Below are 55,436 nucleotides of genomic sequence, written 5' to 3'. Positions count from 1 at the left end.
CGACGACGTCCGCGTCCAGGTCGTCGGAGGCGCGGACCGCCAGCGAGCCCGGGTTCTCCCGCACCGACTCGACCGCCGCCAGCCCCGGCGACATGTGCGGAAGAAGCCGCGAGGCGTACGCGATCACCTCACGGGGCACGCGGAAACCGGCGGTCAGCTCCTCCACCACCGCCTCCGGCTTCCCCAGATGGCCCAGCGCCTGAGCCCAGCTCCCCGTCGCCCACGGGGTGGTGCCCTGCGCCAGGTCGCCCAGGACCGTCGCCGAACCGGTCGTGCAGCGGCGGCCCACGGCGCGGTACTGCATCGGGGAGAGGTCCTGCGCCTCGTCGAGGACCACATGACCGAGCGAGTGCGTCCGCTCCACCAGGTCCTTCGCCTCGTCGATCAGCACGGCGTCGGCCGCCGACCACTTCGCCGCCCTCACGCTGCGGGCCGGCCTCGCCCACAGCAGCAGCTTCTGCTCGTCCTCCGTGAGCAGCCCCTCGGCCTGCTCCGCCAGGAACTCCGGGTCGCTCAGCAGCCGCAGCACCAGCTTGGCCGGCTCCACGGCCGGCCAGCACTCCTTCACGACGGCCTTCACCGCGGGATTGCGCGCGACGGCGTTCTGCACCCGGTCGTCGGGCGCCTCGCCCGCCTGCTCCATCCGGACCAGCACCGCGTGCGCGACGCGCTGCGGAAGCGCGTCACGGGCCGCCCCGTACCGGATGTCGCGGTCGATCAGCTCCTGGACGATCTCCTCCAGCTCGTACGCCGGCACCCGCCAGCGGCGCGAACCCCGCACCACCATCAGGGACTCCTTCGGCAGCGCGATGTGCGAGCGGACCGCCCGCCGCAGCACCTCCGCCATCCGGGCGTCGCCCTTGACGACCGCCGTCGCCGCCTCGTCCGTCCCGCGCACCTCGACGTGCGCGACGAGGTCGTCGACGGTCGCCTGCTGCACCTCCAGCTCGCCCAGGGCGGGCAGGACCTGCTCGATGTAGTGCAGGAAGGACCGGTTCGGACCGATGACCAGGGTGCCGGTGCGGGCGAGCCGCTCCCGGTGCGCGTACAGCAGGTAGGCGACACGGTGCAGGCCGACGGCCGTCTTGCCGGTGCCGGGCCCTCCCTGGACGCACACGGACCCGGACAGGTCGGACCGGACGATCTCGTCCTGCTCGGGCTGGATCGTCGCCACGATGTCCCGCATCGGGCCCACGCGCGGCCGCTCGATCTCCGCCTGGAGCAGCCGGCTCGTCCGCTCCAGCTCCGCCGGGTCGGACAGGTGCTCGTCCTCGTACGCGGTCAGTTCGCCGCCCGTGTACCCGAAGCGGCGGCGCAGCCCCACGTCCTGCGGGTCCTTCTTCGACGCCCGGTAGAACGGCTGCGACACCGGCGCACGCCAGTCGATCACCATCGGATCGCCGCCGGCGTCGTGCACGTGCCGCCGCCCGATGTAGAAGCGCTGGCCCTCCTGCGTGGTGTGCAGGTAGTCGAGCCGCCCGAAGAACAGCGGGGTGCCGGAGAGGTCGGCCAGCGCCTTGATCCGGTCCTCGATCTGCCGCCCCAGCACCAGCGAGTTGACCCAGTTCGCCGTGACGTCCTTGATGTCGAGCGCCTCGACGTCCTCGCGCATCGCGCGCAGTGCGGCGCGGGACGAGGACAGATGGGCGCGCTCCCGCGAGAGCGGGTCGGAAACGGACACGGTGAAGCCTCCGGGCAGGTGGATACGCGGACACGACGAGGTGGCCGCCGGTTTCCGACCGGGCGGCGGCGCTCCACGAACGGGAGGCGGGGAAGCCGGCAAGTCTAACTCCGGCCACCGCACCCGGCGAACCCCTTTTCCCCCCGGCGCCCGGCCCCCGCCGTCACCTCGGCGCCGGCCCGAACCGGTCCTTGTACGCCGACGGGGTGATGCCGGTCTCGCGGCGCATCAGCGTGCGCAGACGGGCGGCGGTGCCGAGGCCGCTGCGCCGCGCGACCGTCTCGAAGCGGGACTCGCCGCGCTCGATCAGCCGGCAGGCCAGGGCAAGCCGTTCCCCCGTGAGCCAGGCCAGCGGTGTCGTACCCAGCTGGGCCCGGAAACGGCGGTGCAGCGTCGCCGGACTGACCGCCGCACGGGCCGCGAGGTCGGAGACCGCGAGAGGCGAGTCCAGCCGCTCCAGGGCCCAGGCCAGCACCGGCGCCAGGGACTCGTCGCGGATGTCGGGCATGGGACGCTCCACGAACTGCCGCTGCCCGCCGTCCCGGTGGGCCGCGAAGACCAGCCGCCGGCTCACCGCGTTGGCGACCTCCGCGCCGTGGTCGCGGCGGACCACGTGCAGCCCGAGATCCAGCGCCGCCGAGCTCCCCGCGGCGGTGAGGATGTCGCCGTCGTCCACGAACAGCACGTCCGACGCGAGGTGGACGGACGGGAAGCGGGCACGGAAGGAATCCGCCCACTGCCAGTGCGCGGTGGCACGGCGGCCGTCGAGGACCCCGGCCTCGGCCAGCGTGAAGGCGCCGCTGCAGAAGCCGACCAGCCGCGCACCGCGGGCGTGCGCCCGTCGGACGGCATCGAGCACGGCGGGGCGGCGGGGCACCTCGGTGTCCGGGCGGTTGGGGACGATCAGGGTGTCCGCCGTGTCGGCCGCCTCCAGTCCTGCGACTCCCGTGAGGGTGAAGAACCCGTCGCGCATCAGGGTGCGGGGCTCGGGTGAGCAGAGCGCGAAATCGTAGAGGTCACGGCCGATCTCCGGCCTGCGGAGACCGAAGACCTCGGTCGCGCAGCCGAGCTCGAAGGGGTTCGAGTTCTCGTCCACGATCACGACGACCCGGTGGACGCCCGCCGTGCGCACCGCGTGCGAGGAATCATTCGACATGTGCGATTCCTAGCACTCACGCCGACCACGAGCGGTGACGAAGGATCGGCCCATGAGCAGCGAACCCCTCTCCCTCGGCACGGCCCTGGCCTCCTTCGACGCCCTGTGGAGCCCCCGCATCGTCACCCGCGTCAACGACTACGACGTCCGCGTCGCCAAGGTCGAGGGCGAGCACGTCTGGCACGCCCACGACGACACGGACGAGTTCTTCCTGGTACTCGACGGAGAGCTGCGCATCTCCCTGCGCGAGCCCGGCGGGGAACGCACGGTCCTGCTTCCCCGGGGGTCCGTCTTCACCGTCCCCCGGGGCACGGAGCACAGGCCGTCCGCTCCGTCCGGCGCCGCGATCCTCATGTTCGAGCCCTCCGGGACCCCGACCGTGGGCGACCGCCACGACGACATCCCCGACCACGTGGACGCGACGACCGGGCACCCCCTCGACGCCTGAGACGGACACCCCCTAGGGGCGGGGTCCGTCTCACGGCGGACCCCGGTTCCCTCCTCAGGCCGATGTGTTCGGAATGTCCGGATTCCATGATGGGGGTATGACCGCGACGACGTTCACCCTCGTGACCACCGTGCCCCGGCCCCACCGCCTCGCCACCGCCGTACGAGCGATACGCGCCTTCGGCGGCGCGGCGGCCGCCGTCACCCTCCTCGGCGACTACGGCCCGCCGGAGGCCGGCGTCAGGAACCCGCGCTTCGCCCCTACGGTGCCAGCAGCTCGTCCGCGTCCATGATCCGGTAGGCGTACCCCTGCTCCGCCAGGAACCGCTGGCGGTGCGCCGCGAAGTCCTGGTCGATGGTGTCGCGGGCGACCACCGAGTAGAAGTGCGCCTGGTGGCCGTCGGCCTTCGGGCGGAGCACCCGGCCCAGACGCTGCGCCTCCTCCTGCCGGGAACCGAACGTGCCCGACACCTGGATCGCGACCGTGGCCTCCGGGAGGTCGATCGAGAAGTTCGCGACCTTCGACACCACGAGGACGCTGATCTCGCCCGTACGGAACGCGTCGAAGAGCTTCTCCCGCTGCGCGTTCGACGTCTCGCCCTTGATCACCGGCGCGTTCAGGTGCTCGCCCAGCTCGTCCAGCTGGTCGATGTACTGGCCGATGACGAGGATCTGCTGCCCGGCGAACTTCTTCACCAGGGCCTCCGTCACCTTCCGCTTCGTCGCCGTCGTCGCGCAGAAGCGGTACTTCTCCTCCGCCTCGGCCGTCGCGTACGCCAGCCTCTCGGAGTCGGTCAGGTTCACCCGCACCTCGACGCAGTCGGCGGGCGCGATGTACCCCTGCGCCTCGATCTCCTTCCACGGCGCGTCGAACCGCTTCGGCCCGATGAGCGAGAACACGTCCGACTCGCGCCCGTCCTCCCGGACCAGCGTCGCGGTCAGCCCGAGCCGACGCCGCGCCTGGAGGTCGGCCGTGAACTTGAAGACGGGCGCGGGCAGCAGGTGCACCTCGTCGTAGACGATCAGACCCCAGTCCCGGGAGTCGAAGAGCTCCAGGTGCGGGTAGACGCCCTTCCGCCGGGTCGTGAGCACCTGGTACGTGGCGATCGTGACCGGCCGGATCTCCTTCTTGGTCCCGCTGTACTCGCCGATCTCGTCCTCGGTCAGCGAGGTCCGCTTCACCAGCTCGTGCTTCCACTGCCGCGCCGAGACGGTGTTGGTGACCAGGATCAGCGTCGTCGCCTTCGCCTGCGCCATCGCGCCCGCCCCGACCAGCGTCTTCCCCGCGCCGCAGGGGAGCACGACCACGCCGGAACCGCCGTGCCAGAAGCCGTCGACCGCCTGCCGCTGGTACGGCCGCAGGCTCCAGCCGTCCTCGGCCAGGTCGATCGGGTGCGCCTCCCCGTCCACGTATCCGGCGAGGTCCTCGGCCGGCCACCCCAGCTTCAGCAGCGTCTGCTTGATCTGCCCCCGCTCGGACGGGTGCACGACGACGGTGTCCGCGTCGATCCGCTCCCCGACCAGCGGCTGCACCTTCCTCGACCGGAGGATCTCCTCCAGGACCGGCCGGTCGGTGCTGGTCAGGACCAGGCCGTGCGTCGGGTGCTTGGACAGCGTCAGCCGGCCGTACCGCGCCATGGTCTCGGCGATGTCGACGAGCAGCGCGTGCGGCACGGGATACCGCGAGTACTCGACGAGCGCGTCCACCACCTGCTCGGCGTCGTGCCCGGCGGCCCGCGCGTTCCACAGCCCCAGCGGCGTCAGCCGGTAGGTGTGGATGTGCTCCGGCGCCCGCTCCAGCTCCGCGAAGGGTGCGATGGCCCGGCGGCACGCCTCGGCGAGCTCGTGGTCGACCTCCAGGAGCAGCGTCTTGTCGCTTTGAACGATGAGTGGCCCATTCACGTGCGCTCAGGTCCTTCCCGGGCCGCTCCGATGACGGCCAATCCTCCAGTCTGCCCGATGCGGGGCCGCCGTGGGGCGTTCGTCACGGCGCGGGCGACCGCGTCCCCGCGCGCCGGGTGCCCGGCCCCCGACCGTCGTGTCATGAGTACATGGCACATGCCGGATGAGTATGTGCGCCCTGATGCGGCCCGCCGGAGGACGGTGGGATGGAGGGCATGCCCCCGTACGACCCCGCCGCGCACGACCCGATCTGGTGGGCGGCGCCGCTGACCGGGACCCTCGGCGGGCCGCTGCTGGCACTGCTCACCGGGACCATGGCCGGCCTGCCGACCGCGCACCCGGCCGTGATCGCCGGCATCCTGCTGCTGCCCGTCCTGGTGGCGGCCCCCACCTGGTCCCTCCCGCGCACCACGAACCGGCGGCGGGCCCGGCGCGTCCTCGCCGGACTCGCGTGCGCCGTCGGCCTCGCCTGCCCCGCGCTCACCGGCGCCCTCGGCACCGTGCTCCTCGCGACGGCGCGCTGACCGGCGGAATCCGCTCCTGAACCGGAGCGGGGATCACACCTGGTCGTCGGCGAGTTCCGCCACCCCCGTGATGCGGTGCAGCGGATACGTACGGACCTCGTCGGCCGTGTGGTCGTAGCCGGTCACGAAGCCGCCCTCGACACGGACCGGGGCGATGACCCGCTGACTGGCGGCGCCGTCGGCGTTCACGTAACCGATCCAGACGGCCGAGCCGGTCATCGCGGCGGCCTGCACCGTGGCCAGGGTCTCGGCGGCGGAGGTGCGGGGCAGCGTGCCCGGGGCGGTCGCCACCGCCGGCTCCTTGCGCACCACCGTCGCGGCCCGGTCACCGGCGCGGACCGCCTTCACCGCGGCGCCGAGGAGAGTGGTGTCCGGCGCGGGCGGGCCGTCCGGCACCGGGACGGGCGCCGTACGGGCCGGCGTGCGGTAGGCGTCGGCGCGGGTCACCAGGACATCGCCCTGCGCGGACTCGGCGGCCGGGGCGTACCCCATCGACCGCAGCCCCGCGAGCAGGGACGCCGGATCGGTCTGCGCGGCCAGCACCGTCGGCGCGAGCCGGCGCAGGCCGAGCGCCGCCGAGCGGCGGTCGGCCAGGATCTCGCCCAGGACCGTGTCGTCGTCGCACCGCAGGTACGCCGACGCGGCCCCGACCTTCAGATGCCCGTGCCGCCGCGCCACGTCGTCGACGAGGTAGGCGAGCGGCTGCGGGACCGGCGTACGGGAATGCGCGGCGAGGAAGGCGTGCAGATCGGTCGCGGCCTGCCCGGAATCCAGCGCGCGCCGTACCGAGCCGGGCGTGAACCGGTACACCGTCGCGCCACCCTTCGACTCCACGTCCGCCAGGACGGCCAGCGCGTCGGCGAGCGGGCGCCGCAGCGGACCGGGCGCCACGGCCGTCAGATCGGCCTGGAGAAGGACGTGGTCGACGGCCTCCGGGAGCAGCGGGGCCAGCAGGGTCGCCGCCCGCGCGGCGGCCACCGACAGCTCCACCCCGCCCCCGTGGTCGGCCGCGGCCGCGGCCTCCGCCAACGGCAGGTTGAGCAGCGCCCGGGCCGGCCCCGAGAGGGCGCCGCGGCCGGTGAGCCCGAGAAGCTCGGCCTCGGCGAGCGTCCAGCGCGCCAGCCGCGACCGCAGGTCCCCGTGGACCTCCGGAGCCGGGCCCGCGTCCGCCACCTCGTCCGCACCGGTCGTCGGGCGCGGCGGCCGCGGCGGACCGGCCGAGGCCGAACCCCGCAGCGGACGCTCCCAGCGGAGCCGCGCGAACAGCGACTCGGGCTCGACGGCGCCGCCGGGCGGCAGCATCGCGAGGAGTTCGAGCACCCGGTGGCGCACCTCGGGCGCGGGCGCCCGGTCCAGGTCCGGGCCGAGGACCGAGAGCGTACGGCCCTTGGCGTCCTGCCCGCCGACCAGACCGGACGTCCGGGTCGCGGTCAGCCACGGCGTCACGAGCCGCGCCCAGCGCTCCGCCGGCGGCAGATCCAGCCAGTCGTCGTAGGCGGGCGTCGGCGCGTACCGCTCGTCGGCCTCGCCGTCCGAGGCGAGCAGCCCCGCCCCGTAGGTCAGCTCCAGCCAGAACGCGGCCGTCTCCTCCGTGACGTCCAGGGCCGCCGCGGTCCGCTTCAGGTCCCGTACGGCCAGCCCGCCCGCCCGCAGCACCGGCGGGCCGCCCTGGTCCCAGGACTTCAGCAGCTCCTCGACGGTCGCGAGCGCCACGTGCGCCTGCCCGGCCGCCGCGCTGTCCGCCACCTGGGGACGGTAGTCGCGCAGCACCGCCGGCCTCGGCGCCACCGGCTCCGGCGACCGGTGCGCCCGCCCGCCCCGCAGATGCAGCGCCACCTCGCGCGGCAGCACCATCGTCCGCGGCGACACCGGCAGCAGCAGACCCCGGTCGCGCAGCCAGCGCACCGGCGGCGTCGGGTTCGCCGTCACCTCGCCGTACGGCGGACCCCACACCAGCCGGTCCAGGACGGTCAGCGCGTCCGGCGACGCCGTGTCGAGCAGCTCGCCCATCCGCACCGGATCGGTGAACAGCGCCGTCAGCACCGCCACCGCCGACACCGGGTCGTGCGTCGACGTCAGCCCCGCCGCCGCGATGATCTCCTGCACCCGGCCCGGTGACATCCCGGCCGTCGCCTCCGCGACCGTCGGCCCCAGACCCGTCGGCGACGGGTGCTGCGCCGACGGCGCGAGCAGCTCCCGCGCGGTCCGCACCAGCCGCAGCCGGTCGTCCTCGCCCCACACCAGCGCCTGCTCGCGCAGCAGCGCCACCGTCCCCGGCAGCGCCGCCTCGATCACCGGATCACCCTCGTCACCGGTCAGCAGCGCCAGGAGGACGGGATACGGGGCCGGGTCCGGAGCCACCGCGAGCGCTTCGGCCGTCTGGAGGGCGAACCGGTCCAACCGCTCCAGCGCCCGCACCACCGACCCCCGCGTCCCCGCGCGCGTCGCCAGCTGCGTCAGGTCGTTCGGCACCGGGTTCAGCAGATCCGGGCGCGCCCGCAGCAGCGCGGCAAGCCCGTCGTCGCCCCGCGCGCGCAGTACCTCCGCGAGCGTGCGCGGCGCCGCGGCGGCGCCAGTTACCTCGGGCACGTGCGCCTCCCGGTCGAGCTCACCGATCCCCATCCGCCCCACGTTAGCTCCAATCCGCACGGCGGAGTCCGCCGCGCAGGCGCTAACGTCGGCGCGTACCGGGCGAACCGGCCGTGGAGGGGCACCGTGGGGATCGAGAGCGACCAGCTTGTCTACGACTATCTGAGCCGGGTCGGCGACCTGGCCCAACAGCGCCACCTTCCCGCGAGCGACCGCATGCGCCTCGTCTCCGGCCTCCGCAACGAGATCGACCGCCGTCGCGCCACCCACGGCCAGGAGACCCCCTCCGCCGTCCGCGACATCCTCGGCTCCCTCGGCACCCCCGACGAAATCGTCGACCGCGCCACCCCCGCACCCACCCACCCCGTCCCCTCACCCCGCCCGAGCGACGACACCCGGTCTGACGACGCCCGGTCCGGCGACGGCCGGTCGGGAGACGGCCAGGCGGGAGACGGCCGGTCAGGAGACGGCCGGTCCGAGGACGGCTCGGATCGCGGAGGCCGGTCGGGTGGGTTCCGGTGGCCCGGCCGCCGTGCCCGCGGCGGTACGGCGGCATCCGCGCGGACTCGGGGCGGCGCCCGGTCCGTGGGGGTGGGCAAGGACGTAGCGGGCCCGGGCGTGTCGGGCGGCGCAGGCGCGCGGGGAGCGCGGGGCGCGGCCAAGGCGTCCGCCTCCGACGGCGCCGCCGTCGACGCACCCGACCGCGCCGATCCCGGTGCGGAGGGGGAGACGGACTGGTGGGAGACGGACGCCGCCGACGGTCTGCCGGGGTTCTTCGGCGGGGTCGAGCGGCCGGACCTCTTCGCACCGCCGGTTCCGGACGAGGACGAGGAGGAGGAGGAGGAGCCCGCCCCGGGCAAGCGCCGCGGCCTCGCCCGCGTGCTGCGGCTCCGCAAGGACACCGCGCCCGCCCCGGCCGCCGAGGACGTGCCGGAGGCCGGGTCCGAGCCGACGGGTCGGTCCGTCCTGCGCCTCGGAAGCCCTGTCGTCGTCCTCGCCTCGCTGCTCCTGCTCGGCGGCGCGGCCTTCGGTTCGCTCCTCGCGCTGGCCGCCGGCTGGCTCCTCGCGTACGCTTCCCGCCGCCTCACCCCGGCCGAGAGCAAGGGCGCGGTCCTCGTCATCCCCGGCCTGGCCGCCACCGCCGGAGCGGTCTGGCTCTGGGGCCGTGTCGGCGGCCGCTGGGGCGCCGCCGTCGCCCCGGGCGGCGAGGCACTGGGCGCGGCCGTCACGGAAACCTGGCCCTGGACCCTCAGGAGCGCCGCGATCGCCTCCGCGCTCTTCCTTCTCTGGCGCTCCCGCAGGTACTGAGAGCGGCGCGCGGCCCCGGCCGAGCTCCCGTTCCCGCCCCGCCCCGCCCCCGCTAGGAAACCGGCTCCGGCTCCGGTTCCGCGTGCCAGGGGGCGCCCGGGACGACGAGGGGGGAGCCGGTGACGGGGTCGGGGACGACGACGGAGTGCAGGCCGAAGACGTCGTGGACGAGGTCGGCGGTCACGATCCGGTCCGGGGGGCCTTGGGCGACGACGCGGCCGGACTTCATGGCGATGAGGTGGTCGGCGTAGCGGGCGGCCTGGTTGAGGTCGTGGAGGACGAGGACGACGGTGCGGCCGCGGAGGCGGTTGAGGCGCCGGACCAGGTCGAGGACCTCGACCTGGTGGGAGATGTCCAGGTAGGTGGTGGGCTCGTCGAGGAGGAGGAGGTCCGTCTCCTGGGCGAGCGCCATCGCGATCCAGACGCGCTGGCGCTGGCCGCCGGACAGTTCGTCGACGGAGCGGTCGGCGAGGGCGGTCACGTCGGTGCGGGCCATGGCGTCGACGACGGCCCGTTCGTCCTCGTCGGACCACTGCTTCCACCAGCTCTGGTGGGGCTGGCGGCCGCGGGAGACCAGGTCGGCGACGGTGATGGCCTCCGGGGCGACGGGGGTCTGCGGGAGGAGCCCGATGGAGCGGGCGATGCGCTTGGTGGGGAGCTTGGCGAGCTCCTCGCCGTCGAGGAGGACCGCGCCGCCCGCCGGTTTGAGGAGCCGGCCGAGCGCGCGCAGGGTGGTGGACTTGCCGCAGGCGTTGGGGCCGACGATGACGGTCACCCGGCCGTCGGGGACTGCGAGGTCCAGCCTGTCGACGACGGTGCGGTCCTCGTAGGCGAGCGTCAGCCCGCGTGCGGTCAGCCTGCTGCTCACGCCTTGCCTCCAGCGGTTCCCGAGTGTGCGGCGGTACGGCTCCGGACGATGAGCCAGATCAGATAGGGGGCGCCGACGGCCGCCGTGAGGACGCCCACGGGCAGTTCGACGGGGGAGAAGAGCCGCCGGCCGAGGAGGTCGGCGACGACCACGATCACCGCGCCGGCGAGTGCGGAGCAGAGGAGCGGGATCTGCGCGGTCCGCGTCGTGCGGCGGGCGATCTGCGGGGCGAGCAGGGCGACGAAGTCGACCGGCCCGGCGACGCCGGTCGCGACGGACGCGAGGACGACGCCGACGGCGACCAGCCCGAGCCGTACCCGGCCGAGGCGCACGCCGAGCGCGGTCGCCGTGTCGTCGTCGAGGGACACGGTCCGCTGCGCGCGGGCGGCCCACAGCACGGCGGGCAGCATCAGGAGCAGTGTCCAGCGGATGGGCGCGGACTCGTCCCAGCCGCGTCCGTTGAGGGAGCCCGTCATCCAGATCTGGGCCTGCTGGGCGACGAGGTAGTCGCCCTTGGTCATGAAGAGCGTCGTCAGGGACCGCAGGGCGATCGCGAAGCCGATGCCGATGAGCACGAACCGGGTCGCGTGCAGCCCGCCGCGCCAGGCGAACACGTACACGAGCGCGGCGGCGAGGATGCCGCCCGCGATCGACAGGTACGGCAGGACGGTGTACGAGGTGAGGCCGAAGGTCATCGCGGCGACGGTGACGGCCCCGGCGCCCTGGCTGATGCCGATGATGTCGGGGCTGGCGAGCGGGTTGCGGGCCACGGTCTGGATGAGCGCGCCCGCGATCCCGAAGGCGGCGCCGACGGCGAGGGCGACGACGAGCCGGGGCTCGCGCAGCTCCTCCACCACGAACGCGGACGGCGACGGCTGCCCGAGGAGGACGCGGACGACCTCGGAGGGGGCGACGAACCGCTCGCCGACGCAGAGGTACGCCACCGAGGCGGCCGCCAGGAGGAGCAGCAGGCCCGCGGCGACGGTGGCCGAGCGCCGGTGGACGAGGAACGAGCCCCGGCCGGCGCGCACGAGCCCGTATCCGGCGGGCCGGACGCGGGGCCGGGCGATGGCGCGGACGGGGGCGGCGGCGGGGGCGGTCATGCCGGCACCGCCTTCCGGCGCACCAGGGTGACCAGGAACGGCACTCCGATGAGGGCCGTCATCACTCCGGCCGGGACCTCGCCCGGCGGGAACACGATCCGGCCGGCGACATCGGCCACGAGCAGCATCACCGGTCCGATGAGCGCGGCCATCGGCAGCACCCAGCGGTGGTCGGAGCCGACCACGGCCCGGGCGATGTGGGGGACGGCGAGGCCGACGAAGGCGACGGGCCCGGCGGCGGCCACCGCGGCCCCGGTGAGCACGGTCGCGCCGAGGCCGCCGACGATCCGGACGGTCGCGACCCGCTGCCCGAGGCCCTTGGCGACGTCCTCGCCGAGCGCCAGCGCGTCGAGGCCGCGCGCCACGGAGAGCACGAGGACGGCGCCGAGGAGCAGGAAGGGCCAGATCTGGCCGACGATCTGGGCGTCGCGCCCGTCGAGCGAGCCGATCTGCCAGAACCGGAACTCGTCGAGCGCCGACGCCTTGGTGGTGAGGACGCCGGTGGTGACGGACAGCAGCAGCGCGTTGATCGCGGCGCCGCCGAGCGCCAGCTTCACGGGGGTCGCCCCGCCGCGTCCGCCGGACGCGATCGCGTAGACGGCGACGGAGGCGATCGCGGCGCCGGCGAAGGCGAACCACACGTACCCGCCGAGGCTGTGCACCCCGAAGAAGGCGACGGCGAGCACCACGGCCACCGAGGAGCCCTGGCTGATGCCGAGGATGCCGGGGTCGGCGATCGGGTTGCGGGTGATGCCCTGGAGGGCGGTCCCGGCGAGCGCCAGCGCGGCGCCGACCATCAGACCGATGAGCGTGCGGGGCACCCGGAGCTGTCGTACGACCTCGGCGTCGGCGCTCGTCCCGCCGTGCAGCAGGGCGTCGAACACCGTGGCGGGCGCGATGGGCCGGGCGCCCACGGCGAGGCTGAGGAGCACGGCGACGAGCAGGGCGACGACAGCCGCCGAGGTCGCGAGGACCCGTCTGGAGGGGAATGCGGCTGTCATGGGGACCCATCGGGGGAGTGCGGGGGCGCGTCCTGGTTTGGTAAGGCTCGCCTCAGTGTAAACAGCACTCATATGCGAACGCCCGGGGCCCGAAGTCCTCCAGAATGGGCCCCATGACCTCGATGACGACCCCGCCCGCGCCCGCTTCCCCGCTCACCGTCGGCTTCGACCTCGACCTGACGCTGATCGACACCCGTCCGGGCATCAAGGCCGCGTTCGAGGCGTTCTCCGCCGAGGTCGGCGCCCCGATCGACGCCGACCTCGTCGTCAGCCGCCTCGGGCCGCCCCTGGAGCAGGAGATGGCCCACTGGTTCCCCGCGGAGCTCGTCCCCGAGATGACCGCCCGCTACCGGGCGCTCTACCCCGTGTACGCGATCGAACCCTCGCACCCGATGCCGGGCGCCCGGGACGCCGTCCAGGCCGTGCGCGAGGCGGGCGGGCGGACGATCGTCGTCACCGCGAAGAACGGCCCGCACGCCGAACTGCACCTCGCGCACCTCGGCATCGAACCCCACGCGGTCGTCGGCGGCCTGTGGGCCGAGGGCAAGGCGGAGGCACTGCGCGCCCACGGCGCCCAGGTGTACGTCGGCGACCACGTCGGCGACGTCCGCGGCGCCGCCACCGCCGGCGCCCTCTCGGTGGCCGTGGCCACCGGCCCCTGCGCCCCCGACGAGCTCCGCGCGGCCGGTGCCGACGTGGTCCTCGCGGACCTGACGGACTTCCGCCCCTGGTGGGAGACCTACCGGGGCTGAGCCGCCGCGGCGGACCCCGCCCGTGCCTGCCGCCGCTGGGCCGCGATCGACCGCAGCACCCCGGCGGCGGCGACGAGGAATCCGACGCCCATCAGCATCGAGACGGTGTACGCGACGGTGGGGAACGGGTCCGTGCCGAGGAACAGCGGAGCCACCGTGACCAGCGTCGCTACCGCGCCGATGGCGAACAGCACGACACCGGCCTTGACGAGGCCGTCACCGGGGGCACTGTCGTTCACCGGCACGGCGGGGGTTTCACTACGCATCCGGCCAGGGTAGTTCCCAGGCCAGAGGAACACTCCGGCGACGTCTTGTCAGCGGTCCCCGGAGCACTAGCCTTGGTGCCGGCGGGTCGGGCGACCCGCCGTTTGGCATCCCCAGCGACGAGTACGAGGACGAGGAACGACGTGCCTACCGGCAAGGTCAAATGGTTCAACAGTGAGAAGGGCTTCGGCTTTCTCTCCCGCGACGACGGCGGCGACGTCTTCGTCCACTCGTCGGTGCTCCCTGCCGGAGTCGACGCACTGAAGCCGGGTCAGCGGGTGGAGTTCGGGGTCGTCGCCGGTCAGCGCGGCGACCAGGCGCTGTCCGTCGCGATCCTCGACCCGACCCCGTCCGTCGCCGCGGCGCAGCGCCGTAAGCCCGACGAACTGGCGTCCATCGTGCAGGACCTGACGACGCTCCTGGAGAGCATCACACCGGCCCTGGAGCGCGGCCGCTACCCGGAGAAGGCGCAGGGCAAGAAGATCGCCGGCCTGCTGCGGGCGGTGGCGGACCAGCTCGACGTGTAGGCCCGGGGCCGCGGGGCCTACGGGAAGGACAGCGCGTCCGGCGCGAGGGGCGGCACGAGCCCCTCGGCCGCGGCGCGGGTGAGCAGCCCGCGGACCGCCGCGTAGCCGTGCTCTCCCAGGTCCGCGGTGAACTCGTTGACGTAGAGCCCGATGTGCTGGTCGGCGACCTTGGGGTCCATCTCCTGGGCGTGCTCCAGGACGTACGGACGCGAGACCTCGGGGTCGTCCCAGGCCATGCGCACGGAGGTACGGGCGGACTCGGCGAGCTGCCGCAGGGTCTCCGCGCCGAGGGAACGGCGGGCGACGATCGCGCCGAGCGGGATCGGCAGCCCCGTCGTCGACTCCCAGTGCTCGCCCATGTCGGCGAGGCAGTGCAGGCCGTAGCCCTTGTACGTGAAGCGGGCCTCGTGGATGACGAGCCCCGCGTCGACCTTCCCGTCCCGCACGGCGGGCATGATCTCGTGGAACGGCATCACGACGACGTTCCCGACCCCGCCCGGCACGGTCTCCGCCGCCCACAGCCGGAAGAGCAGATACGCCGTCGAGCGCTCGCTCGGCACCGCGACCGTCTTCCCCGCGAGGTCCGCCCCGGACCCGGCGTCCCGGGTGAGGACCAGCGGCCCGCAGCCCCGGCCGAGGGCGCCGCCGCAGGGCAGCAGCGCGTACTCGTCGAGAATCCACGGCAGCACGGCGTACGACACCTTCAGGACGTCGTGGTCGTCGGTGCCGCCCTCCGCCCAGCCGTTGGTGACGTCGATGTCGGCGAAGGTGACGTCGAGCCGCGGCGCGCCGGGCACCCGGCCGTGCGCCCAGGCGTCGAAGACGAACGTGTCGTTCGGGCAGGGCGAATAGGCGATCTTCAGCTTGGTCACGACGGCTCCACGAAGACGGTCCTGCTGAGCAGCTCGAAGGAGTGCCGGAGCGCGTCCAGGGCCTGCCCGATGCGCCAGGCGGCGCGGTCGCGCGGCCCGACGGCGTTCGACACGGCCCGGATCTCGACGACGGGCACGCCGTACGCGGCGGCGGCCTCGGCGACGCCGAACCCCTCCATCGCCTCGGCGGCGGCCCCGGGATGCCGCTTTGCGAGCTCGGCGGCGCGTCCGGCGGTCCCGGTGACGGTGGAGACGGTGAGGACCGGCCCCACGGTGTGTGCCAGGCCCCCGGCGCCCAGGGCGGCGGCGACGGCGCCGGTCAGCGCCTCCGGCACGGTGTGCGCGGAGCGGCCGAAGCCGAGCTCCTCGACGGTCAGGTAGCCGTCGGGCGTCTGCGCCCCGAGATCGGCGGCGACGACGGACCCGGAGACGACGACGCTCCCGACCGGTGCCACCGGCTGGAACCCGCCGGCGATCCCGGCGGAGACGACGAGGTCGTACGGACCTCGGCCGGCGGCGTCGTCCGACGACGCGCACGCCAGGGCCGTACCCGTCGCGGCGGCGACGGCGGCGGGGCCCACCCCGCCGACGAGCACGTCGGCCCGTACGCGGCCGGTGCCGACGGTGTCACGGCTGCCGCCGGTGTGACGGCGCAGGACGAAGCCCCCCGGCAGCCGGAGGGTTCCGGCGTCGTCGAGGGCGCCCGCGCCGAGGCCGGCGGTGACGGAGTCCGCCTCCGCCGCCACGGCCGTGACGATCAGGATCCGGTGGACCACCGGCGGATCAGGATTCCTTCTTCAGCTGGAAGTGCCAGATGCCGGTCAGCGTCTTGCCGGTGTTCTCGACGATGGTCACCTGGGTGTTGTCGGTGGCCTCGCCGGTCTGGGACGAGAAGAAGGCGCTGGCCGGAATGGTCCGGTACGTCTTCTTGTACGGCTCGGGCTCGGCCTGCTGGCCGCCGAGGAAGATCGTCCAGCCGCGGTCCGCGATCTCCGGGTCCACGCCGAAGCGGATCTTGTCGTCCATCGCGACGGTGATGGACTTCTCCGCCTTCTTGTTGAGGCACTGCTGGATCTGCGACTCCTTGATGGGGTCGCCGTTGTTGTAGCAGGCGGCCTCGGTGTGAACCGAGTCGGTCCCGACCGTCAGGGTCGCGAGCGGAGTCGGCTTGTCGCAGGCGGAGAGAACGAGGAGCCCGGCGGAGACGGCCCCGAGGGCGACGGCGGCCCGGCGGCGCGAGCCGGAGAAGAACGCAACGGTCATGAGCCGAAGGCTATCGGGCCGCCGCGCCCGCGCCACGCGGGGGTACGGCGTGCCGCCTCCCCGTACCGCCAGGTGCTACGCCACCCGCGTCTTGGAGCGGCCCTTGGGGCCGGGGCGGTGGCGGGCCGCGCCCAGCAGGCCGCGGACCGCGAGCGCGGCGCCCAGGGCGAGGATGCCGGCCGCGACGGCCATGCCGAGGGTGCCGTTCAGGGGTAGGGCGATGCCGATCGCGCCGCCCACCACCCAGGCCATCTGCAGCGCCGTCTCGGAACGGGCGAACGCCGAGGTCCGCACCGACTCCGGCACGTCCCGCTGGATCAGCGCGTCCAGGGACAGCTTCGACAGGGCCTGCGTGAGGCCCGCGACCGCCACCAGGACCGCGACCATCGCGCCGCCGAAGAACACCGCCGCGCAGACCGCCGTGCCCAGGACGATGCTGATCATGGCGGCGATGATCACCTCGGGGCCGTGGCCCCGGTCCCGCAGCAGCGAGCCCGCCGCCGTGCCGCACGCGTTCCCCACGCCCGCCGCGACCGCCACGATCCCGAGCGACACGGCGGCGCTCTGCCCCGAGAGCGGATGCTCGCGCAGCAGGAACGCCAGGAAGAAGATCAGGAAACCCGACAGCATGCGCTGCGCCGCGTTCGCCTGCAGACCGTGCAGCACCGACGGGCCGACCGTCCGCAGACTCGGCTTCTGCTCGCCGTGCGTCAGCAGATGCGCCCGCCGCTCGCCCTTCGCCGAGTCCACCTTCGGCGGCAGCCGCAGCGCCCAGAACGCGCCGAGCAGGAACAGCGCGCACGCGCCGTAGAGCGGCCAGCTCGGCCCGATCAGCTGGAGCCCCGCCCCGATGGGCGCGGCGATCCCGGTGGCGAGCAGCCCGGCCAGCGTCACCCGCGAGTTCGCCTTCACCAGCGAGAAGTTCGGTGGCAGCAGCCGGGGCACCACCGCGCTGCGGACCACCCCGTACGCCTTCGAGGCCACCAGGACCCCCAGCGCCGCCGGATACAGCTCGATGCCGCCGGTGGCGACCGCCCCCGACATCATGATCGCGAGGACCGCGCGGGTCAGCATCGCGCCCGCCATCGCCGCGCGCCGGCCGTGCGGGAGCCGGTCGAGGAGCGGCCCGATCACCGGCGCGAGGAGGGTGAAGGGCGCCATCGTGACGGCCAGGTAGAGCGCGACCCGGCCGCGGGCCTCGTCCGTGGGCACGGAGAAGAAGACGGTGGAGGCGAGAGCCACGGTGATCATGACGTCACCGGCGCCGTTCACGGCGTGCAGCTCGATCAGTTTTCCGAGCCCCGACTCACCCGCCCCGTGCGCGTGCGTCGCCTTCCGGATGCCCCGCGCGGTCCCCGTGAAGGGCAGGTGCAGGGCACGCCCGACCGCCCTGCCCGCTCGGCGGAGCGGTCCGGCATGATCTTCGGATCGTGCGGGAGACCGTGCGGCTGCCACTCCGTCATAGTGCCCCACCGGCACGCCGGACGAACCGTGCCACGACGGCGGAGACGCCACGGACCCGCACGACCGGGACGTCCCGCCCGTACCCGGCGGCCCGGATCGGGCCGGAATCCCGGCCCGGATCGGGCCGGGATTCCGGGCCGCGACCCGGTGCGAGACCCGGGCGGAGATCCCGGCCGGGATTCCCGCCGTACGCGGCCGGCCGCCGTCCGTGACCGGGGCATACAGCCCCCGCCACCGTCTGTGAGCAGGGCCGTACGGGGCCCGCGACCGACCGGGAACAGGGCCGCGCACCCCGCTCCGGGCGTCCGCGATACGGGCCACTTGGGGCGGGCAGGTGGGCGGAGGCCCGCGAACGGGGTAGCGTGCGTAGCGCGTCACCGGCGGAAGCTCTCGGCCGCGCGCCTCTTCGGCATCCCGCAGAATGGATGACGTTAGGTGTGCCCGAGACACGCGAGATCAAGTCGGGTGCGCGGACGTCGATGCGGCCCCCTGGTCCGCTCCGCCCGCTGCCCGTGGCTTCGCTCCCGCCCCTCGGCCGGCGCACCCGAGAGACGGCGTAGGAGAGAAGCGAGACCTGTGAGTGCTGCGACGACGCGAAGCGGTACCCCGCGTACCCCGCGAGCCACGCGTACCCCCGACCGCCTGTGCGCCGAGGCCGTAGACCTCGCGCGGGAGGCCGCCGAGGAGGCGGCCGCGCCCGGCATCGTGGGCGCACACGTCGAGGTCGTCGCGGAGGGCGACCGGGTCGTCACGCATTACTTCGAGTCCAAGGAGCCCGGCTACCGGGGCTGGCGCTGGGCGGTGACGGTCACCCGCGCCTCCCGCGCCAAGGACGTCACGCTTGACGAAACCGTCCTGCTGCCCGGCGCCGACGCCCTCCTCGCCCCCGAGTGGGTGCCGTGGAGCGAGCGGCTGCGGCCCGGCGACATGGGCCCCGGCGACCTCCTCCCCACCGAGCAGGACGACCTGCGCCTGGAGCCCGGCTACTCGGGCGAGGACGCCCCGCCGCCGAACTCCGCGGTCTCCGAGGAGCTGGCGGACCACCTCGACGCCGAGGACGCCGAGATCGTCACCCGCACCCCCTCGCGGGGTGCGATCGCCGCGGTCGCCGACGAGCTCGGCATGCGGCGCGCCCGGGTCCTGTCCCGCTACGGCCTGCACGTCGCCGCGGACCGCTGGGAGGAGTCCTTCGGCGCCAAGACGCCGATGGCCCAGGCCGCCCCCGCCTCCTGCGAGTCCTGCGCCTTCCTGGTGCCGCTGGCCGGCTCCCTGAAGCAGGCGTTCGGCGTCTGCGCCAACGAGTTCTCCCCGGCGGACGGCCGCGTCGTCTCCCTCGCCTACGGCTGCGGAGGCCACTCGGAAGCCGCCGTCATGCCGAAGCCCCCGCGCCCCGCGGCGCCCGTCCACGACTCCATGGCCGCGGACGCCTTCCCCCTCCGCCCCGCCAAGGACTCCGGCTCCACCACCGAGCCGGACGCCGGCTTCGAGGACCTCGGCCACTCGTAGGCTCCGCCGTACGGGGCTCCCCGGGATGTGCTTCCGCGCGCCCCGGGGACCGCACGCGCCCCGGCGTTCGGCGTGGGCCGGGGCGCGGTACCTTCGGGCCCCGGGCCTCAGCGGTCCGGCAGCGTCACCGCCCGATCACCGCCCCGCAGAGTGGAGTCAGACGTGAGCGTCAGCGTCCGGACGACGACCGACGGAACCGATCCCTTCGGCACCGCACGGCTGCGGCGGGGTGTGCTCGACGCCTGGGGCGCCTCGCCCGCCCGGTTCCGGGAGGACGCCAACGCCGAGGAGGACCTCGCGCTCGGCGGCTACCGCGACCGCCTCGTCGTCGAGCTGGCGCAGAACGCCGCCGACGCCGCCCACCGCGCCGGTGTCACCGGCCGCCTCCGCCTCACCCTGCACCCGGCGGACCACGAGGGCCCCGCCGTCCTCGCCGCCGCCAACACCGGCGCCCCGCTGGACGCGGCGGGCGCCGAGTCGCTGTCGACCCTCCGCGCCTCCGCCAAACGCGAACAGGGCCAGGGCGCCGTCGGCCGCTTCGGCGTCGGCTTCGCCGCCGTCCTCGCGGTGAGCGACGAGCCCGCCGTCCTCGGCCGCCACGGCGGCGTCCGCTGGTCCCTCGCCGAGGCCCGCGAGCTCGCCGCCGAAGCCGCCCGCCACAGCCCGGGCCTCGGCGACGAACTGCGCCGCCGCGACGGCCACGTCCCCCTGCTGCGGCTCCCGCTGCCCGCCGAGGGCACCGCCCCCGACGGCTACGACACCGTCGTCGTCCTCCCGCTGCGCGACACGGCCGCCCGCGACCTCGCCGAGCGGCTCCTCACCTCGGTCGACGACGCCCTGCTCCTCACCCTCCCGGGACTCGCGGAGATCGTCGTGGAGACGGCGGAGGGCGTGCGCACCCTGCGCCGCTCCGAGGACGACGGCTACGTCCGCGTCGACGACACCGCCACCGGCACCCACCGCTGGCGGACCGTCTCCCACGGCGGTCCGATCGACCCCGAACTCCTCAAGGACCGTCCGGTCGAGGAGCGCCTGCGCCCCCACTGGACCGTCACCTGGGCCGTGCCCGTGGACGCCGAGGGCGCCCCCCGCCACCCGCGTACGACCCCGGTCGTGCACGCCCCCACGCCCACCGACGAACCCCTCGGCATCCCCGCCCTCCTCATCGCCTCCCTCCCGCTCGACACCGCGCGGCGCCACCCGGCGCCCGGCCCCCTCACCGACTTCCTGGTGCAGCGCGCGGCCGACGCGTACGCCGAACTCCTCGCCGACTGGCAGCCGGTGACGACCGCCACCCTCGACCTCGTGCCCGGCCCGCTCGGCAAGGGCCCCCTCGACGGGGCGCTGCGCGAGGCGATCCTGGACCGGCTGCCCCGGGTCGCGTTCCTGGCCCCCGCCGCCCCGTCCGAGGAGCTGCCGGCCCTCCGCCCGATCGAGGCCGAGGTCGCGGAGGGCGCGGGCGGCGAGACCGTCGACGTCCTCGCCGAGGTGTTCCCGACCCTCCTCCCGGCCGGCCTGGAGCGACGGCCCGAACTCCGCACCCTCGGCATCGGCCGCGTACCCCTGACCGAGGCGATCGACCGCCTCGCCGGGGTGGACCGGGCCCCGACGTGGTGGTGGCGGCTGTACGACTCCCTCGCCGGTGTCGACCCGGACCGCCTGACCGGCCTTCCCGTACCGCTCGCGGAGACCGTCGAGGGCGCCCGGATCCGTACGACGATCGGCCCCCGGCAGGTCCTCCTCCCGCAGGACCGCACCCCCGCCGAACTGACCCGCCTCGGCCTGAAGGTCGCCCACCCCGAGGCCGCCCACCCGCTCCTGGAGAAGCTGGGCGCCCTGCCCGCCACCCCCCGCGCGGTCCTGACGACCCCGCAGGTGCGGGCGGCGGTCGCCGCCTCCCTCGACGCGGGCGAGATCTGGGACGAGGACGCCGACACCCTCGACGCCGAGGAACTGGCCGACACCGTCCTCGGCCTGGTCCGCGACGCGGAGCTCGACCCCGGCGAGGAGCCGTGGCTCGGCGCGCTCGCCCTCCCCGACGAGGACGGCGAACTCTCCCCGGCGGGCGAACTCGTCCTCCCCGGATCCCCCTTCGCCGCCGTCATGCGCGAGGACGAACTCGCCTTCGTCGACACCGAACTGGCCGCCCGCTGGGGCGAACAGCCGCTCGCCGCCTGCGGCGTCCTCGCCACCTTCGCCCTCGTCCGCGCCACCGACCTCGTCCTCGACCCCGACGAGGTCGAGCCCCGCGAGGGCGACTACCCGGAGCCCGACGACGCCGGCGTCCTCGACGCCGTCGACGTGTGGTGCGAGGACGTCCTCGACCGGCTGCCCGACACGCCCGTGCCGCCGGTGGCGACCGAGATCGTCGCCGTACGGGACCTGGACCTCGTCGACGACGACGCCTGGCCCCAGGCGCTCGCCCTGCTCGCGCAGCCGCCGCTGCGCGACGCCCTCACCCAGCCCGTCCGGGTCCTCCTCCCGGACGGCACGACGGAGACCGTCCGCTCCTACACCGCCTGGTGGCTGCGCGACCACCCCGTCCTGGACGGCCGCCGTCCGGCCGGACTCCGCGCCGAGGGATCGGACCCCCTCCTCGCCGGCCTGTACGACTCCGCCGACGCGACCGGCTTCGACGACGAGCAGGTCCTGCGGGCCCTCGGTGTCCGCACCTCCGTCACGGCCCTCCTCGACGAACCGGGAGGCGCGGCGGAACTCCTCACCCGCCTGTCCGACCCCTCCCGCGAGGTCACCGCCGTCCAGCTGCACGCCCTCTACACGGCCCTCGCCGACCTCGACCCCGAGCAGGTGACCCTCCCCGACGAGCTGCGCGCGGTCGTGGACGGCGCTCTCGTCGTCGTCGACGCGGCGGACGCCATGGTCGCCGACGCCCCCGACCTCCTCCCGCTGGCCGACGGGGTCCCGCTCCTGCCCGTCTCTCCGTCCCGCGCGGCCGACCTGGCCGAACTGTTCCAGGTGCGCCGTCTCAGCGAGGAGGTCGACGCCGAGGTCAGCACGGTCGGCGAGGAGCACGACGTGCCGCCCTCGGTCCACGCCCTCCTCGGCCCGGCCACCCCCGCCTCCTACATCGAGCACGACGAGCTCCGGGCGGCCGGCGTCGAACTCGACTGGCGCCACACCCCCGACGGGGTCCTGCACGCCGCCACCCTCGAAGGCGTGGCCGCCGGCCTCGCCTGGGCCGCCGGCCAGTGGCCCCGCCGCTTCGAGGTCGCCGCCCTCCTCGAAGACCCCTCACGCACCGCCGAACTGGCACGCGACCGCTGGTTCGACTGACCTCACGCCGGGAAGCGGCGGTCGACCCAGCGCCAGGCGAGTTCGAGGAGGGCGGCGCCGACGGCGGCGATGGCGACGGCCGTCCAGGGCATCGTCACGCCCACCAGCTTCAGGGCGAAGAAGTCCTGGAGCCAGGGGACGACGAGGACGAGGAGGAAGGCGCCGGCCATGGCGGCGACGAGGGTGAGGCGCCACCAGGTGTAGGGGCGGGCGATGATCGCGAGGACCCACATCGAGACCAGGAAGAGCGTGAGGGTGGCGGCGCTGGTCTCGGCCTGGAGGGCGTCGGGGCCGGTGTAGTGGTGGCGGGCGACGAGGTACGTCGTGAAGGTGGCGGCCGCGGCGATGACCCCGCCAGGGATGGCGTACCGCATGACCCGGCGGACGAAGTTCGGCTTGGCGCGTTCCTTGTTGGGGGCGAGGGCGAGGAAGAAGGCCGGGATGCCGATGGTGAGGGTGGAGAGCAGGGTGAGGTGGCGGGGGAGGAAGGGGTACTCCACCTGGGAGCAGACCACCAGGACCGCCAGGAGGACGGAGTAGACCGTCTTGGTGAGGAAGAGGGTGGCGACCCGGGTGATGTTGCCGATGACGCGGCGGCCCTCGGCGACGACGGACGGGAGCGTGGCGAAGGAGTTGTTCAGGAGGACGATCTGGGCGACGGCCCGGGTCGCCTCCGAGCCGGAGCCCATGGAGACGCCGATGTCGGCGTCCTTGAGGGCGAGGACGTCGTTGACGCCGTCACCGGTCATGGCGACGGTGTGGCCGCGGGACTGGAGGGCGGCGACCATGTCGCGCTTCTGCTGCGGGGTGACCCGGCCGAAGACGGCGTTCTCGTCGAGGACCTTCGCCATCTCCTCCCGGTCGGTGGGGAGGGTGCGCGCGTCCACCGTGTTCGCCGCGCCGGGCATGTCGAGCTTGCCGGCGACCGCGCCGACCGAGACGGCGTTGTCGCCGGAGATGACCTTGGTGGCGACGTTCTGGTCGGCGAAGTAGGCGAGGGTGTCGGCGGCGTCGGGCCGCAGCCGCTGTTCGAGGACGACGAGCGCGGTGGGGCGGGTGTCGGCGGAGACCTCGGGGGAGTCGAGTTCGTGGGCCGTCCGGGCGAGGAGGAGGACGCGGAGCCCCTGCTCGTTGAGGTGGTCGATCTCGGCGAGCGCCGGGTCGTCGGCCTTGAGGAGGACGTCGGGGGCGCCGAGGAGCCAGGTGGAGTTCTCGCCGTCGCCCTCGCTGAAGGCGGCGCCGCTGTACTTGCGGACGGAGGAGAAGGGCAGGCTCTCCGTGCAGCGCCATTCCACGGTCTCCGGGTAGGCGTCGACGATGGCCTGGAGGGAGGCGTTGGGGCGCGGGTCGGATTCGCCGAGGGCGCCGAGCACCTTCCGTACGTACGTCTCGTCCGAGCCGTTCAGGGTCCGCAGCTCCGTGACGTCCATGCCGCCCTCGGTGAGCGTGCCCGTCTTGTCGAGGCAGACGACGTCCACCCGGGCGAGGCCCTCGATGGCGGGCAGCTCCTGCACGAGGCACTGTCTGCGGCCGAGCCGGATCACCCCGACCGCGAAGGCGACCGAGGTCAGCAGGACGAGGCCCTCGGGGATCATCGGCACGATGCCGCCGACCGTGCGGGCGACCGCGTCCTTGAAGTTGTCGTCCTTGACCACGAGCTGGCTGATGACGAGCCCGATCGCGGTCGGGATCATCATCCACGTCACGTACTTGAGGATCGTGGAGATGCCGTTGCGCAGCTCCGAGTGGACCAGCGTGAAGCGGGACGCCTCCTCGGCGAGCTGGGCGGCGTACGCCTCGCGGCCGACCTTGGTGGCGGTGAAGGCGCCGCCGCCGGCGACGACGAACGAGCCGGACATCATGCGGTCGCCGGGTTTCTTCACCACCGGGTCGGCCTCGCCGGTCAGCAGGGACTCGTCGATCTCCAGACTGTCGGCCTCGGCGACCACGCCGTCGACGACGACCTTGTCGCCGGGGCCGAGCTCGATGAGGTCGCCGAGGACGATCTCGGAGGTGGAGAGCTCGGCGGCGAGGCCGTCGCGCCGGACCGTCGGTTTGGACTCGCCGATGACGGCGAGCCCGTCGAGGGTCCTCTTGGCGCGGAGCTCCTGGATGATGCCGATGCCGGTGTTCGCGACGATCACGAAGCCGAAGAGGCTGTCCTGGATCGGCGCGACGACGAGCATGACCACCCAGAGCACGCCGATGATCGCGTTGAAGCGGGTGAAGACGTTGCCGCGGACGATGTCGGCGGTGGAGCGGGAGCTCCGCAGGGGGACGTCGTTGACCTCGCCGCGCGCGACGCGTTCGGCGACCTGGGCGGAGGTGAGTCCGGCGGGGTGGTGCACGACGGGCGGTTCCACCGTCCCGGGCCCGCTGCCGTCGATGTCGATCTTCGCCCGCTGAGTCATGTTTTCGACGGTACGACCGGTTCCGGTCGTTCACCTGCCGAGAAGAGCGAAGATCAGACCGGGGGAGGAGCGAAATCCTCCCCTGGTGCCACGAGCCGGGGTCCGTCCCGGGCGGCCCGGCCGCGCCTCACGCGCCCGGCCGCGCCTCACGCGCCCGGCCGCGCCTCACGCGCCCGGCTGCGCCTCACGCGCCCGGCCGCGCCTCACGCGCCCGGCTGCGCCTCACGCGCCCGGCTGCGCCTCACGCGCCCGGCCGCGCCTCACGCGCCCGGCTGCGCCTCGGGGCCCTGCGCCGCCTGCGCGGCCTGTTCCGCCGCGTGCCGCTTGATCGCCGCGTCCCGCTTCCGTACGTACCAGATGCCGATCAGGCCGAGGCCGGCGCCGGCCAGGCAGGTCCAGATCCACGAGGTGATGCCCCGATCGTCGAACCAGCCGTAGAAGGGGACCTGGACGAGGAAGAGGGCGAACCAGAGGATCGTTCCGCCGGTGATGGTGGCGACGACGGGCCCTTCCAGGGGCTCGGGTGCCTCGTGCTTCGGTGTCCACTTCGCCATGGGGTCAGTCTAGGTGGCGCGAATTCGTACCCACGCATGGTCTACGCGCGGAGATGGACGCTCACTCGTTCATGTGTTCATACTGAAACGGTTTGCCTCTGGCGGGTTTCCTTCGTATGAACCGCCAAAAAGGACTTCTTCCGAAGAGGAACCCCATGAGCACCACGGCCACCGCCAGGGCCACATCCCCCGAGACCCCTGAGACTCCTTCCTCGGGCCTCGACCGCTACTTCAAGATCTCCGAGCGCGGCTCGACCGTCGCCCGCGAGGTCCGGGGCGGCTTCGCCACGTTCTTCGCGATGGCCTACATCATCGTGCTGAACCCGATCATCCTCGGCAGCGCCAAGGACATGTACGGGCACCAGCTCGACAGCGGCCAGCTCGTCACCGCGACCGTCCTGACGGCCGCCTTCACGACCCTGCTCATGGGGGTCATCGGCAACGTCCCGATCGCCCTCGCCGCCGGCCTCGGCGTCAACACGGTCGTCGCGCTCCAGCTCGCGCCGAAGATGTCCTGGCCGGACGCGATGGGCATGGTCGTCCTCGCGGGCATCGTCGTGATGCTGCTCGTCGCCACCGGTCTGCGCGAGCGCGTCATGAACGCGGTCCCGGTCGGCCTGCGCAAGGGCATCGCGATCGGCATCGGCCTCTTCATCATGCTGATCGGCCTCGTCGACTCGGGCTTCGTCTCCCGCATCCCCGACGCCGCGCACACCACCGTCCCGCTCCAGCTCGGCGGCGACGGTCACCTGACCGGCTGGCCGGTCCTCGTCTTCATCCTGGGCACGCTCCTGACGCTCGCCCTGATCATCCGCAAGGTGCCGGGCGCCATCCTCATCTCGATCGTCGTCATGACGATCGCCGCGATGGTGATCAACGCGGTCGCGACCGTCCCGTCCTGGGGTCTCACCACCCCGGAGTGGCCGGGCAACCCGGTCGCGTCGCCGGACTTCGGCCTGGTCGGCGAGGTCAGCCTCTTCGGCGGCTTCGGGAAGGTCGGGATGCTGACCGGCGTCCTCTTCGTCTTCACCGTCCTGCTGTCCTGCTTCTTCGACGCGATGGGCACGATCCTGGGCGTCGGCGACGAGGCCAAGCTGATCGACAAGGACGGCAACTTCCCCGGCATCAACAAGGTCCTGCTCGTCGACGGCCTGGCCGTCGCCTCCGGCGGCGCGACCTCCTCCTCGGCCACCACCTGCTTCGTGGAGTCCACGGCGGGCGTCGGCGAAGGCGCGCGCACGGGCCTCGCCTCGGTCGTGACCGGTGGTCTCTTCTCGGTCGCGCTGTTCCTCACGCCGCTGGCCACGATGGTCCCGTCCCAGGCGGCCACGCCCGCGCTGCTCGCGGTCGGCTTCCTGATCCTGGCCGGTTCGATCAAGGACATCGACTGGAGCGACTACACCATCGCGGTGCCGGCGTTCCTGGCCATGGTGATGATGCCGTTCACGTACTCGATCACGAACGGCATCGGCATCGGCTTCATCGCGTTCAGCGTGCTGCGGCTGGCGGCCGGCCGGGGCCGTGAGGTCCCGGTGGCCATGTACGTCGTGTCGGCGGTCTTCGTCTTCTACTACGCGATGCCGGCGCTCGGACTCACGTGATCCCGGGGCGCGTCGGGCGTCCCGTAGAACTTCTCCGTCTCGTCGACCGCGGTCTTGAACCGCTCGTCGAAATCCTCGCGAATGAGCGTCCGGACGACATAGTCCTGGACGCTCATTCCTCTTTTCGCGGCGTGGCTCCTGAGCCGGTCGAGCAGCTCACCGTCGATGCGCAGGCTGAGCACTGTCGATCCCATGCCGTTCAGGGTCGGGGCAGCCGGGGCCTCTTTGCGTCACTTTCCGGATCCGACTCACTCATTTGGGTGATACATGGATACCGAAGCGTGACCTGCGTGCGCCCTGTTGTCGCCCGCTATGAGGCTTACGGGTGTGATCCGCGCGACGCCGGCGTGTCCCGGTTGGTATTTAGGCAGAGTAATGAGTTAGGCTAACGAACATGCCAGACCTGTCCCCCGGCACAGCCGACGACGCCGCGGCCGTGAACGCGCTCCGCTCCTCCGTCATGCGACTGGGCCGCCGCCTCAAGCACCAGCGCGTCGACGAGTCGCTCAGCCCGACCGAGATGTCGGTCCTGGGCACCCTGAAGCTCTGCGGCTCGGCCACCCCCGGTGAGCTGGCCCGCAAGGAGCACGTCCAGCCTCCGTCGATGACCCGCATCGTCGCGCTGCTCGAAGCCAAGGGACTGGTCCGGCTGGAGCCGCACCCCGACGACCGCCGGCAGAAGGTGGTCAGCCAGACCGAGCAGGCCGAGGCCATGCTCGAAGAGTCCCGCCGCAAGCGGAACGCCTGGCTGGCCGCCCTCGCCGAGGGCCTGGACGAGGACGAATGGGCCAAGCTGCGCGCGGCCGCCCCGGTCCTGGAGAAGCTCGCCCACCTGCCCCCGGCTTCCCGCGGGTAGCCCACGGACCCGGGGCGGCCCTCGCAGGGGTGGCCCCGGACCCCAGCCGACGCGCCAAGGAGCTGACGCGCTTTGAGTACGGGACACGGAGCAGACTCCGCACCCGTCCATCAACCCACCCTCGACACCCGCGGGCGGAGGGAAACCTTCTCCTCGCTCAGGATCCGTAACTACCGGCTGTTCTTCACCGGCGCGATCGTCTCCAACACCGGTACGTGGATGGCCCGCATCACCCAGGACTGGCTGGTCCTGAGCCTCACCGGCTCGGCCGCCGCCGTCGGCATCACGACGGCCCTGCAGTTCCTGCCGATGCTGCTCTTCGGCCTGTACGGCGGAGTGATCGCCGACCGCTACCCGAAGCGGCTCCTCCTCCTCTTCAGCCAGGGCGCGCTGGGCCTCTGCGGCCTCGCCCTCGCCGTCCTCACCCTCTCCGGCCAGATCCAGGTCTGGCACGTCTACCTGATCGCCTTCCTGCTCGGCATGGTGACCGTCGTCGACAACCCGGCCCGGCAGTCCTTCGTCTCCGAGATGGTCGGCCCCGGCCAGCTCCGCAACGCCGTCTCCCTGAACTCGGCGAACTTCCAGTCCGCGCGGCTCGTCGGCCCCGCCGTCGCCGGTGTCCTCATCGCCGGAGTCGGCAGCGGCTGGGCCTTCCTCCTCAACGGCCTGTCCTTCCTCGCGCCCCTCGTGAGCCTCCTGCTCATGCGGACGAGCGAGCTCCACAAGGTGGAGCGCGCCCCGCGCGGCAAGGGCCAGCTGCGGGAGGGCCTGCGGTACGTCGCCGGGCGCCCGGACCTGATCTGGCCGATCGTCCTCGTCGGCTTCATCGGCACGTTCGGGTTCAACTTCCCGATCTGGCTGACCGCCTTCTCCGGTGACGTCTTCCACGTCGGCGCCGGGACGTACGGCTTCCTCAACACCCTGATGGCGGCCGGCTCGCTCGTCGGCGCCCTCGCGGCCGCCCGCCGCGGCTCGACGCGGCTCCGGATGCTGGTCGTCGCGGCGGCCGTCTTCGGCGTCCTGGAGATCGCGGCCGCCCTGTCGCCCGCGTTCTGGCTGTTCGCGCTGCTGCTCGTGCCGATCGGCATGATCGGCCTCACGGTCAACATCACCGCGAACTCGGCCGTCCAGATGGCCACCGACCCGGCCATGCGGGGGCGCGTCATGAGCCTCTACATGATGGTCTTCGCCGGTGGTACGCCGATCGGCGCGCCGCTCCTCGGCTGGGTCACCGACACCTACGGAGCCCGCGTCGGCTTCGCGACGGGCGGGGTGATCTCGCTGGCCGCGGCCGGTGCCGTCGGCCTCGTCCTGGCCCGCGTCGGCGGCCTGAAGCTCGCACTCGGCTGGCGTCGCGGCCACCCGCAGGTCCGCTTCGTGGCGCGCGAGCGGCTGGCGACGGCGGCGTAGCCCTTGGCGGGCGGCGGCCTGGGGCCGGGTGCGTCGCCTTGGCCGGGGCGGCCTGGGGTCGTCGTGTGCCCGGGGACGGGGCCTCCGCGGGGGAGGTGGTGTCCGGACTGCGTCTCACCGCGCTTCGCGCGAGTTCAAGACGCTTTACGTCCGGACACCACCTCCCCCGCTCCGGCCCCGTCCCCTCCCGTCGTCGTTCTCAGAAGCGCCGTTCCAGGACTTGGCCCGGCCAGTCGCCGACCTGGAAGGGGTCGGTGGGGGTGAAGCCCTGGCGTTCGTAGTACGCGACGAGGCGGCCCTCGCTGCCCGCGAAGCAGTCCACCCGCAGCAGCGAGGTCCCCTGTCGCCGGGTCTCGGCCGCCGCGTGTTCCAGGAGGGCCGCGCCCACCCCGTGGCCGTGGAAGCGGGCGTCGGTGGCGAGGAGGCGGACGTACACCTCGGGTTCGCCGGCCGGGGCGACGTACTGGCCGGGGTGCGGGGTCAGCGTCATCGTGCCGGCCGGCACGCCGTCGATCTCCACGATCCACGGATCGCCCTCGGACATCGTCCGCCGGACCTGCTCCACCGCCTTGGGGCGCCCGGAGAACGACTCCGTGCCCCACTGGGCGGTGATTCCCCTGCCGTTCAGCCACACCACGGCGCTGTCGAGTATCGCGAGTATCGCGGGGAGGTCCTCCGCCCCGCCCTTGCGGATCTTCATGCCGCCGAGGCTATCGGCTGCCAGACTTTTCCCATGAGGCTCTTCGCCGCCGTCCTGCCGCCCCCGCCGCGGCTGGACGAGCTCGGACACGTCGTCGACCGTCTGCACCGGCTGCCCGGGGCCGACGGGCTGCGCTGGACCTCGCGGCCCGGCTGGCATCTCACGCTCGCCTTCATGGGGGAGGTCGACGAGGAGCTGCTGCCGGAGCTGCGGGACCGGCTGGCGAGGGCCGCGCACCGGACGCCGCCGTTCCCGCTGCGGCTGCACGGCGGCGGGCACTTCGGGCGGCGGGCGCTGTGGACGGGCGTCGCCGGGGACCTGGACGAGCTGCGGCTGCTCGCCGAGCGGTCGGACGCCGCCGCGCGGCGGTCGGGGGTCGTGATGGAGGAGCACCGCCGCTACCAGGCCCATCTGACGCTGGCCCGGGCGCGGACCGGCGAGGCCGACCTGCGTCCGTTCCTGGCGGAGCTCGGCACCTTCGAGGGCGCCCGCTGGGAGGTGGCCGAGCTGGCACTCGTACGGTCGAACCTGCCGGTGAGCGGGGTGCGGGGCGAGCAGCCGCGGTACGAGACGGTCGGGTCGTGGCCCCTGGAGGGGGCCGGGGAGGGCCGGGGCGGGGGCGGCCGGGCCGGACGGCCGGGTTAACCTCGACGGGTGGACCCGAAGACCCGTAACCGGATCATGGCCGGCGTGCTCGTACTGATGTTCGCGATCATCGCGGTGGCGTCGCTGGCCGGACAGTAAGCCCCCGACGGCCCCGCGCCGCCCCCGCGGCGGCCCTCCCGTACCGCGCCGTACTCCCCCCTACCCACCTCGTGGGAACCCCCTTGCTTCGAGCGCACTCGAAGCAGTTGGCTTGACCTCCATGGAGTACACGCAGCTCGGACGCACCGGACTCAAGGTCAGCCGACTCGTCCTCGGGACGATGAACTTCGGACCGCAGACGGACGAACCCACCAGCCACGCCATCATGGACACGGCGCTGGACGCGGGCCTCAACTTCTTCGACACCGCCAACGTGTACGGCTGGGGTGAGAACAAGGGACGGACCGAGGAGATCGTCGGCTCCTGGTTCGCGAAGGGCGACGGCCGCCGCGACAGGACCGTCCTCGCCACCAAGGTGTACGGGAACATGGGCGTCGACGGCGACGCCTGGCCCAACCACGACAAGCTCTCGGCGCTGAACATCCGCCGCGCCGTGGAGGCCAGCCTCAAGCGGCTCGGCACCGACTACATCGACGTCTACCAGTTCCACCACATCGACCGCGCGACCCCCTTCGAGGAGATCTGGCAGGCGGTCGACGTCCTGATCCAGCAGGGCAAGGTGCTGTACGCGGGCTCCTCGAACTTCCCCGGCTACAAGATCGCCCAGGCCAACGAGGCCGCCGCCCGGCGCGGCTCCGTCGGCCTCGTCAGCGAGCAGTGCCTCTACAACCTCTTCGAGCGGCGCGCGGAGATGGAGGTCATCCCGGCCGCGCAGGAGTACGGCCTCGGGGTCATCCCCTGGTCCCCGCTGCACGGCGGCCTGCTCGGCGGCGTCCTGAAGAAGGAGGCCGAGGGCAAGCGCCGGACGGAGGGCCGCGCGGCCGCCACCCTCGCCGACCCGGCCGCCCGCGCACAGCTCCAGGCGTACGAGGACCTGCTCGACAAGCACGGCCTCGCCCCCGGCGAGACGGCCCTCGCCTGGCTCCTCACCCGCCCCGGGGTGACCGGCCCGATCGTCGGCCCGCGCACCCCCGACCAGCTCGCCGGCGCGCTGCGCGCGCTGGAGACCGAGCTGAGCGACGAGGTCCTCGCCGGCCTCGACGAGGTCTTCCCGGGCCCGGGCCCCTCCCCGGAGGCGTTCGCCTGGTGACCCCGTAGGGGTTGCGGGCACCCGCGGGCGCGCCCCCGCGCGGTGTTCCGCCCCGCGCGGTGTTCCGGACGCGTCCCACGAAGACGGGACGCGTCCGGGACGGCCGACCGCCCCCGCGGGGCTCCCGCGCACCTAGGGTCACCGGGGTTCCCGGGACGGCCGGGCAACGGACCCCTCGAAAGGTGATCCCTCGGATGAAGCGCAAGATCCTGGCGCTCGCGGCGGCGCTCGGCTTCTCCGTCGCGGGCCTGGCGGCCACCGCGACTCCGGCCCAGGCGTACGCCATCGGGCCGGGAGACTGCTCCTGGTCCGGCGGCAAGACGCTCTGGTACAGCGGCGTCTGGCTGACCAACGACACCTGCTACCTGACGAACAAGACCAAGCTCTCCATGCAGAGGGACGGCAACCTCGTCCTGTACTGCGTCACATGGGAGTACGGGCAGCCGAGGGAAGGCCGTGCGGTCTGGGCCACCGGCACCTGGAACGCCGGCTACGCGGCCGCGAAGATGCAGGTCGACGGCAACCTCGTGGTCTACGGCAGCGACACCGTGACCCCGTACTGGTCGTCCCGCACATGGGGGCACGACGGCGCCGTGCTGGCGATCCAGGACGACAGCAACGTGGTCATCTACGACTCCCGGGGCTACCCGATCTGGCACTCCAACACGTACCACGCCTGCTAGGAGCCCGGCGGGGCCTGCCGGACGGTGTACGGGCCGCCGAGGTCCCACGCCTGGTGCATCGCGTCGGCGAAGGCGGCGGCCAGTTTGTGTTCGCCGGTGGGGCCGGGGTGGGTGCCGTCGTAGGTGTCGGCCCCGAGGTCGTACGACTCCGGGACGGTGGCGAGCAGGAGCGGCGAGGCCGCCGTGTCCAGATCGGCGACCGCCTTCGCGAGGAGCTCGTTGAAGCGGGCGCACTCGGCCGCGAAGGGGGCGTCGTACCCGGCCCGGACGTTGGGGATGACCGGCAGGAGCACGGCCCGCACCCGCGGGTTCGCGGCGCGGGCCGCCGCGACGAACGCCCGGACGTTCTCCTCCGTCTGGTCGCTGTTCGTGTAGAAGCCGAGGTCGATCAGACCCAGCGAGATCAGCAGGACGTCCGCCCCCGTGGCCGCCACGGTCCCGCCGATCACCGGCGCCATGTGCAGCCAGCCCTCGCCCCAGCCGGCCAGGTGGCGCCGGGCGGGGGCGGGGAAGTCGGGGTCGGCGTAGGCGTCGACGCCGTCGGGCGCGTCGGCGGCCTCGGGGTCGTACAGCCCCGTCCGCGGACCCACGATCTCGTACCCGCCCGGAAGCGTGGCCTCCAGGTGCTGCCACATCCGGTGCCGCCAGGTCCAGTCGCCGACGCGTCCGATGGTCATGCTGTCGCCGACGAACAGAAAACGCATGGTCACATCATCGCGGACCGTCTCCCCGGGCTGCGACGTGATCCGGGACACGGGCGGCACCCGTCGGGACACCGGCGGGCCCCACCGGAACACCGGCGGCCCGTGCGCGAAAGCCCGGGCCCAGGGACCGGCGGCCCTACGCCACGAACCTGCCGACCGTCTCCGCGAACCACCGCGCGTCGTCGTGCCACGGGAAGTGCCCGGCCCCCGCCAGGACGGCGAGCTCGGCCCGGGGGAAGAGGGCCGCGTACGCGGCGGCCGTCGGGACCGGAGTGTTCGCGTCGCCCTCCCCGGCGACGACGAGGACCGGCCGCCCGAACGCCGCGAACACCGCGCGCGTGGCGGCCGGTTCGAAGGCGCCCTCGCCGCCGTAGACCGCCGCGCCCTCGCCGTTCCGCAGCCGGTGGCCCTCCGACTGACGCTCCTGGGCCGCCTCGTCCCAGGAGCCGTGGAAGAACGGCGCGACCGCCGCGAAGGCCGCCGCGCTGCCGCGCTCCGCCGCGAGCTCCTCCAGGGCCGCGTACGCCTCCGCGAACCACGGCTCCTCCTCGCGCCACGGCTGCCGGGCCGCCGCGAGCCGCTCCTCACCGCTGGTGTCGAGACCGGCCGCCGCCGCGCCCGGCGTGACCAGCACGAGCCGGCCGACGCGCTCCGCGTACCGCGTCACGTACAGCGCGGCCAGGTTCGCGCCCGCCGAGTGCCCCAGCACGTCGACGGTCTCCAGACCCAGATGCGCGCGCAGCGCCTCCACGTCCTCGACGAGCCGGTCGCAGCGGTACGAGGCCGGGTCGGCCGGCACCCCGGAGGCCCCGGTGCCCCGAAGATCGAGCCGGACCAGCGGCCGGCGGGCGGCCAGGCCGCCGAGGTCACCGAGATAGGCGGAGTCCTGGAGGGGACCACCCGGAAGGCAGAGCAGCGGATCCCCGGAGCCGGAGCCCGAGACGTGGTAGGCGAGTTCCGTGCCGTCGGGCGCGGTGAAGGTGAGCATGGACGCGACCATGACAGGGCCTCCGTAGCAGGTCAAACAGGTTTCGCCGGTGCCGGGCGCCCCCCACCGCCCGGCGTCCGCGGCCCCGCCGTGGCAGGCTGGGGCACATGCGATCTGCTCTGTGCGCCCTCGGCGCGGCGGCGGCCCTGGTGCTGCTCCCGGCCGGCCATGCCCGTGCCGAAGGGCAGGAACCCGACCAGGACTTCACGATCGAGGACGCCCGGATCACGGAGTCCAGCGGCCTCGCCGCGAGCCGGTCCCACCCCGGGATCTACTGGACGCACAACGACCAGGACGCGCCCCTGATCTACGGCATCGACTCCCGTACGGGAAAGACCGTCGCGACCCTGACGATGAAGGGCGTCGGCACCCCCCGTGACATGGAGGCCATCGCCGTCGGCCCCGACGGCGACCTCTACGTCGGCGACATCGGCGACAACCTCGACGGCTCCTGGGACCACGTCTGGATCTACCGCTTCCCCGAGCCGAAGACCCTCACGGACCAGACGGTCGAGGCCCGTCAGTACGTCGTGAAGTACGCCGACGGCCCCCGCAACGCCGAGGCCCTGATGGTCCACCCGAAGACCGGCCGGGTCTACATCGCGAGCAAGAACGAGGACGGCGGCGGCCTGTACGCGGGCCCCGAGCGCCTCTCCGCGTCCGGCACGAACGTCTTCCGCCGCGTCGACGAGGTCCCGTGGGTGACCGACGGCGCCTTCTCGCCCGACGGCGGCCGGCTCGTCCTGCGCGGCTACTTCAGCGCCAGGGAGTACGCCTGGAAGGACGGCCGCCTCGCCGACGAGGGCACGTCCGCCGGAGCCCCCTTCCAGGGCCAGGCGGAGTCGGTCACCTACACCGCGGACGGCTCGGCCTTCATGTTCGGCTCCGAGGGCCGCAACAGCCGCGTGGTCCGCGTGGACCGGCCGGAGGCCGACCGCCCCTCGAAGCCGACCGAGGCGCCGGGCGGATCCCCGCAGTCCCCCTCGGCGCCCGCCGCCGGGGGAGACAGCGGCAACGCCACCGTCGGCTTCCTCGTCCTCGCCGGCGCCACCGTCCTCGTGGTCGGCGTCAAACGCCTCCTCCGCCGGGGCTGAGAGCCGCTGTTTCCGGCCGAGTCGACCGACATCCCGCTGTCGCGGCGACCGCCCGCCACCCACGATGGACGGGTACACACCGCCGGGGGGTGAGAGTGGAAGCATCGGTCTCCACGACGCACGTCAGCGCGCGCGACGGCTTCGAATGGTGGGCGCGGATGGTCGGCGACGCCGTCATGCCGGTGTCGATCACCAGCCCGTACGCCGACCGCTTCCAGGGCTCCGCCACCGCGATCGGGCTGGGCGACACCGACCTCTCCACGTTCACGTTCTCCCCGATGTCCGCGCAGCGCGCGGCCGCCGACATCCGGCGCGCGGACCCGGAGCAGTACTTCCTCTTCGTCGTCCACGGCAGCCCCATCGGCATCGAGCAGCGCCGCAACAACTCCCTGCTCACCTCGGGGGACATGGCCCTCTTCGACTCGTCGCACCCGCTGAACTGCGAGTTCCACGACGAGGGACGGCTCTCGCGGGTCACTCTGCTGCGGCTGCCCCGGGGGGTCCTGCCGGTGCCGCAGGACCGGACGGACCGGCTGCTCGGCACCGCGCTCCCCGGCCGCACCGGCTCGGGGGCGCTGCTCGCCTCGTACCTGAACGGGCTCCGCGCCCAGGCCGAGCGGTGCGAACCCGCGGAGCTGAACCGTCTGGGCGGCATCGCGCTCGACCTCACCGCCGCCTTCCTGGCCGCCGCGAGCGACAGCCCGGCGCCGCTGCCCGCCGAGACCCGGCAGCAGGTACTGCGCGCCCGCGTCCGTGCCTTCATCGACCACAACCTGCCCGATCCCGGGCTCGGCCCGGCGGCCGTCGCGGCCCACCACCACATCTCCGTACGCCTGCTCCACCGGCTCTTCCGCGACGAGCCCGAGACGGTCGGCGCCACGATCCGGCGGCTCCGCCTCGAACGCAGCCGCGCCGACCTCGCCGACCCGGCCCACGGCCACCGCGGGATCGGCGAGATCGCGATCCGCTGGGGCTTCCGGCACCAGGCGGATTTCAGCCGCGCCTTCCGCCGGGCGTACGGCATGGCACCGAGCGACATCCGGCGCGGCAGCCGCTGAGCCCGGGAGCCGCTGCCCCGGAGGATGCGGGGACGGGGGCCACCGGGCCACGGGGAGACGCCGAAGGGCCCGGCATCGACGAGGTGCGATGCCGGGCCCTTCGTACCGCTCGTGCGGCGAGGTGTCAGAGCTTCTCGATGACGTAGTCGATGCAGGCCGTCAGCGCCCGCACGTCCGCCGGGTCGATCGCCGGGAACATCGCGACGCGCAGCTGGTTGCGGCCGAGCTTGCGGTACGGCTCGGTGTCGACGATCCCGTTGGCGCGCAGCACCTTGGCGATCGCCGCGGCGTCGATCTCGTCCGCGAAGTCGATCGTGCCGATGACCTGCGAGCGCTTCGCCGCGTCCGTCACGAACGCCGACGCGTACTTGGACTCCTCGGCCCAGCCGTACAGCGCGTCCGAGGACTCCTTCGTCCGGGCGACGGCCCAGTCGAGACCGCCCTGGCCGTTGATCCACTTCAGCTGCTCGTTGAGCAGGAAGAGGGTCGACAGCGCCGGGGTGTTGTACGTCTGGTTCTTCAGCGAGTTGTCGATCGCCGTCGGCAGCGAGAAGAACTCGGGGATGTGCCGGCCGGAGGCGTGCACGCGGGCGGCGCGCTCCAGGGCGGCCGGCGAGAACGCCGCGAGCCACAGGCCGCCCTCGGCGGCGAAGGACTTCTGCGGGGCGAAGTAGTAGACGTCCGTCTCGGTGATGTCGACCGGGAGGCCACCCGCACCGGAGGTCGCGTCGACCAGGACGAGCGCACCCTCGTCGGCGCCCGCGACCCGCTTGATCGGGGCGGCGACACCGGTGGAGGTCTCGTTGTGGGTGTACGCGTAGACGTCGACGCCCGCCTCGGCCACCGGCTCCGGGTGCGTGCCCGGGTCGGAGGAGATCACGGTCGGCTCGGCGAGCCACGGCGCCAGCTTGGCGGCCTTCGCGAACTTGGACGAGAACTCGCCGAAGGTCAGGTGCTGCGACTTGTTCTCGATCAGACCGTGGGTCGCGACGTCCCAGAAGGCGGTGGAGCCGCCGTTGCCCAGGATCACCTCGTAGCCCTCGGGCAGCGAGAAGAGGTCGCTGATGCCGGTACGTACCTCGCCGACCAGGTTCTTGACCGGAGCCTGGCGGTGGGAGGTGCCGAGGAGAGAGGTGCCGGTGGCGGCCAGGGCGTCCAGCGCCTCCGTACGCACCTTGGAGGGGCCCGCGCCGAAACGGCCGTCGGCGGGCTTGATGTCAGCGGGAATCTGGATATCAGCCACGAGGCGGAGAGTATCGGGTCGGGAAGGGGCCGGTCGCCCGATGTCCGCCGGATGAGACGAGGACTGAGACATCCTGGCCTTGTGGGAACACACCAGGAACACGCGTCCGGACTCGCCGCCGACCTGCGCGCCGCCGTCGCCGGAGACGTCGACTTCTCCGCCGCGGCCAGGGCCCTGACCACCATGGACGCCTCCAACTACCGCCGCGTGCCCGCCGGTACGGTCGCGCCGCGCGACGCGGACGACCTCGCGGCGATCCTGGAGGTGTGCCGGGCGCACGACGCCACCCCCGTGGTCGCCCGCGGCGCCGGGACCTCGATCGGAGGCCAGGCGACCGGCACCGGCGTCGTGCTCGACCTCACACGGCACATGGGCGGCCTCGTCTCCCTCGACCCCGAGGAGCGGACCGCCGTCGTCCGGCCGGGGCTCGTCCTCGGCCGGCTGCGCGAGGCCGCCCGGCCGTACGGGCTGACCTTCGGCCCCGACCCGTCCACGCACAGCCGCTGCACCCTCGGCGGCATGATCGGCAACAACGCCTGCGGGGCGCACTCGGTCGCCTGGGGGACCACCGCGGACAACGTGCGCTCGCTCGACGTGATGACGTACCGGGGCGACCGGTTGACGCTCGGCCGCGACGGCCGGGGCGCGCCGCCCGGCCTCCGCGCCCTCGTCGACCGCCACCTGGCCCTGCTGCGCACCGGCTACCCCGCCGGGCTCCCGCGCCGGATCTCCGGCTACGCCCTCGACGCCCTGCTCCCCGAGCGGGGCGTCGACGTGGCCCGCTCCTTCTGCGGCAGCGAGGGCACGCTCGGCATCGTGACGGAGGCGACCGTACGGCTGGTCCCGCTGCCCGCCGAACCCGTCCTCGTCGTCCTCGGATACGCCGACGAGAGCGCGGCGGCGGACGCCGCGGCCGGCCTGCTGCCGCTGGGCCCGCTGACCGTGGAAGGCATGGCCGCGGACCTCGTGCGCGGAGCGGCGGGCCTGCCCCGGGGCGGGGCGTGGATGTTCTGCGAGGTCGACGGAGAGGGCGCGGCACGACGGCTCGTCCGGGCGGCGGACGCCGTGGACACCCTCGTCGTCCGGGACGCGGCCGGGCAGCGGGCCCTCTGGCGGATCCGCGAGGACGCCGCCGGCACGGCCACCCGGACGGCCGACGGAACCATGGCCTGGCCCGGCTGGGAGGACTGCGCCGTACCGCCGGCCCGCCTGGGCGCCTACCTCCGCGACTTCCGCGCCCTGCTGGCCGCATACGGCCTCCGGGGAGTCCCGTACGGGCACTTCGGCGACGGCTGCGTCCACATCCGCATCGACTTCGACCTGTGGACCGACCAGGGCGTCCGCCGCTTCCGCCGCTTCTCCGAGGCGACGGCCGACCTGGTGGTCGCCCACGGCGGCTCCCTCTCCGGCGAACACGGCGACGGGCAGGCACGCGCCGAACTGCTCCCCCGGATGTACGGGGAGGAGCTCGTCGGCCTCTTCGGCGCGGTGAAGGACCTGTGGGACCCGGACGGGGGCCTGAACCCGGGGATGCTCGTCCGGCCGAAGCCGCTGGACTCCGGACTGCGCCTCGAAGGACTCCGGGACCTCCCCGAACTTCCGCTCCTCCACCTCGGCCGCGAGGCCGCCCGCTGCGTCGGCGTGGCCAAATGCCGGGTCTCCGCACCGCTTTCCGGCCCCGGCGTCATGTGCCCGTCGTACCGGGCGACCGGCGAGGAGCGGCACTCCACCCGGGGCCGGGCACGGCTCCTGCACGAGATGGCGCTCGGCGAGGTGATCACCGACGGCTGGCGCTCGGAGGAGGTCCGCGAGGCCCTCGACCTCTGCCTCTCCTGCAAGGGCTGCCGCAGCGACTGCCCGGTCGGCGTCGACATGGCCGCGTACAAGGCCGAGTTCCTCGACCGCCACTACGCGGGCCTCACCGGCGCCTGGCGCCGGCCCCGCTCCCACTGGACGATGGGCCGCCTCCCGGCGTGGCTCGCGCACTTCGGGCGGGGGCTCAACGCCGCGATGGCCCTGCCGTTCGCCGCCCGGCTCGCCGGAGTCACCCCCGAGCGCACCATGCCGCGCGTGGCGGAACGGTCCTTCGCCTCCTGGTTCGCCGAACGCGCCTCCGCCCGCCCGCCGGCCCTCACCCTCTGGCCCGACACCTTCACCAACCACCTCGCCCCCCACGTCGGCCGCTCCGCCGTCCGCGTCCTGGAGGACGCCGGCCTCGGCATCGAACTCCCCCCGGGCCGCGTCTGCTGCGGCCTCACCTACGTCTCCACGGGACAACTGGACGCGGCCCGGCGGGTGATGCGGCGGACGCTGGACGTCATGGGGTCGGGTTCCTCGGGTGGTGCGGGGGCGGGTGCGGGTGCTTCGGGCGGGCCTGGTGGGGGGTCGGGTGCCTCGGGTGGGCCTGGTGGGGCGGCGGGTGCCTCGGGCCTCCTCGTCGCCGGTTCCGGTCGGGCGGACCGGCCCGTCGTCGTCCTCGAACCCTCCTGCGCCGCCACCCTCCGCACCGACCTGCCCGAACTGCTCCCCGACGATCCGAGAGCCGCCCGCCTCGCCGCGTCCGTCGTCACCTTCGCCGAAGCCCTGGAGACCCTCGCCCCCGACTGGACCCCGCCCCGCCTCGACCTCCCCGTCACCGGCCAGACCCACTGCCACCAGCACGCCGTCCTCGGCGACGCCGCCGACCGCCGCCTCCGCGCCCGCGCCGGCCTCACCGGCGACCTGGCGGACGGCTGCTGCGGCCTCGCCGGCAACTTCGGCTTCGAACCGGGCCACTACGAGGTGTCCGTCGCCTGCGCCGAGGACCGGCTCCTCCCCGCGCTGGCAGGCGCGCCCCCCGGCGCCGCCGTGCTGGCGGACGGCTTCTCCTGCCGCACCCAGATCGCCGACCTGACCGACACCCGCGGCCGCCACCTCGCGGAGCTGCTGGCGGAGGGCCTGGAGAACGGCCCGACCCCCCGGAGGTGAGTTACTGGTAGGCCGTACGGGCGACGCGAAGGGAACACCGTGACGGATACGAGCCGGGGGGCCGTCGAGCACGACGTCTGGACGTGGCAGCACCCGCTGCCGCTCAAGTACGTGCTGGTCAGCGAGGAATGGGACGGCGAACGGATCGTCTGGGCGCACTGCGCCGACGCCGACGGCCTCTTCGTCGCCCCCTCCCCGCGCCGGGAGCGGCTCACCCTCACGGCCTGCGCCCCGACCGGTCGTCTGCGCAAGGCCGTCGAACGCCTCCGCCGGGACGGCCCCGTCGACCTCGGCGCGCTCTCCCTCGCCGTCGACGACGACGGAGGCGGCGGCGACTACTGGGAACTGACGGACGCCGTCATACTCGACCACACCCCGTCGACCCCCTCCCTTCCCGAAGCGACCGCCTCTCTTCCCGAAGCGGCCCCCGTCGCCCCCGTCGACCCCGTCGACCCCGTGGACTTCGTCGACCTCGTCATCGAGGCCGAGGTCCACGGCCCGGCCCGGCAGCGCACCGAGCCCGCGGACGTCCGGTGGCTGCTGCTCAACGGCCCGGGCGGCTCGCACATGGGCGACTGCGGCCGGATCGATGGCCTGTACGTCGACCGCCCCCACCCCAGGCGGCCTCCCCTGCGACTCATCGGGTGCCGACCCGGCGAACGGCTCCTGCGCCGACTGGTCCACCCCCGCGCCGACGGCGACCACGTCACCCTGCTCGCCGTCGACCGGTCGGGCCGCGTGATGCGATCCCGGGAACACCTGACCCTGGAACCCGTCGCCACCCGCCCCTCCGTACTCGACCCGACCCTCGTGGACCTGTGGCTCCGTGAAGGCCCCCGCGACCGGCCCGCACCGGCGGTCCGCCCGGTGTGGGACGCCTGGTTCGAGGGACCACCGACCGAGCCGGGCTCATGGACCGCGTTCCCGCCCGAGGGCCGGGCCGAGTGGGCCGCCTTCGCCGCCGAGCGCCAGGACGCCGGCCGCCCCCTGCCGGACCCCGTCCGCCACCTCGACGGCCGCCACGTCACCGACGTCCACGGCCTGACCTGCGCGCTGGGCGAGGCGTTCGCGGGCCCCGGCGGCCACTACCACCAGTGCTGGGCCGCCCTCCGCGGCTGCCGGTGCGGCGGCGAACGCCCGCCCACCCCCTTCACCCTCGTCTGGCACCACTCCGACATCGCCCGCCGCGCCCTCGCCCCCCTGAGCGTGGACACCGCGGGCGACACCCCGTACTTCGACGCCGTCCTCCAGCTGCTCACCCGCGTCGGCATCACCGTCCGACTCCGCTGAGGTCGCGGCAACTCCCGTGGTGCGAGAGGGAGTCCCGATCGCTCGATGGACGGAGCGGTCCCCTTTCCCGTACGACCGGCTCGTCCTGCGCGAGCGGGAACCCGGCGACGTCACCGCCGTCCATGGCGTCCACGGCAACCACGGCGTCCACGGCTCCGCGAGAGGGGCGCTCGGAGGGAGGGGCTCACGCCCCGCTGACGATGTCGCGGGCCATCGCGACCAGCGCGCCCGTCGCCGGGTGCGCGAACGCGTCCCGCCAGGCCAGCACCACCGGCAGCGCGGGGGCGTCCGTCATCGGGCGGTAGGCGACGCCCGGATGCGGGTGGAGCGCGGCGGTGGAGGCGGAGGAGACGCCGATGCCGCGGCCCGCGGCGATCGCGGTGAGCCAGTCGTCGGTGTTCGCGACGGTCAGCGTCGCCGCCGGGCGGGCGGCGGACGGCCAGAGCGCGAGGGTCGTCGTGCCGGAGACGGTGTTGAGGACCACGGTCTCGCCGGTGAGGTCCCCGAGCGCCAGCCGGGGCCGGTCGGCGAGCGGACTGTCGGCCGGCAGCGCGGCGACCCGCTCCTCCGAGGCCAGTTCCTCGGTCACCAGACCCGGCGCGTCGACCGCGCCCCTGAGCAGCGCCGCGTCGACCTCGCCCCGGGCGAGGCCGGCGGTGCGGTCGTCGATCCGGAGCAGTTCGAGCGGCGTCTCGGGGTGTTCACGCTGCCAGCGCCGGAGCAGGGGAGTGGTGTACGGCCCGAAGGCCGACCAGGCGTGCCCGAGGCGCAGCGGCCGGTGGCGCAGCCTCGCCGGGTCGACGGCGGCCTCGAAGGCGGCGAGTGCGGCCGCGGCCCTCTCCTGGAACGCCCGGCCCTCGGCCGTGAGCGCCAGATGGTGGGTCGAGCGGTCGACGAGCCGTGCGCCGAGGTGCTGTTCGAGGGCGGCGAGCGTCCGGGAGACGGCGGGCTGTGTGAGGTGAAGCCGCACCGCCGCCCTCGTCAGGCTGGACTCCTCGGCGATGGCGAGGAAGCAGCGGAGGTGACGCAGCTCGATGCTCATGCGTCCGGAGCATAACCGCAGCCCAATCGGCATTTCCGCTGCCGCGCGGGGGCTCGTAGCGTGGCTGGTGTCGGGGGAGGGGGAATCACGACGACAGCCTCCCGGCCGGTGCATTATTCTGGACTTACAGTTCAGTTTCATGGACCGCTTGGTCGGGTGAAGCAGCCGTAGCGGGTGCGCAGGAGAAGGAGGAGCCGGTGGACAGTCCGGTCAAGGACGCGGCCGTCGCGGCTGCCCCGGCCGTCGGGCAGACGGGGCCGGACGGCGCTGTGGCCGGAGCCGGATCGCCGGGCGCTGGTGCCGGAGCCGGTGCCGGCTCGCAGGGCGCTGATGTCGGAGCCGGGGCGCATGGTGCCGCCGCCGACGCCGGGCCGCGGCGCGCCGCCATCGGGCGGGGGATCGCGGGCCACCGCCTCGGGCCCGTCGCGCTCGTCGTCGCGGGCGGGCTCTCCGTGCAGTTCGGCTCCGCCGTCGCCGTCCTGCTCATGCCGCGCGCCGGCGCCCTCGGGGTCGTCACCCTGCGGCTCGTCCTCGCCGCCGCGGTGCTGCTGATCGTCTGCCGGCCCAAGGTCCGCGGTTACGGCCGCGCCGACTGGGGCACGGTCCTCGCCTTCGGCGCCGCCATGGCCGGGATGAACATCCTCTTCTACCAGGCCGCCGACCGGATACCGCTGGGCGCCGCCGTGACCCTGGAGGTCCTCGGCCCGCTGATCCTCTCGGTCGTCGCCTCGCGCCGGCTCGTGAACCTGCTCTGGGCCGGGCTCGCGCTCGGCGGCGTCGTCCTGCTCGGCGGCGGCGGCTTCGACCGCCTCGATCCGGTGGGAGCCGCGTTCGCGCTCGCCGCGGGCGTCATGTGGGCGACGTACATCGTCTTCAGCGCCCGTACCGGCCGCCGCTTCCCGCAGGCCGACGGGCTCGCGCTCGCCATGGCCTTCGGCGCGGTCCTCAGCCTGCCCTTCGGCATCGTGGAGGCGGGCGACAAGCTCCTCGTACCGTCGACGATCGGCCTCGGGCTCTGCGTGGCCCTGATGTCCTCCGTCCTCCCCTACACCCTCGAACTCCTCGCTCTCCGCCGGCTCCCCGCCCCCACGTTCGCCATCCTGATGAGCCTCGAACCGGCCATCGCCGCCACCGCCGGCTTCCTCATCCTCAGCCAGGCCCTCTCCGTCCTCGACGCCCTGGCCATCGCCCTCGTCATCGCCGCCAGCATGGGCGCCGTACGCACCCAGACCCGCCGCCGCGCACCCTAGGGCCTGCCGTCACATTCCCGTCTGCCCCGCGACGCCTGGCCCTAGGGCCTCCCGGCCTTCCGCGCGCCTCGAAGCCCCGGCCCAACGGCCGGGGCTTCGTCGTCGCCGAGCCCGGCCCGGAGGGCCCGGGTCCGGAACGCGCCCCGGTCTCCGTGCCGCGCTCCCCGCCTAGACTCCCCGCATGATCGCCACGCTGCAGTGCCTCGTGCTCGACTGCTCCGCGCCCCGGGAACTCGCGGAGTTCTACCGGGCGGTGCTCGGCGGGGAGGTGGACCGGCCGGATCCCCGCTGGTCCCTCGGCGAGGGGTGGTCGACGCTGCACGTCCCCGGCGGGCCGGTCCTCTGTTTCCAGGGCGTGGCGGACCATCGCCCGCCGACCTGGCCGGATCCGGAGCGCCCGCAGCAGTCCCATCTCGACTTCGGGGTCGCCGACCTGGACGCGGCGCAGGAGCGGGTCCTCGCGTGCGGCGCGAGCCTCCTCGACGACGGGGCGGGGACGCGGAGCTGGCGGGTGTACGCGGATCCGGCGGGTCATCCGTTCTGCCTGGTCAGGGAGTGACCCGATCCGATCGATGGTTGGCCCTCGGACGATGGAGCGGGGGGCGGCCGGTGGGGATCATGGGGGTGTCGCCAGTCGTGTGAGGGAAGGGGGGCCGGTCGTGGCTCTGGAGATGAGGGACCGGTGCGAGCGCTGCGGGACGGCGGAGCTGACGCCGGACGGGCCGGCGCGGATCTGCTCGTACGAGTGCAGCTTCTGTGTGCCGTGCGCGGACGCGATGGAGGACGTCTGTCCCAACTGCGGGGGTGAACTCGTACCGCGTCCGCGTCGGGTCGCCGCTTAGGCGGATCGGCTTCCCCGCTGGTCGGGCGGGGGGTGGGTGCGGGCGTCCATCAGGGTCCCTGATGATAGTTGATACCTTCGCGAAGGTTTTTATTTCATGGGTGCATGACCGCATCCACCAGCTCCACTCCGGAGCCGGCAGCACTGCCGGCTCGTTCGGGGGCCTACCCGGACGGCAGGACCCCCCTCGCTGACGCCGTACTGGCAGTGGCCCGACGGGACATCGCCACGTTCCACGCGCTGCCGCTGTCGCACGGCCGGTCTATCCGCGACTCCCACATGCGGGGGACCTACGAGGCGCTGTTCGGCGTCGCGCAGCTCGCGGCCGACGTGTCGTACAGCGGTACGATGCTCGACTCGTTCTTCCGGCCGCGAGGCCCGCTCCGGGAGGCGCAGCGCCTCGCCGCGCACAGCTTCGGCGCCGACGCGACGTTCTTCCTCTCGGCCGGCACCAGCACCGCCAACCGGGTCGCGCTCACCGCGCTGACGCAGCCCGGCTCCCGGGTGCTCGCGGACCGCTCCTGCCACCAGTCGGTGCACTTCGCGCTCAACTCGCTCGGCGTCGAGGTCGCGTACGCCCCGATGCAGCGCTGCTGCGACGACTGCCCGCGGACGTACGCGGACCTGCCCCGGCTCCTGGAGATGTTCCGGGCCGCGGCCGTCGAGGGGCGGCCGTTCGACACCGTCGTCCTGTCGGCCGTCTCGTACGACGGGGTCCGCTACGACCTGCCGACCGTCCTCGCCGAACTCGCCGCCGTCCACCCCGGGGTCGCGGTCCTGGTCGACGAGGCGTGGGGGGCGGCGCACCGCTTCCACCCCCGGCTCCGCCCGCTCACCGCGCTCCACGCCGTCGAGACGCTGCGCGCCGCCGACCCCCGCCTCGCGATGAACGTCGCCGTCACGCACTCCGCGCACAAGTCGATGTCGGCGCTGCGCCAGGGCTCGTACCTGCACCTCATCGGCGACGGAGAGGCCCAGGAGCGCACCGCGCAGGCCCTGTTCCAGCACCACACCACCTCGCCGAGCTGGCCCGTCCTCGCCAGCCTCGACCTGGCCCGGCTCCAGGCCGAGACGGAGGGCGAGTCGCTCCTCGGCCGGTCGCTCGGTCTCGCCAGCACCCTGCGCGTCGAACTCGCGACCGACCCGCGGCTCTCCGCCTACCGACCCCTCGGACCCGACGGGCACCTCGTCGACGCCGCGCAGCTCGTCAGCGACGACCCCACCCGGGTCCTCGTCGACATCAGCGCCCTCGGCATCACCGCGGCGGACTTCCGCCGGATGCTCTTCGACGAGTACGCGCTGTACGTGGCCCGCGAAAGCGGCGACGCCGTCCTCTTCCACATCCACATCGGTGTGGACGAGGCGACCCTGCTGCGGCTGCTCGACGCCCTGCGCACCATCCAGCGCACCTATCGGAGCGCCTCCGCGGCGCTGGCCGCGGGCACGTCCGAGCACTTCATCATCGCGTACCCGCCCGGCATCCCGATCACCGTGCCCGGCGAGAAGCTCTGCGAGCGCACGCTCAGTCAGATCGACTCCCTGCGTTCCAGCGGCTGCGAGATCTACACGCTGCGGAACCCGACCGTGTCGGTCGGCGAGCCGGCCGCCCACGCGCCCGCCGCCACGGGTCCGGCCGTCACGGGTCCCGCCGGTCACGTCACCGGTCCCGGCACCGGTCACGTCACCGGATCGGTCACCGCGTCCGGGTCCGTACCCGTACCCGTACCCGCATCCGTCGCCGGCTCCGTCACCGCCGAGCGCTTCGCCGCGGCCACGACCGCCGAGCGTCTCGCCGGTACCGCCTCCGCCGTCTCGGCCGCCGGTACCACCGCGGCCACCGTCTCGGCCGCCGCCACCGCCGTCGTCACCAGCTGACCCGCCCGACTCCGAGGGAGAACACTTCCATGATCAAGATCGCGGACATCCGCAAGCACGCCGCCCGCTGGCCGCAGCGCGTCGCCGTCGTCGACGGCGAGACCCGTATGACCTGGGCGAGCTTCTCCGACAAGGTCGGCCGGGTGGCCTGTGCCATCCAGGACCTGCTGCCCGAGACCCGGCCCGCCCGTGCGGTGTTCCTCGCCGAGAACAGCTGGGAGCTGGTCGTCTCGATGGCCGCGGTCAGCTCGCTCGGCATCCCCTGCGTCGGCCTCGACTACACCGCCGGGCCCGTCGCGACCAAGGCGGCGCTCGACCAGCTGGAGCCCACGGTCGTCATCACCTCACGGGCCCACCGCGGGCTCGTGGAGGAGTGCGGCTGGCCGAACGGCCGGGACATACTCGACATATTCGTCGACAGCGAACCCGTGGGCCTGCCCGACGGGCAGACCGTGGCCGTCAGCTTCACCGACCTCCTCGTGTCGGCGCCCGGTGAACCGCAGCCGGTGGAGCAGCCGTTCGAGGCGTTCTCCTTCACGTCCGGCACGAGCGGCGTGCCGAAGATGGTCGTCCGGCGTACGTCCTTCGAGGCCCGCCGCTTCGCCGACCTCGTCGACCAGTACGCCTTCGACGAGGAGGACGTCCACCTCGTGACCGTGCCGCTCTACCACGCCTCCGGGCCGGGCTGGGCGCGAATCTTCCTCACCCTGGGCGGCACCGTCGTCCTCGGCCCGCACGACGACGCCGAGGAGCTGATCCGGATCATCCAGGAGGAGGGCGTCTCCACGACCCTGATGGTGCCGCCCGTCCTGGCCCGGGTCGTCGCCCACCCGAACTCGGAGCACCTGCACAAGACCTCGCGGCTGCACTTCGTCCTCTCCGGCGGCCGCCACCTCAACCGGTGGGTCGTCAACAACGCCTGGGACCGCCTCGGTCCGGTCCTCCACCTCTACTACGGGACCACCGAGACCGGCGTGAACGTCATGATCGGCCCCGAGGAGCTGCACGTGGCGCCCTGCCGCTCGGGCCGCCCCATGCCCGGCAACACCGTCGTCGTGCTCGATGCCGCCAACAAGCCGCTCCCGAAGGGCAGTCGGGGCCGGGTGGCGATCGCCAGCTACCAGCTGATGGACAGTTACGCGACGAGCGAGCCCGACTTCATGACGCTCGACTACGGCGGCCGCACCCAGCGGTTCCTGCTCACCGGCGACAGTGGGCTCGTCGACGAGGCGGGCCGGCTCGAACTGACCGGCCGCAACGACGGTGTGGCGAAGGCGGAGGCCGGCAAGCCGCTCGACGTCAACATCTTCGGCCTTGAGGCGGACCTGATGGACCTGCCCTGCGTCCGGGAGACCGCCGTCCTGCGAACGAACCTCCCCGGTGCGGGCGAGGTGCTCGTCGTGCCCTTCACCCCGGTCGCCCCGGAGCGCCAGGAGAGCGGCTACCGGGCGGTCAGCGCCGCCTGCGCCCGCCGCGTGCCGTGCCTCCCGGCGTACGTGGTCCCCGTCGACGCCATCCCGTACAGCCCGACCGGCAAGGTCCGGGCGGCCCAGCTCCTGGAGTCGGTGCTGCCCCTGCTCGACATCCGGCCCACGGAGCCGGACGAGGCCGCCCCGGCGGGCGAGGACCCCGTGCGCGAGGCCCAGCCGGTCGGGGTCTGATCCCCCTCCGCGGGGGCGCCGCGGCCGGGGTCCGATCCCCTTCCGCGGCCCCGCCCGCACCCCTTCCTCCCACACACGCCGTTCCCCCTCCCCTTCCCTCCTCCCCTTCCCTCCTCCCCTCCGTCCCTCCCCTCCCGGCCGGATCAGGCCCGACAGGAAGAGTCATGAACAGTCAGAACACGTACATGCGAGGCGTCCTTCTCTGCCTCCTGGCCACGGTGTCCTGGGGCGCGATGTTCCCCCTCATGGACTCCACGCTGAAGCACATCGACCCCTTCACCTTCACCTGCATGCGGTACGCGATCGCCGGCGCGATGTTCCTCGTCTTCCTCCGGGTCCGCGAGGGGCGGGAGGGGCTGCGTCTGAAGGGCGAACGCATCGGGCTGGCCTGGCTGTTCGGCACGGCCGGCTTCGCGGGCTTCCAGTTCCTCGTCTTCTTCGGCCAGGACCTCATCGGCGAGCGGGGCGCGCTCAACGCCTCGATCATGATGGCGACCATGCCGATGATGGGCTTCCTGGTGAACTGGGTGCTGAAGAAGGTCGTGCCGCCGAAGGCGTCGCTCGCCTTCATCGCGATGTCCTTCGTCGGCACGATCCTCGTCGTCTCCGACGGTGACATCGGTTCGCTGATCGCCTCCCCGAAGGAGGCCGGCGCCGACGCCCTGCTGCTCTTCGCCGCGCTGTGCTGGGTGGTCTACACGTCGGGTGCGAGCTTCTTCCCGACGTGGTCCCCGATCAAGTACACGGCGATCACCACGGCCCTCGGTCTCGCCAGCGCCACCGTCATCACGGCGGTCATCCTGGCGGCCGGCGGCGTGCCCGTCCCGACGGCGGGCGCCGTGGGCACGATCCTGCCCCAGCTCGCCTACATGAGCGTCATCGCCGGCTTCGTCGGCGTCCTCGGCTGGAACTTCGGCAACCGCTACCTCGGCCCGCTCAACGGCGTCCTCTTCATGGACGTCGTGCCGATCACGGCCTTCGTCATCTCGGCCCTGACCGGTGTGGTCCCGGCCGGTGTGCAGATCGTCGGCGCGTCCCTGACGGCGGCGGCGCTGGTCTTCAACAACCTGTATCTGCGGCGCGTCGCGGCCAAGGCCGCCGCGGTCCCGGCTTCCGCGACCGCCGCGACGCCGGTCTCGGGTTCCGCCTCGGCGCCGGGTTCGGCTTCCGGTTCGGGTTCCGCCGCAGGTTCCGGTTCGGGCTCCGGTTCGGGTTCCGCTTCGGCTCAGGCGCCGGTCGCCTCGGGCAGCAGGTCCTGATCCGTCGTACGCACTCAGCGTGGCCTCCCACCTCGGTGGGGGGCCACGCCGTTTTCCGGACGTCCGCCTCTCCGGGTGCTGCTCATCGCGGCCGCGCGGCCGGTCAGGCGTGCAGCCCGTCGAGGAGGACGCTCCGCATCTCCGCGTACCGCTCGGGGAGGTCCTTGCGCCGGCTGAGGACGTCGGAGATGTGCTGCATGCCGAAGAAGGCGGAGACCAGGACGCGGGCCGCCGCGCGGGGTTCCACTCCCTCGCGCAGTTCGCCCGCGTCCCGGGCTTCCGTGATCAGCCGGGAGAGGTAGTCCTCCCAGCCCACGTACGGCTCGGGGAGTTCGGCGTCGATGAGGGCCCGCTCGATCTGGAGCCGGGCGCCGGCCTGGACGACGATGTCCCGCGCGAACGCCGCGGTGACCGTGTCCAGTACGGCGACGAGCGTGTCGAACGGCTTCTCGTGGGCGCCCTCGGCGCCCTTGAGGATCTCGGGCCAGCGGGCGTAGTGCTCCTGGACGACCGCGACGGCGAGGGCCTCCTTGTTCGTGTAGTGGAAGTACACCGCCCCCTTGGTCATGGCGGCGCGTTCGGCCACGTCCTGCAGGGTGACCGTCGCGTAGCCGCGCTCCGCGAAGAGCTCGGCCGCCGACTGGAGGATGTGCACCTTCGTGCGCCGGGCGCGCTCTTGCTTCGGTTCGCTCCGGGGTGTCGCCATGCCTGTCCGCCTCTCTCGTGCCTATGCCTTGCAATATACATTCTCGAAGGTATATTTCTTGCTGTCGGGGGACGGCCAGGTCCCCCGTCGCCACGATGATTCACCTTGAGGGGGAAAAGGATGTCCATCGGTGTGCTGCAGACCATGCCGTCTTTCGGGTCGATCGACCCGCTGGAGGCACTCGGGACCCTGGAATCGCTGGAGTCCCTCATACGGGAGGCCAAGGACGGGCTCAGCTTCGACCGCACCATCTCCCGCCGGCTCGTGCACCGCGCCTCGGTGACGGAGGTCTTCCTCACCGACTCGGTCGTCGCCGGCGCGGACCGGTTCCTGGTCGGCGCCCAACTGCCCCGCAACCACGCCCTGTACCGCCCGGAGGAGACCGGGCAGTGCGACTTCATGCTGCTCGTCGAGACCGTACGGCAGGCCGGGATCTTCCTGAGCCACCGCTACCACGACGTGCCGCTCGGCCACCACTTCATCTTCAAGGCGCTGTCGCTGCACATCGGCGACCCGGCCGCCCTCCGGGTCGGCAGCGGTCCGCTCGCGATCGCGCTCGACGTGAAGGTCGTGACCCCGGCCGGGACGCGCAACCCGCGCCGCTTCGACGCCCGCTTCGACATGGTGATCGAGGTCGGCGGCCGCGAGTGCGCCCGCGCCTCCGCCGGGGTCGTCGTCATCGACGGCATCCGCTACGGACGGCTGCGGCAGCGCGGACGCCTCGCGGAGACGACGGCCAGGGGCACGGCGGAGACGACGGCCAAGGGCGCGGCGGAGACCACGGCCAGGGGCGCGGTGGGCGCGGGCCGGGACGCGCAGGGAGCCCAGGGCGGCCGGCCCGGGGCGGCCGGCCGGGCCGGCTCGCCGCACGGAGAGCAGGGGGGCGCCGCCGGATCGCGGGGCGTGCTGCGCTCCGTGGCGGATTCCGGCACGAAGGCCCGGCCGGCCGGTACGGGGGAGTGGCGGCTGCACGTGGACCCCACGCACCCCGGCTACTTCGAGCACCCCTCGGACCACGTGCCCGGGATGCTGCTCCTGGAGTCCTTCCGGCAGGCCGCCGCGCTGGTGGCCGCCGACGGGAGCGCGCTGACTTCCATGGAGGCCGAGTTCGCCGTCTTCGGCGAGCTGGCCGAGCCGGTCAAGGTCCACGCCACGCGGGCGGAGGGCGGCCGGATCCGGCTGTCGGCGACACAGCGCGGACGGCTCCTCGCCACGGCCGGGGCCCGCTGCGCGTGAGGGCGTGGCGGCACGTTCAGGGCATGTACGGACGAGCGTAGAGAGGAAGAGGAATGGAACTCCAGCACTTACGGGCCTTCCGCGAAGTGGCCCGAGAACTCAGCTTCACCCGCGCGGCGCACAACCTGCACTACTCCCAGCCCGCGGTCACCGCGCAGATCAAGGGCCTGGAAGAGGACATGGGGGCATCGCTCTTCCAGCGGCGCGGCAACCGTTCCGTGGAGCTGACGCCGGCCGGGGCGCGCCTGCGTCCGCTCGCGGAACAGATCCTCGACCTGGTCGAGACGGCGCAGGACGAGATCGCCTGCCCGGGCGCCGGGCGCACGAAGGCCGGCCGGACCGGCGGCGAACGGCGCCTGGGCTCCCTCGCCGGAGGCGTCCGGCTCGGGGAGAGAGGGGGGCGGGAATGACCATCGCCGCCACCCGGGCCGCGTTCTTCGACGTGGACGAGACCCTGATCACCTGCAAGAGCATGGCCTGTGTCCTCGCCCGCTTCTGGGGCCGAGGCGAGGTGGCCGCCCGCAGACTCGCCGCGGCGCGCGCCTCGTTGCAGGCGCAGATCGGCGCGGGTGTGCCCCGCGAGCAGGTGAACCGTTCCTTCTTCCGCTTCCTCGCCGGCAGCCGCCTCGACGAGCTGGAGGCGTGCGGCCAGGAGTGGTACGAGAAGGCCCGCACCGGCGGCCTCGTCCACACCCCTGTGTACGACGCGCTGCGGCGCCACGCGAACGCCGGCGACCTGATCGTCCTCGTCTCCGGGGCCTTCTCCGCCTGCCTTGACCCGCTGGCCCGCGAGGTCGGCGCGGACCTCGTCGTCTGCACCGTGCCCGAGGTGGACTCACAGGGCCTGCTGACCGGGGAGCTGAGCGGTCCGGCCATGATCGGCGAGGCCAAGGCCGAGGCCGCGCGCGGGATCATGACGGCGTTCGACCTCGCTCCCGGGGACTGCTTCGCGTACGCCGACGACGACAGCGACCTCCCCCTGCTCCGCGCGGTCGGCCACCCGGTCCTCGTCGGCGACGGACCGGTCTCCGCCCCGCTCGTGGAGACCGCCACCTGGTCCTGGCTGCCCGGCCCGGCCCCCGCCCCTTCCGCCCGGCCCGCCCCACCCCCGGCGGCACGGACGACGGCGCCACCGCCGAGCGCGCGGAGTGCCACGGGCGGCCCCAGCGCGCGGAGTGCCACCGGCGCCACCAGTGCCGAAGGCGCCACCGGCGCCTTCGCGCCGCAGGCGGCCTGAGGCTCCGGCCTCCCGCCTCCCCCCCACGCTTGCGCGGCCGACCCAGGAAGCCCCGCCGCCACGGAGGCTCCGTCGGGCAGCGGTCGGGGAAGCCCGCCGCACGCCCGTCGGGCAGCGGCCGGGAAGCCCGCCGCACGTCACCTGACGGGACCCGAGCCGGTTTCACGCCGGGACCGAGCCGTTCGGAGACCTCGACCCGGAGACCCCGGAGGCGCCTTCGACCCGGAGCCCCCCCCGGAGACCCCGGAGGCGCCCTCGACCGGAGACCCGTACCGAATCCCGCCTCCCCCTACCCGGCTCCGGACCCCACTCCGGCTCCCGACCCCGATCCCGATCCCGTCCCGGATTCCGTCCCTGGTCCCGATCCGGAGAGGGACGGTTCCAAGATGTCCCAGACCTCGCTCACGAGGGCGGCGGGGTCGGCGGTGTCCGTTGCCGTGACGACGGCGGGGGCGCCGACGAGGAGGGCGACGGCGAGCCGGGCGAGGAGTTCGGCGGGGTGGGTGGTGGAGACGGAGCCGTCCTTCTGGCCCTTGCGGACGAGGAGCGCCACGACGCCGCAGAGGTTGCCGAGGTGGACGGGGGTGGTTCCGTCGGCGCGGGCGGCGTCCATGACCAGACGGAGGCCGGCGGCGAAGGGGAGGTCCTCGTACACGCGGTGGGCGAGGCCGACGAGCAGGGTACGCAGGGTCGGCAGGGCCGTGCCCGTCTCCTCCGCCTCGCCGACGGCGGTGGCGAGGGTGTCGGCCCAGGAGGACTCGAAGGAGCGGGTCAGTTCGCCGGCGAGGTCCGCCTTGGACGAGAAGTGTCCGTAGAGGGCTCCCTTGGTCAGCCCGGTGCGGGCCGTGATGTCGGCGAGGTTCGTCCCCGCGAATCCGTGCAGGGCGAACTCGGCGGCTGCCGCGCCGAGCACCAGGTCATAGGTCATGCGGGCCCTGTCCTGTTGCCTCACCGAGCGTCCACCTTCCTTGCGCTGTCCACATGTCCGCCGAGGTTTCCATGACGGGTTCTCAGAAAATACCTTCTGGACCGAATCTTTTTCTACTCGCATCAGTACCGCCACTCAAGGAGTACGCGTCATGACAGTCGCCGAGACCTCCGTCGCCGAGGCCCCCCTCGCCGGGAGCCCCGCGTCCCTCGCCGCCGGATACCTCTACGCCGCCGCCGCGCGGCACGCCGAGGAGTCGGAGCGCGCCGGCCGGCTCCACCCCGAGGTCGTCGCGGCGATGACCTCCGCGGGCCTCGCCCGGCACTTCGTGCCCCGCCGCTGGGGCGGCACCGCCGGGACCTTCGCCGACGTGCTCGACGCGGTCGCCGGCGTGGGCACCGCCTGCGCCTCCACCGCCTGGTGCGCCGTCCTGTTCGCCGGCCACGCCCGCCTCGCCGCGCACCTTCCGGCCGAGGGTCAGCGGGAGTTGTGGGGCGACTCGCCCGACACGCGCATCGCGGCGGCGGTCGTCCCCCCGGCCGGCCGGCTCACCCGCTCGCCGGGAGGCTGGACCCTCTCGGGGGAGTGGGCCTTCGCCAGCGGCGTCGAGCACGCCGAATGGGTCCTCCTCGCCTCCCTCGACCACACCGACCCCGAGGCCCCGGCCTACCGGGTCCTCGCGGTGCCGCGCGAGCACGTCCGCATCCGCGAGACCTGGGACGCGGTCGGCCTGCGCGCCTCGGGCAGCCACAGCGTCTCGGTCGACGCGGTGTACGTACCCGAACACCGCACCTTCCTGCGGGAGCGGCTGCTCACCGGGGTCCCCGACGCGGACGCGGCCCCCTGCCACCGGGTGCCGTACCAGCTGGTCGCCGCCCTCCTCTTCGCCGCGCCCGCGCTCGGCGCCGCCCGCGGCGCGCTGGAGGCGTGGACGGTCCTCGTGGGGCTGCGCCGGCTCCCGGACGGGCGGCCGCTCACCGAGGACCCGGCCGTGCAGCAGACCCTGGCCCGCTGCTCCGCCGAGATCGACGCGGCCCGTCTGATGCTGGAGACCGCCGCCGCCCGCGCCGACCACCCGGCCGGGGGTCTGATGGACGCCGCCCTCAACCAGCGGGACGCCGCCGTCGCCGTCGACCTCCTCGCCGGCGCGGTGGAACGCCTCATGCGCACCGGCGGCGCGCGCGGTCTCATCGCGGGCGGCGGCCTGGAGCGCGCCTGGCGCGACATCCACGCGGTCGCCGCCCACGCCGCCCTCCAGCCCGCCCCTGCCGCCGCCGCCTACGCGGCGACCGTCTTCCCGTCAGGCCGCTGAGCCGGGGCGGTTCACTGAGCCGTACCGGACCGCTGACGCCGGGGCGGACCACTGAGGCCGGGGCCGGGCGCGGGGCACTGCGCCCGGGCGGAGCCGCTGGGCCCGGGCAGGGCTGCCGGCCCCCGGCCTCGGGCCCCCGGCCCCCGGCCTCGGG

General features: G+C 73.7%; 50 protein-coding genes (1 of these 50 running past the window's edge). 28 read left to right on the top strand and 22 right to left on the bottom strand.

All coding sequences use genetic code 11. The features are described 5' to 3' along the window. A protein-coding gene (locus tag ACFVZH_RS33395; protein WP_384903327.1) for a HelD family protein crosses the window boundary here: on the bottom strand, positions 1-1,612 show its 5' portion. The gene continues 341 nt to the left of window position 1, outside the view; 1,612 of the gene's 1,953 nt are visible here — the first part of the coding sequence; its start codon is at positions 1,610-1,612; its stop codon lies beyond the left edge, outside the window. A 232-nt stretch (positions 1,613-1,844) separates the two neighbouring features. Then, entirely contained in the window at positions 1,845-2,837 is a 993-nt protein-coding gene (locus tag ACFVZH_RS33390) for a GlxA family transcriptional regulator (RefSeq protein WP_384903315.1), read from the bottom strand. Positions 2,838-2,889: 52 nt separating this feature from the next. Between ACFVZH_RS33390 and ACFVZH_RS33385 the strand changes: the two genes are divergently transcribed. Both ACFVZH_RS33385 and ACFVZH_RS33380 read left to right on the top strand, forming a co-directional pair. Beyond that, the gene (locus tag ACFVZH_RS33385) at positions 2,890-3,285 is read left to right on the top strand and encodes a cupin domain-containing protein (RefSeq protein WP_384903313.1); all 396 of its coding nucleotides are present in this window, start codon (positions 2,890-2,892) and stop codon (positions 3,283-3,285) included. 97 nt (positions 3,286-3,382) lie between these two features. Then, positions 3,383-3,577, top strand: a complete 195-nt coding sequence (locus ACFVZH_RS33380) for a hypothetical protein (protein ID WP_384903312.1) — start codon at positions 3,383-3,385, stop codon at positions 3,575-3,577. On the opposite strand, the gene ACFVZH_RS33375 is transcribed toward ACFVZH_RS33380, so the two are convergent. Beyond that, positions 3,546-5,186, bottom strand: a complete 1,641-nt coding sequence (locus ACFVZH_RS33375; RefSeq protein WP_384903310.1) for a DNA repair helicase XPB — start codon at positions 5,184-5,186, stop codon at positions 3,546-3,548. The two genes, ACFVZH_RS33380 and ACFVZH_RS33375, sit on opposite strands and share 32 nt — an antisense overlap. A 206-nt stretch (positions 5,187-5,392) precedes the next feature. Here ACFVZH_RS33375 and ACFVZH_RS33370 point away from each other — a divergent pair, with 206 nt between their 5' ends. After that, positions 5,393-5,710 carry a hypothetical protein gene (locus tag ACFVZH_RS33370; RefSeq protein WP_384903308.1) on the top strand — a complete coding sequence of 106 codons (318 nt, stop codon included), beginning with the start codon at positions 5,393-5,395 and terminating at the stop codon, positions 5,708-5,710. Between the two features lie 33 nt (positions 5,711-5,743). On the opposite strand, the gene ACFVZH_RS33365 is transcribed toward ACFVZH_RS33370, so the two are convergent. Further along, positions 5,744-8,332: a helicase C-terminal domain-containing protein gene (locus ACFVZH_RS33365; protein ID WP_384903306.1), complete on the bottom strand. Its 2,589-nt coding sequence runs from the start codon at positions 8,330-8,332 to the stop codon at positions 5,744-5,746. A 93-nt stretch (positions 8,333-8,425) separates the two neighbouring features. Between ACFVZH_RS33365 and ACFVZH_RS33360 the strand changes: the two genes are divergently transcribed. Further along, positions 8,426-9,607 carry a hypothetical protein gene (locus tag ACFVZH_RS33360; RefSeq protein ID WP_384903304.1) on the top strand — a complete coding sequence of 394 codons (1,182 nt, stop codon included), beginning with the start codon at positions 8,426-8,428 and terminating at the stop codon, positions 9,605-9,607. 52 nt (positions 9,608-9,659) lie between these two features. Here ACFVZH_RS33360 and ACFVZH_RS33355 read toward each other — a convergent pair whose 3' ends face one another. Genes ACFVZH_RS33355 through ACFVZH_RS33345 form a run of 3 tightly spaced genes read right to left on the bottom strand, consistent with a single transcriptional unit; the run spans position 9,660 to position 12,579 of the window. After that, positions 9,660-10,475: an ABC transporter ATP-binding protein gene (locus ACFVZH_RS33355; protein ID WP_384903302.1), complete on the bottom strand. Its 816-nt coding sequence runs from the start codon at positions 10,473-10,475 to the stop codon at positions 9,660-9,662. Continuing rightward, complete coding sequence (locus tag ACFVZH_RS33350; RefSeq protein WP_384903300.1) at positions 10,472-11,578, bottom strand: FecCD family ABC transporter permease; 1,107 nt, start codon at positions 11,576-11,578, stop codon at positions 10,472-10,474. Before ACFVZH_RS33350 ends, ACFVZH_RS33355 begins: the two co-directional genes overlap by 4 nt. Then, the gene (locus tag ACFVZH_RS33345) at positions 11,575-12,579 is read right to left on the bottom strand and encodes a FecCD family ABC transporter permease (RefSeq protein ID WP_384903299.1); all 1,005 of its coding nucleotides are present in this window, start codon (positions 12,577-12,579) and stop codon (positions 11,575-11,577) included. Before ACFVZH_RS33345 ends, ACFVZH_RS33350 begins: the two co-directional genes overlap by 4 nt. 104 nt (positions 12,580-12,683) lie before the next feature. Here ACFVZH_RS33345 and ACFVZH_RS33340 point away from each other — a divergent pair, with 104 nt between their 5' ends. After that, entirely contained in the window at positions 12,684-13,331 is a 648-nt protein-coding gene (locus ACFVZH_RS33340; RefSeq protein WP_384903297.1) for an HAD family hydrolase, read from the top strand. Here ACFVZH_RS33340 and ACFVZH_RS33335 read toward each other — a convergent pair. Continuing rightward, entirely contained in the window at positions 13,319-13,597 is a 279-nt protein-coding gene (locus ACFVZH_RS33335; protein WP_384903295.1) for a hypothetical protein, read from the bottom strand. The genes ACFVZH_RS33340 and ACFVZH_RS33335 overlap by 13 nt on opposite strands. 141 nt (positions 13,598-13,738) lie before the next feature. Between ACFVZH_RS33335 and ACFVZH_RS33330 the strand changes: the two genes are divergently transcribed. Further along, a complete protein-coding gene (locus tag ACFVZH_RS33330; protein ID WP_383373333.1) occupies positions 13,739-14,122 on the top strand; it encodes a cold-shock protein in 384 nt (127 codons plus the stop codon). 17 nt (positions 14,123-14,139) lie between these two features. Here ACFVZH_RS33330 and ACFVZH_RS33325 read toward each other — a convergent pair whose 3' ends face one another. The 4 genes from ACFVZH_RS33325 to ACFVZH_RS33310 all read right to left on the bottom strand — a co-directional run bounded on the left by ACFVZH_RS33325 (position 14,140) and on the right by ACFVZH_RS33310 (position 17,712). Beyond that, positions 14,140-14,994 carry a 1,4-dihydroxy-6-naphthoate synthase gene (locus ACFVZH_RS33325; protein WP_384903293.1) on the bottom strand — a complete coding sequence of 285 codons (855 nt, stop codon included), beginning with the start codon at positions 14,992-14,994 and terminating at the stop codon, positions 14,140-14,142. Continuing rightward, on the bottom strand, positions 14,991-15,770 hold the full coding sequence (locus tag ACFVZH_RS33320; protein ID WP_384903291.1) for a futalosine hydrolase: 780 nt from the start codon (positions 15,768-15,770) through the stop codon (positions 14,991-14,993). Before ACFVZH_RS33320 ends, ACFVZH_RS33325 begins: the two co-directional genes overlap by 4 nt. 7 nt (positions 15,771-15,777) lie before the next feature. After that, complete coding sequence (locus ACFVZH_RS33315; RefSeq protein ID WP_384903289.1) at positions 15,778-16,257, bottom strand: DUF2771 domain-containing protein; 480 nt, start codon at positions 16,255-16,257, stop codon at positions 15,778-15,780. 75 nt (positions 16,258-16,332) lie between these two features. After that, positions 16,333-17,712: an MFS transporter gene (locus ACFVZH_RS33310; protein ID WP_384903287.1), complete on the bottom strand. Its 1,380-nt coding sequence runs from the start codon at positions 17,710-17,712 to the stop codon at positions 16,333-16,335. A gap of 585 nt (positions 17,713-18,297) precedes the next feature. On the opposite strand from ACFVZH_RS33310, the gene ACFVZH_RS33305 reads away from it, so the two are divergent. Together ACFVZH_RS33305 and ACFVZH_RS33300 are read left to right on the top strand one after the other, a co-directional pair. Further along, positions 18,298-19,227, top strand: coding sequence for a DUF3027 domain-containing protein (locus tag ACFVZH_RS33305; RefSeq protein WP_384903285.1), 930 nt, complete (start codon positions 18,298-18,300; stop codon positions 19,225-19,227). 150 nt (positions 19,228-19,377) lie between these two features. Next, entirely contained in the window at positions 19,378-22,521 is a 3,144-nt protein-coding gene (locus tag ACFVZH_RS33300) for a sacsin N-terminal ATP-binding-like domain-containing protein (RefSeq protein WP_384903283.1), read from the top strand. Between the two features lie 2 nt (positions 22,522-22,523). On the opposite strand, the gene ACFVZH_RS33295 is transcribed toward ACFVZH_RS33300, so the two are convergent. Next, complete coding sequence (locus tag ACFVZH_RS33295; protein WP_384903281.1) at positions 22,524-24,932, bottom strand: HAD-IC family P-type ATPase; 2,409 nt, start codon at positions 24,930-24,932, stop codon at positions 22,524-22,526. Positions 24,933-25,192: 260 nt separating this feature from the next. After that, on the bottom strand, positions 25,193-25,486 hold the full coding sequence (locus ACFVZH_RS33290) for a DUF2530 domain-containing protein (protein ID WP_384903279.1): 294 nt from the start codon (positions 25,484-25,486) through the stop codon (positions 25,193-25,195). 155 nt (positions 25,487-25,641) lie between these two features. Here ACFVZH_RS33290 and ACFVZH_RS33285 point away from each other — a divergent pair, with 155 nt between their 5' ends. Next, positions 25,642-27,087, top strand: a complete 1,446-nt coding sequence (locus tag ACFVZH_RS33285) for an NCS2 family permease (RefSeq protein WP_384903278.1) — start codon at positions 25,642-25,644, stop codon at positions 27,085-27,087. Here the strand turns inward: ACFVZH_RS33285 and ACFVZH_RS33280 are convergent. Beyond that, on the bottom strand, positions 27,057-27,281 hold the full coding sequence (locus ACFVZH_RS33280; protein ID WP_384903276.1) for a hypothetical protein: 225 nt from the start codon (positions 27,279-27,281) through the stop codon (positions 27,057-27,059). The genes ACFVZH_RS33285 and ACFVZH_RS33280 overlap by 31 nt on opposite strands. Before the next feature lie 200 nt (positions 27,282-27,481). On the opposite strand from ACFVZH_RS33280, the gene ACFVZH_RS33275 reads away from it, so the two are divergent. Together ACFVZH_RS33275 and ACFVZH_RS33270 are read left to right on the top strand one after the other, a co-directional pair. Then, positions 27,482-27,943, top strand: a complete 462-nt coding sequence (locus ACFVZH_RS33275) for a MarR family winged helix-turn-helix transcriptional regulator (RefSeq protein WP_384903274.1) — start codon at positions 27,482-27,484, stop codon at positions 27,941-27,943. A 72-nt stretch (positions 27,944-28,015) separates the two neighbouring features. Continuing rightward, positions 28,016-29,353 carry an MFS transporter gene (locus tag ACFVZH_RS33270; RefSeq protein WP_384903272.1) on the top strand — a complete coding sequence of 446 codons (1,338 nt, stop codon included), beginning with the start codon at positions 28,016-28,018 and terminating at the stop codon, positions 29,351-29,353. Positions 29,354-29,552: 199 nt separating this feature from the next. Here ACFVZH_RS33270 and ACFVZH_RS33265 read toward each other — a convergent pair whose 3' ends face one another. After that, the gene (locus tag ACFVZH_RS33265; RefSeq protein ID WP_384903270.1) at positions 29,553-30,053 is read right to left on the bottom strand and encodes a GNAT family N-acetyltransferase; all 501 of its coding nucleotides are present in this window, start codon (positions 30,051-30,053) and stop codon (positions 29,553-29,555) included. A 33-nt stretch (positions 30,054-30,086) separates the two neighbouring features. On the opposite strand from ACFVZH_RS33265, the gene thpR reads away from it, so the two are divergent. From thpR to ACFVZH_RS33250, 3 genes are all read left to right on the top strand, one after another. Continuing rightward, positions 30,087-30,698 carry an RNA 2',3'-cyclic phosphodiesterase gene (gene thpR / locus ACFVZH_RS33260; RefSeq protein ID WP_384903269.1) on the top strand — a complete coding sequence of 204 codons (612 nt, stop codon included), beginning with the start codon at positions 30,087-30,089 and terminating at the stop codon, positions 30,696-30,698. A 220-nt stretch (positions 30,699-30,918) separates the two neighbouring features. Further along, a complete protein-coding gene (locus tag ACFVZH_RS33255; protein ID WP_384903325.1) occupies positions 30,919-31,908 on the top strand; it encodes an aldo/keto reductase in 990 nt (329 codons plus the stop codon). A 194-nt stretch (positions 31,909-32,102) separates the two neighbouring features. Next, entirely contained in the window at positions 32,103-32,591 is a 489-nt protein-coding gene (locus ACFVZH_RS33250; RefSeq protein WP_384903267.1) for a hypothetical protein, read from the top strand. Here ACFVZH_RS33250 and ACFVZH_RS33245 read toward each other — a convergent pair. Both ACFVZH_RS33245 and ACFVZH_RS33240 read right to left on the bottom strand, forming a co-directional pair. Next, complete coding sequence (locus tag ACFVZH_RS33245) at positions 32,588-33,295, bottom strand: GDSL-type esterase/lipase family protein (RefSeq protein WP_384903264.1); 708 nt, start codon at positions 33,293-33,295, stop codon at positions 32,588-32,590. The two genes, ACFVZH_RS33250 and ACFVZH_RS33245, sit on opposite strands and share 4 nt — an antisense overlap. 136 nt (positions 33,296-33,431) lie before the next feature. Beyond that, positions 33,432-34,283, bottom strand: a complete 852-nt coding sequence (locus ACFVZH_RS33240) for an alpha/beta fold hydrolase (protein WP_384903323.1) — start codon at positions 34,281-34,283, stop codon at positions 33,432-33,434. A gap of 107 nt (positions 34,284-34,390) precedes the next feature. Here ACFVZH_RS33240 and ACFVZH_RS33235 point away from each other — a divergent pair, with 107 nt between their 5' ends. Beyond that, a complete protein-coding gene (locus ACFVZH_RS33235) occupies positions 34,391-35,377 on the top strand; it encodes a WD40 repeat domain-containing protein (RefSeq protein ID WP_384903262.1) in 987 nt (328 codons plus the stop codon). Between the two features lie 89 nt (positions 35,378-35,466). Further along, positions 35,467-36,435, top strand: a complete 969-nt coding sequence (locus ACFVZH_RS33230) for a helix-turn-helix domain-containing protein (protein WP_384903260.1) — start codon at positions 35,467-35,469, stop codon at positions 36,433-36,435. 124 nt (positions 36,436-36,559) lie between these two features. Here the strand turns inward: ACFVZH_RS33230 and serC are convergent, their stop codons facing one another. Next, positions 36,560-37,678: a phosphoserine transaminase gene (serC, locus tag ACFVZH_RS33225; RefSeq protein WP_384903258.1), complete on the bottom strand. Its 1,119-nt coding sequence runs from the start codon at positions 37,676-37,678 to the stop codon at positions 36,560-36,562. 51 nt (positions 37,679-37,729) lie between these two features. On the opposite strand from serC, the gene ACFVZH_RS33220 reads away from it, so the two are divergent. Further along, positions 37,730-40,645, top strand: a complete 2,916-nt coding sequence (locus ACFVZH_RS33220) for an FAD-binding and (Fe-S)-binding domain-containing protein (RefSeq protein WP_384903257.1) — start codon at positions 37,730-37,732, stop codon at positions 40,643-40,645. Between the two features lie 39 nt (positions 40,646-40,684). Continuing rightward, positions 40,685-41,935 (top strand): hypothetical protein, encoded by a 1,251-nt coding sequence (locus tag ACFVZH_RS33215; protein WP_384903255.1) that lies wholly within the window; start codon positions 40,685-40,687, stop codon positions 41,933-41,935. Positions 41,936-42,119: 184 nt separating this feature from the next. Here ACFVZH_RS33215 and ACFVZH_RS33210 read toward each other — a convergent pair whose 3' ends face one another. Beyond that, complete coding sequence (locus tag ACFVZH_RS33210; protein ID WP_384903253.1) at positions 42,120-42,977, bottom strand: LysR family transcriptional regulator; 858 nt, start codon at positions 42,975-42,977, stop codon at positions 42,120-42,122. 386 nt (positions 42,978-43,363) lie between these two features. Between ACFVZH_RS33210 and ACFVZH_RS33205 the strand changes: the two genes are divergently transcribed. From ACFVZH_RS33205 to ACFVZH_RS33180, 6 genes are all read left to right on the top strand, one after another. Further along, positions 43,364-44,227 carry a DMT family transporter gene (locus ACFVZH_RS33205; protein ID WP_384903321.1) on the top strand — a complete coding sequence of 288 codons (864 nt, stop codon included), beginning with the start codon at positions 43,364-43,366 and terminating at the stop codon, positions 44,225-44,227. 181 nt (positions 44,228-44,408) lie between these two features. Continuing rightward, positions 44,409-44,786, top strand: a complete 378-nt coding sequence (locus ACFVZH_RS33200) for a VOC family protein (RefSeq protein WP_384903251.1) — start codon at positions 44,409-44,411, stop codon at positions 44,784-44,786. 100 nt (positions 44,787-44,886) lie between these two features. Beyond that, positions 44,887-45,069, top strand: a complete 183-nt coding sequence (locus ACFVZH_RS33195) for a DUF1272 domain-containing protein (protein WP_384903249.1) — start codon at positions 44,887-44,889, stop codon at positions 45,067-45,069. A 104-nt stretch (positions 45,070-45,173) separates the two neighbouring features. Continuing rightward, the gene (locus tag ACFVZH_RS33190) at positions 45,174-46,943 is read left to right on the top strand and encodes an arginine decarboxylase (protein ID WP_384903248.1); all 1,770 of its coding nucleotides are present in this window, start codon (positions 45,174-45,176) and stop codon (positions 46,941-46,943) included. 29 nt (positions 46,944-46,972) lie between these two features. Further along, positions 46,973-48,604 carry a class I adenylate-forming enzyme family protein gene (locus ACFVZH_RS33185; RefSeq protein ID WP_384903246.1) on the top strand — a complete coding sequence of 544 codons (1,632 nt, stop codon included), beginning with the start codon at positions 46,973-46,975 and terminating at the stop codon, positions 48,602-48,604. Positions 48,605-48,768: 164 nt separating this feature from the next. Next, complete coding sequence (locus ACFVZH_RS33180; protein ID WP_384903244.1) at positions 48,769-49,863, top strand: DMT family transporter; 1,095 nt, start codon at positions 48,769-48,771, stop codon at positions 49,861-49,863. 103 nt (positions 49,864-49,966) lie between these two features. Here ACFVZH_RS33180 and ACFVZH_RS33175 read toward each other — a convergent pair whose 3' ends face one another. Next, on the bottom strand, positions 49,967-50,569 hold the full coding sequence (locus ACFVZH_RS33175; protein WP_384903242.1) for a ScbR family autoregulator-binding transcription factor: 603 nt from the start codon (positions 50,567-50,569) through the stop codon (positions 49,967-49,969). Positions 50,570-50,689: 120 nt separating this feature from the next. On the opposite strand from ACFVZH_RS33175, the gene ACFVZH_RS33170 reads away from it, so the two are divergent. From ACFVZH_RS33170 to ACFVZH_RS33160, 3 genes are read left to right on the top strand one after another with little or no spacing between them, the layout of a single operon-like run. Beyond that, entirely contained in the window at positions 50,690-51,805 is a 1,116-nt protein-coding gene (locus ACFVZH_RS33170) for an AfsA-related hotdog domain-containing protein (RefSeq protein WP_384903240.1), read from the top strand. Positions 51,806-51,858: 53 nt separating this feature from the next. Next, positions 51,859-52,215: a LysR family transcriptional regulator gene (locus ACFVZH_RS33165; RefSeq protein ID WP_384903238.1), complete on the top strand. Its 357-nt coding sequence runs from the start codon at positions 51,859-51,861 to the stop codon at positions 52,213-52,215. Continuing rightward, positions 52,212-53,042, top strand: coding sequence for an HAD family hydrolase (locus ACFVZH_RS33160; protein WP_384903236.1), 831 nt, complete (start codon positions 52,212-52,214; stop codon positions 53,040-53,042). The genes ACFVZH_RS33165 and ACFVZH_RS33160 overlap by 4 nt, the downstream gene beginning before the upstream one ends. Positions 53,043-53,331: 289 nt before the next feature. On the opposite strand, the gene ACFVZH_RS33155 is transcribed toward ACFVZH_RS33160, so the two are convergent. Next, complete coding sequence (locus ACFVZH_RS33155; RefSeq protein WP_384903234.1) at positions 53,332-53,970, bottom strand: TetR family transcriptional regulator; 639 nt, start codon at positions 53,968-53,970, stop codon at positions 53,332-53,334. A gap of 151 nt (positions 53,971-54,121) precedes the next feature. Here ACFVZH_RS33155 and ACFVZH_RS33150 point away from each other — a divergent pair, with 151 nt between their 5' ends. Beyond that, positions 54,122-55,282 carry an acyl-CoA dehydrogenase family protein gene (locus ACFVZH_RS33150; RefSeq protein WP_384903232.1) on the top strand — a complete coding sequence of 387 codons (1,161 nt, stop codon included), beginning with the start codon at positions 54,122-54,124 and terminating at the stop codon, positions 55,280-55,282. Positions 55,283-55,436: the final 154 nt, after the last annotated feature.

It is taken from the genome of Streptomyces sp. NPDC059534 (genome assembly GCF_042743475.1).
GTDB lineage: Bacteria > Actinomycetota > Actinomycetes > Streptomycetales > Streptomycetaceae > Streptomyces.
This window is presented reverse-complemented; position numbering and strand designations above follow the sequence as displayed.

What these genes read in the sequence shown, in the direction of transcription:
- ACFVZH_RS33340 (WP_384903297.1), top strand. Translation starts at nt 12,684, where the DNA reads ATGGGCCCCATGACCTCGATGACGACCCCGCCCGCGCCCGCTTCCCCG.
- thpR (WP_384903269.1), top strand. Translation starts at nt 30,087, where the DNA reads ATGAGGCTCTTCGCCGCCGTCCTGCCGCCCCCGCCGCGGCTGGACGAG.
- ACFVZH_RS33265 (WP_384903270.1), bottom strand. Translation starts at nt 30,053, where the DNA reads ATGAAGATCCGCAAGGGCGGGGCGGAGGACCTCCCCGCGATACTCGCG.
- ACFVZH_RS33345 (WP_384903299.1), bottom strand. Translation starts at nt 12,579, where the DNA reads ATGACAGCCGCATTCCCCTCCAGACGGGTCCTCGCGACCTCGGCGGCT.
- ACFVZH_RS33160 (WP_384903236.1), top strand. Translation starts at nt 52,212, where the DNA reads ATGACCATCGCCGCCACCCGGGCCGCGTTCTTCGACGTGGACGAGACC.
- ACFVZH_RS33280 (WP_384903276.1), bottom strand. Translation starts at nt 27,281, where the DNA reads ATGGGATCGACAGTGCTCAGCCTGCGCATCGACGGTGAGCTGCTCGAC.
- ACFVZH_RS33210 (WP_384903253.1), bottom strand. Translation starts at nt 42,977, where the DNA reads ATGAGCATCGAGCTGCGTCACCTCCGCTGCTTCCTCGCCATCGCCGAG.
- ACFVZH_RS33245 (WP_384903264.1), bottom strand. Translation starts at nt 33,295, where the DNA reads ATGCGTTTTCTGTTCGTCGGCGACAGCATGACCATCGGACGCGTCGGC.
- ACFVZH_RS33235 (WP_384903262.1), top strand. Translation starts at nt 34,391, where the DNA reads ATGCGATCTGCTCTGTGCGCCCTCGGCGCGGCGGCGGCCCTGGTGCTG.
- ACFVZH_RS33185 (WP_384903246.1), top strand. Translation starts at nt 46,973, where the DNA reads ATGATCAAGATCGCGGACATCCGCAAGCACGCCGCCCGCTGGCCGCAG.
- ACFVZH_RS33165 (WP_384903238.1), top strand. Translation starts at nt 51,859, where the DNA reads ATGGAACTCCAGCACTTACGGGCCTTCCGCGAAGTGGCCCGAGAACTC.
- ACFVZH_RS33350 (WP_384903300.1), bottom strand. Translation starts at nt 11,578, where the DNA reads ATGACCGCCCCCGCCGCCGCCCCCGTCCGCGCCATCGCCCGGCCCCGC.
- ACFVZH_RS33255 (WP_384903325.1), top strand. Translation starts at nt 30,919, where the DNA reads ATGGAGTACACGCAGCTCGGACGCACCGGACTCAAGGTCAGCCGACTC.
- ACFVZH_RS33155 (WP_384903234.1), bottom strand. Translation starts at nt 53,970, where the DNA reads ATGACCTATGACCTGGTGCTCGGCGCGGCAGCCGCCGAGTTCGCCCTG.
- ACFVZH_RS33190 (WP_384903248.1), top strand. Translation starts at nt 45,174, where the DNA reads ATGACCGCATCCACCAGCTCCACTCCGGAGCCGGCAGCACTGCCGGCT.
- ACFVZH_RS33295 (WP_384903281.1), bottom strand. Translation starts at nt 24,932, where the DNA reads ATGACTCAGCGGGCGAAGATCGACATCGACGGCAGCGGGCCCGGGACG.
- ACFVZH_RS33370 (WP_384903308.1), top strand. Translation starts at nt 5,393, where the DNA reads ATGGAGGGCATGCCCCCGTACGACCCCGCCGCGCACGACCCGATCTGG.
- ACFVZH_RS33380 (WP_384903312.1), top strand. Translation starts at nt 3,383, where the DNA reads ATGACCGCGACGACGTTCACCCTCGTGACCACCGTGCCCCGGCCCCAC.
- ACFVZH_RS33390 (WP_384903315.1), bottom strand. Translation starts at nt 2,837, where the DNA reads ATGTCGAATGATTCCTCGCACGCGGTGCGCACGGCGGGCGTCCACCGG.
- ACFVZH_RS33180 (WP_384903244.1), top strand. Translation starts at nt 48,769, where the DNA reads ATGAACAGTCAGAACACGTACATGCGAGGCGTCCTTCTCTGCCTCCTG.
- ACFVZH_RS33175 (WP_384903242.1), bottom strand. Translation starts at nt 50,569, where the DNA reads ATGGCGACACCCCGGAGCGAACCGAAGCAAGAGCGCGCCCGGCGCACG.
- ACFVZH_RS33250 (WP_384903267.1), top strand. Translation starts at nt 32,103, where the DNA reads ATGAAGCGCAAGATCCTGGCGCTCGCGGCGGCGCTCGGCTTCTCCGTC.
- ACFVZH_RS33315 (WP_384903289.1), bottom strand. Translation starts at nt 16,257, where the DNA reads ATGACCGTTGCGTTCTTCTCCGGCTCGCGCCGCCGGGCCGCCGTCGCC.
- ACFVZH_RS33240 (WP_384903323.1), bottom strand. Translation starts at nt 34,283, where the DNA reads ATGCTCACCTTCACCGCGCCCGACGGCACGGAACTCGCCTACCACGTC.
- ACFVZH_RS33170 (WP_384903240.1), top strand. Translation starts at nt 50,690, where the DNA reads ATGTCCATCGGTGTGCTGCAGACCATGCCGTCTTTCGGGTCGATCGAC.
- ACFVZH_RS33385 (WP_384903313.1), top strand. Translation starts at nt 2,890, where the DNA reads ATGAGCAGCGAACCCCTCTCCCTCGGCACGGCCCTGGCCTCCTTCGAC.
- ACFVZH_RS33285 (WP_384903278.1), top strand. Translation starts at nt 25,642, where the DNA reads ATGAGCACCACGGCCACCGCCAGGGCCACATCCCCCGAGACCCCTGAG.
- ACFVZH_RS33275 (WP_384903274.1), top strand. Translation starts at nt 27,482, where the DNA reads ATGCCAGACCTGTCCCCCGGCACAGCCGACGACGCCGCGGCCGTGAAC.
- ACFVZH_RS33365 (WP_384903306.1), bottom strand. Translation starts at nt 8,332, where the DNA reads ATGGGGATCGGTGAGCTCGACCGGGAGGCGCACGTGCCCGAGGTAACT.
- ACFVZH_RS33150 (WP_384903232.1), top strand. Translation starts at nt 54,122, where the DNA reads ATGACAGTCGCCGAGACCTCCGTCGCCGAGGCCCCCCTCGCCGGGAGC.
- ACFVZH_RS33335 (WP_384903295.1), bottom strand. Translation starts at nt 13,597, where the DNA reads ATGCGTAGTGAAACCCCCGCCGTGCCGGTGAACGACAGTGCCCCCGGT.
- ACFVZH_RS33290 (WP_384903279.1), bottom strand. Translation starts at nt 25,486, where the DNA reads ATGGCGAAGTGGACACCGAAGCACGAGGCACCCGAGCCCCTGGAAGGG.
- ACFVZH_RS33220 (WP_384903257.1), top strand. Translation starts at nt 37,730, where the DNA reads ATGAGACGAGGACTGAGACATCCTGGCCTTGTGGGAACACACCAGGAA.
- ACFVZH_RS33200 (WP_384903251.1), top strand. Translation starts at nt 44,409, where the DNA reads ATGATCGCCACGCTGCAGTGCCTCGTGCTCGACTGCTCCGCGCCCCGG.